46 protein-coding genes (2 of these 46 cut by a window edge) are annotated in these 57,671 nt (G+C 41.0%); 19 read left to right on the plus strand and 27 right to left on the minus strand.

Annotation, left to right across the window (positions count from 1 at the left end):
• From IPM34_00835 to IPM34_00890, 12 genes are all read right to left on the minus strand, one after another.
• A protein-coding gene (locus IPM34_00835; protein ID MBK8954087.1) for a GMC family oxidoreductase crosses the window boundary here: on the minus strand, positions 1-2,828 show its 5' portion. The gene continues 775 nt to the left of window position 1, outside the view; the window shows 2,828 of its 3,603 coding nt (coding positions 1-2,828); the start codon lies at positions 2,826-2,828; its stop codon lies beyond the left edge, outside the window.
• Positions 2,829-2,921: 93 nt separating this feature from the next.
• Entirely contained in the window at positions 2,922-5,207 is a 2,286-nt protein-coding gene (locus tag IPM34_00840) for a hypothetical protein (protein MBK8954088.1), read from the minus strand.
• A 3-nt stretch (positions 5,208-5,210) separates the two neighbouring features.
• The gene (locus tag IPM34_00845; protein MBK8954089.1) at positions 5,211-5,597 is read right to left on the minus strand and encodes a hypothetical protein; all 387 of its coding nucleotides are present in this window, start codon (positions 5,595-5,597) and stop codon (positions 5,211-5,213) included.
• 32 nt (positions 5,598-5,629) lie between these two features.
• The gene (locus IPM34_00850; protein ID MBK8954090.1) at positions 5,630-6,346 is read right to left on the minus strand and encodes a hypothetical protein; all 717 of its coding nucleotides are present in this window, start codon (positions 6,344-6,346) and stop codon (positions 5,630-5,632) included.
• A gap of 10 nt (positions 6,347-6,356) precedes the next feature.
• Positions 6,357-7,730 (minus strand): phosphatidylserine/phosphatidylglycerophosphate/cardiolipin synthase family protein, encoded by a 1,374-nt coding sequence (locus tag IPM34_00855; GenBank protein ID MBK8954091.1) that lies wholly within the window; start codon positions 7,728-7,730, stop codon positions 6,357-6,359.
• A 2-nt stretch (positions 7,731-7,732) separates the two neighbouring features.
• On the minus strand, positions 7,733-8,272 hold the full coding sequence (locus IPM34_00860; protein ID MBK8954092.1) for a hypothetical protein: 540 nt from the start codon (positions 8,270-8,272) through the stop codon (positions 7,733-7,735).
• A gap of 18 nt (positions 8,273-8,290) precedes the next feature.
• Positions 8,291-8,599, minus strand: coding sequence for a hypothetical protein (locus IPM34_00865; protein MBK8954093.1), 309 nt, complete (start codon positions 8,597-8,599; stop codon positions 8,291-8,293).
• Positions 8,600-8,668: 69 nt separating this feature from the next.
• Positions 8,669-9,709, minus strand: a complete 1,041-nt coding sequence (locus IPM34_00870; GenBank protein ID MBK8954094.1) for a hypothetical protein — start codon at positions 9,707-9,709, stop codon at positions 8,669-8,671.
• On the minus strand, positions 9,702-11,165 hold the full coding sequence (locus tag IPM34_00875; GenBank protein MBK8954095.1) for a hypothetical protein: 1,464 nt from the start codon (positions 11,163-11,165) through the stop codon (positions 9,702-9,704). Before IPM34_00875 ends, IPM34_00870 begins: the two co-directional genes overlap by 8 nt.
• A gap of 346 nt (positions 11,166-11,511) precedes the next feature.
• Complete coding sequence (locus IPM34_00880; GenBank protein ID MBK8954096.1) at positions 11,512-12,069, minus strand: methylated-DNA--[protein]-cysteine S-methyltransferase; 558 nt, start codon at positions 12,067-12,069, stop codon at positions 11,512-11,514.
• Between the two features lie 150 nt (positions 12,070-12,219).
• Positions 12,220-14,265, minus strand: a complete 2,046-nt coding sequence (locus IPM34_00885; GenBank protein MBK8954097.1) for a S9 family peptidase — start codon at positions 14,263-14,265, stop codon at positions 12,220-12,222.
• A 72-nt stretch (positions 14,266-14,337) separates the two neighbouring features.
• Entirely contained in the window at positions 14,338-14,736 is a 399-nt protein-coding gene (locus tag IPM34_00890) for a hypothetical protein (GenBank protein ID MBK8954098.1), read from the minus strand.
• 109 nt (positions 14,737-14,845) lie between these two features.
• Here IPM34_00890 and mnmG point away from each other — a divergent pair, with 109 nt between their 5' ends.
• A complete protein-coding gene (gene mnmG / locus IPM34_00895; protein ID MBK8954099.1) occupies positions 14,846-16,711 on the plus strand; it encodes a tRNA uridine-5-carboxymethylaminomethyl(34) synthesis enzyme MnmG in 1,866 nt (621 codons plus the stop codon).
• A gap of 522 nt (positions 16,712-17,233) precedes the next feature.
• On the opposite strand, the gene IPM34_00900 is transcribed toward mnmG, so the two are convergent.
• Together IPM34_00900 and IPM34_00905 are read right to left on the minus strand one after the other, a co-directional pair.
• Positions 17,234-17,854 carry a hypothetical protein gene (locus IPM34_00900; protein ID MBK8954100.1) on the minus strand — a complete coding sequence of 207 codons (621 nt, stop codon included), beginning with the start codon at positions 17,852-17,854 and terminating at the stop codon, positions 17,234-17,236.
• 1 nt (position 17,855) lies between these two features.
• Entirely contained in the window at positions 17,856-18,233 is a 378-nt protein-coding gene (locus IPM34_00905) for a hypothetical protein (protein ID MBK8954101.1), read from the minus strand.
• Positions 18,234-18,530: 297 nt separating this feature from the next.
• Between IPM34_00905 and IPM34_00910 the strand changes: the two genes are divergently transcribed.
• From IPM34_00910 to IPM34_00920, 3 genes are read left to right on the plus strand one after another with little or no spacing between them, the layout of a single operon-like run.
• Positions 18,531-18,842, plus strand: a complete 312-nt coding sequence (locus IPM34_00910; GenBank protein ID MBK8954102.1) for a hypothetical protein — start codon at positions 18,531-18,533, stop codon at positions 18,840-18,842.
• A 33-nt stretch (positions 18,843-18,875) separates the two neighbouring features.
• Positions 18,876-19,955 (plus strand): hypothetical protein, encoded by a 1,080-nt coding sequence (locus IPM34_00915; protein MBK8954103.1) that lies wholly within the window; start codon positions 18,876-18,878, stop codon positions 19,953-19,955.
• A complete protein-coding gene (locus tag IPM34_00920; GenBank protein MBK8954104.1) occupies positions 19,952-20,542 on the plus strand; it encodes a DUF3828 domain-containing protein in 591 nt (196 codons plus the stop codon). The genes IPM34_00915 and IPM34_00920 overlap by 4 nt, the downstream gene beginning before the upstream one ends.
• A gap of 1 nt (position 20,543) precedes the next feature.
• Here the strand turns inward: IPM34_00920 and IPM34_00925 are convergent, their stop codons facing one another.
• Positions 20,544-21,392 carry a hypothetical protein gene (locus IPM34_00925; GenBank protein MBK8954105.1) on the minus strand — a complete coding sequence of 283 codons (849 nt, stop codon included), beginning with the start codon at positions 21,390-21,392 and terminating at the stop codon, positions 20,544-20,546.
• Positions 21,393-21,734: 342 nt separating this feature from the next.
• Entirely contained in the window at positions 21,735-22,628 is an 894-nt protein-coding gene (locus tag IPM34_00930) for a hypothetical protein (protein MBK8954106.1), read from the minus strand.
• Positions 22,629-23,040: 412 nt separating this feature from the next.
• Between IPM34_00930 and gcvP the strand changes: the two genes are divergently transcribed.
• Entirely contained in the window at positions 23,041-25,911 is a 2,871-nt protein-coding gene (gcvP, locus tag IPM34_00935) for an aminomethyl-transferring glycine dehydrogenase (GenBank protein ID MBK8954107.1), read from the plus strand.
• Positions 25,911-26,873, plus strand: coding sequence for an ADP-glyceromanno-heptose 6-epimerase (rfaD, locus tag IPM34_00940; protein ID MBK8954108.1), 963 nt, complete (start codon positions 25,911-25,913; stop codon positions 26,871-26,873). The genes gcvP and rfaD overlap by 1 nt, the downstream gene beginning before the upstream one ends.
• Before the next feature lie 176 nt (positions 26,874-27,049).
• On the opposite strand, the gene IPM34_00945 is transcribed toward rfaD, so the two are convergent.
• Both IPM34_00945 and IPM34_00950 read right to left on the minus strand, forming a co-directional pair.
• Positions 27,050-27,703, minus strand: a complete 654-nt coding sequence (locus IPM34_00945; GenBank protein ID MBK8954109.1) for a YceI family protein — start codon at positions 27,701-27,703, stop codon at positions 27,050-27,052.
• Between the two features lies 1 nt (position 27,704).
• A complete protein-coding gene (locus IPM34_00950; protein ID MBK8954110.1) occupies positions 27,705-28,613 on the minus strand; it encodes a MerR family transcriptional regulator in 909 nt (302 codons plus the stop codon).
• Between the two features lie 77 nt (positions 28,614-28,690).
• On the opposite strand from IPM34_00950, the gene bshA reads away from it, so the two are divergent.
• Entirely contained in the window at positions 28,691-29,809 is a 1,119-nt protein-coding gene (bshA, locus tag IPM34_00955; protein MBK8954111.1) for an N-acetyl-alpha-D-glucosaminyl L-malate synthase BshA, read from the plus strand.
• 495 nt (positions 29,810-30,304) lie between these two features.
• On the opposite strand, the gene IPM34_00960 is transcribed toward bshA, so the two are convergent.
• Positions 30,305-32,905 carry a cation-translocating P-type ATPase gene (locus tag IPM34_00960; protein MBK8954112.1) on the minus strand — a complete coding sequence of 867 codons (2,601 nt, stop codon included), beginning with the start codon at positions 32,903-32,905 and terminating at the stop codon, positions 30,305-30,307.
• Between the two features lie 282 nt (positions 32,906-33,187).
• Between IPM34_00960 and IPM34_00965 the strand changes: the two genes are divergently transcribed.
• The gene (locus IPM34_00965; GenBank protein ID MBK8954113.1) at positions 33,188-34,354 is read left to right on the plus strand and encodes a T9SS type A sorting domain-containing protein; all 1,167 of its coding nucleotides are present in this window, start codon (positions 33,188-33,190) and stop codon (positions 34,352-34,354) included.
• A gap of 50 nt (positions 34,355-34,404) precedes the next feature.
• On the opposite strand, the gene IPM34_00970 is transcribed toward IPM34_00965, so the two are convergent.
• Both IPM34_00970 and IPM34_00975 read right to left on the minus strand, forming a co-directional pair.
• On the minus strand, positions 34,405-34,851 hold the full coding sequence (locus tag IPM34_00970; protein ID MBK8954114.1) for a hypothetical protein: 447 nt from the start codon (positions 34,849-34,851) through the stop codon (positions 34,405-34,407).
• A gap of 179 nt (positions 34,852-35,030) precedes the next feature.
• Positions 35,031-35,576, minus strand: a complete 546-nt coding sequence (locus tag IPM34_00975; protein ID MBK8954115.1) for a hypothetical protein — start codon at positions 35,574-35,576, stop codon at positions 35,031-35,033.
• A 297-nt stretch (positions 35,577-35,873) separates the two neighbouring features.
• Here IPM34_00975 and phbB point away from each other — a divergent pair, with 297 nt between their 5' ends.
• Positions 35,874-36,617 carry an acetoacetyl-CoA reductase gene (phbB, locus tag IPM34_00980; protein MBK8954116.1) on the plus strand — a complete coding sequence of 248 codons (744 nt, stop codon included), beginning with the start codon at positions 35,874-35,876 and terminating at the stop codon, positions 36,615-36,617.
• 48 nt (positions 36,618-36,665) lie between these two features.
• Here phbB and IPM34_00985 read toward each other — a convergent pair whose 3' ends face one another.
• The 4 genes from IPM34_00985 to IPM34_01000 form a co-directional block, all read right to left on the minus strand.
• Positions 36,666-37,157 carry a TFIIB-type zinc ribbon-containing protein gene (locus tag IPM34_00985; protein ID MBK8954117.1) on the minus strand — a complete coding sequence of 164 codons (492 nt, stop codon included), beginning with the start codon at positions 37,155-37,157 and terminating at the stop codon, positions 36,666-36,668.
• A 123-nt stretch (positions 37,158-37,280) separates the two neighbouring features.
• Positions 37,281-37,835 (minus strand): hypothetical protein, encoded by a 555-nt coding sequence (locus tag IPM34_00990; protein ID MBK8954118.1) that lies wholly within the window; start codon positions 37,833-37,835, stop codon positions 37,281-37,283.
• Between the two features lie 225 nt (positions 37,836-38,060).
• Positions 38,061-41,495, minus strand: coding sequence for a fibronectin type III domain-containing protein (locus tag IPM34_00995; protein ID MBK8954119.1), 3,435 nt, complete (start codon positions 41,493-41,495; stop codon positions 38,061-38,063).
• A 243-nt stretch (positions 41,496-41,738) separates the two neighbouring features.
• Positions 41,739-44,021 (minus strand): hypothetical protein, encoded by a 2,283-nt coding sequence (locus IPM34_01000; protein MBK8954120.1) that lies wholly within the window; start codon positions 44,019-44,021, stop codon positions 41,739-41,741.
• 452 nt (positions 44,022-44,473) lie between these two features.
• On the opposite strand from IPM34_01000, the gene IPM34_01005 reads away from it, so the two are divergent.
• The 10 genes from IPM34_01005 to IPM34_01050 all read left to right on the plus strand — a co-directional run bounded on the left by IPM34_01005 (position 44,474) and on the right by IPM34_01050 (position 55,072).
• On the plus strand, positions 44,474-45,844 hold the full coding sequence (locus tag IPM34_01005; GenBank protein MBK8954121.1) for a HAMP domain-containing histidine kinase: 1,371 nt from the start codon (positions 44,474-44,476) through the stop codon (positions 45,842-45,844).
• Positions 45,845-46,001: 157 nt separating this feature from the next.
• Positions 46,002-46,751, plus strand: a complete 750-nt coding sequence (locus IPM34_01010) for a response regulator transcription factor (GenBank protein MBK8954122.1) — start codon at positions 46,002-46,004, stop codon at positions 46,749-46,751.
• Positions 46,752-47,122: 371 nt separating this feature from the next.
• The gene (locus tag IPM34_01015; GenBank protein MBK8954123.1) at positions 47,123-48,019 is read left to right on the plus strand and encodes a class I SAM-dependent methyltransferase; all 897 of its coding nucleotides are present in this window, start codon (positions 47,123-47,125) and stop codon (positions 48,017-48,019) included.
• Positions 47,982-48,986 carry a protein kinase gene (locus IPM34_01020; GenBank protein MBK8954124.1) on the plus strand — a complete coding sequence of 335 codons (1,005 nt, stop codon included), beginning with the start codon at positions 47,982-47,984 and terminating at the stop codon, positions 48,984-48,986. The genes IPM34_01015 and IPM34_01020 overlap by 38 nt, the downstream gene beginning before the upstream one ends.
• On the plus strand, positions 48,983-51,532 hold the full coding sequence (locus tag IPM34_01025) for an AAA family ATPase (GenBank protein MBK8954125.1): 2,550 nt from the start codon (positions 48,983-48,985) through the stop codon (positions 51,530-51,532). Before IPM34_01020 ends, IPM34_01025 begins: the two co-directional genes overlap by 4 nt.
• On the plus strand, positions 51,508-51,903 hold the full coding sequence (locus IPM34_01030; protein MBK8954126.1) for a hypothetical protein: 396 nt from the start codon (positions 51,508-51,510) through the stop codon (positions 51,901-51,903). The genes IPM34_01025 and IPM34_01030 overlap by 25 nt, the downstream gene beginning before the upstream one ends.
• Positions 51,904-51,932: 29 nt before the next feature.
• Positions 51,933-53,129 (plus strand): GAF domain-containing protein, encoded by a 1,197-nt coding sequence (locus IPM34_01035; GenBank protein ID MBK8954127.1) that lies wholly within the window; start codon positions 51,933-51,935, stop codon positions 53,127-53,129.
• A 9-nt stretch (positions 53,130-53,138) separates the two neighbouring features.
• Positions 53,139-53,507, plus strand: coding sequence for a hypothetical protein (locus tag IPM34_01040; GenBank protein ID MBK8954128.1), 369 nt, complete (start codon positions 53,139-53,141; stop codon positions 53,505-53,507).
• Positions 53,459-54,448: a DUF2236 domain-containing protein gene (locus IPM34_01045; protein ID MBK8954129.1), complete on the plus strand. Its 990-nt coding sequence runs from the start codon at positions 53,459-53,461 to the stop codon at positions 54,446-54,448. The genes IPM34_01040 and IPM34_01045 overlap by 49 nt, the downstream gene beginning before the upstream one ends.
• A gap of 39 nt (positions 54,449-54,487) precedes the next feature.
• The gene (locus IPM34_01050; protein ID MBK8954130.1) at positions 54,488-55,072 is read left to right on the plus strand and encodes an HD domain-containing protein; all 585 of its coding nucleotides are present in this window, start codon (positions 54,488-54,490) and stop codon (positions 55,070-55,072) included.
• A gap of 287 nt (positions 55,073-55,359) precedes the next feature.
• On the opposite strand, the gene IPM34_01055 is transcribed toward IPM34_01050, so the two are convergent.
• Positions 55,360-56,589: an MFS transporter gene (locus IPM34_01055; GenBank protein ID MBK8954131.1), complete on the minus strand. Its 1,230-nt coding sequence runs from the start codon at positions 56,587-56,589 to the stop codon at positions 55,360-55,362.
• A gap of 480 nt (positions 56,590-57,069) precedes the next feature.
• Positions 57,070-57,671, minus strand: partial view of a HAMP domain-containing protein gene (locus IPM34_01060; GenBank protein ID MBK8954132.1) — the final stretch only. It continues 1,129 nt past the right edge of the window; only the last 602 of its 1,731 coding nucleotides appear in the window; the start codon falls outside the window, past its right edge; the stop codon is at positions 57,070-57,072.

A 57,671-nucleotide genomic window follows, 5' to 3' on the forward strand; every position in this document is an offset into this window, starting at 1 on the left:
CATCCGCCGCAGATTACTAAACTCTTATGAACACTGATTTCTTCGATCCCGCGACTCGTTTGCACCAGAATTGCCCGGGCTCTCTTATTGAGTTGTCCGGTATCACTTGCTTCGTCCGTTATAAATTTTAATGCATCCGCCTGAGTCATCACGTGTACGCCTTTGGCTTCAGCCCAGGGAATATAAGTCGACTCCATGGATAGTTTTTTACCCCTTTTGTTGCCAAGGTTCCACAATCCGTCTCCATCCTCGCTCCGGGCATTGACTTCCAGTGGATCAATCAGGTCCAGGATGTGGTCGTGTTGTTGATTAAATGCTGAAACTGCATTTCGAAACTTTGTTGCAACTTTTTGATTGATCGCATTATGGTCGATCGGGTGTATGTTGATTTCCTTTCTGATCCGATCGTAATGTTTTTGAATTGCGTTTAAAGGAATTCCGAAATCCTTGTTCCAGGCATCACGCGTTGCCATTGGCATTTCCAGACAAACTGCATTATTGATGACGGTCGTACCGCCCAGCGTTTCACCCTGCAATACCACCATATCAAATTTTTTTGTTTGCTGCAATCCACCTTCTTTATAAAGTCTGGCCAGCATATCCATTTCATCGTCATTCATGTCGGTGTGACGCGAAACACGGCTTCCTCTTTCGACCAGCAATATCTTTGAAGGATCTATATTTTCACAACATGCCAATCTGTAAGCCATCACAGCCCCGGCTGCGCCGGAACCAATAATTACATAATCATACGTGCTAAGATGATCCGCATCGGCCTGAGAAGAACTTAAATGATTCGCCATCAAGGATTCAGGATTTACGCTCATCCCGGGTTTGAAATTGAGTGGATCTGATTCATTCTCCGGCATTGATGGCACATGAGAAAAAGGGGCCGGACTCGAGGGAAGGCAGCCCGCGTAACGGTTTCTTCTTTCGGGTTCGATATAGTTCAGAAAATCACGACCTTGAGGTGTGGATAAATATGATAAGCTTGAAATCGCTTTGAGCGAAATCCCAATTTTATTGGCAATGTTCGAAATCTCTGGAGAAAAGGCTTTGGAGATTTCAGCCGGAAAACGAAGTATATATTTTTTAAGAAAAAAACACCTCTCTTCCAATGACATATTGGAAAATCTTGGCCTCAATGCCATCAAGGGGCATAAAATATTCTCGAGAATATAAAATGGAAAATTGATCAATCCTCTTTTTCTGCCTCGAATGCTTGCAATAAATTTATCTGTTTTTCCCGCTGCAGCCAGTGCATTAACGTTGTCATCTCCATAAATGGCGGTAACGAATGCCTGGGCTGTATCTGCTTCCGAAGGATGGAGCGTTGTGATCTGAAGATCCATGTTGTAATACAAACTCCGGGCTTTGCGGATCAGAAAAATCAGAGATCCGTTTATCAACAGGTAGATGAACAAATATGGTTTGAGATAACCTGGAATAAAACCATTGTTCAGATAAAAATAAATCAACCACAATGCTGCCGTTATAGAACTAAAAATCAGGGGATCGGTGAGGTTATGGGTAAATATCATTCTGACCCCCTTATACCTGAAGCAGTAATAGGCTATCAAAGCTGTTGTGAACGAAAAAGTGATAGAGTTGAGCAGCATCGATTCGGGAGCCTGAATCAATTTATACCAAATTCGGAATAGTTCGCTTCCTTCCGAACCCCATAAAAATCCTGCGACCAGAAACACAAATAAAAGAGTAAACATTAAAAATGCAACGAAATACACCAACATCAGCAATTGTTCGGCAATGGTTGCATCTTTGGTTTTATATTTTTGTTCAAACAGTGTTTTGTCAAACTCATTTCTGCTTCTCAAGTACAATACAAAACTCAATAACGTTACGGCACTGTCTACAATTCCCGACTGAAATAAGAAGTCTTCGCCACTGCTGAAATAATACAGATAAAACGAACAAATTGCAGCGACAAGATTGCCCAACATAAAAATTCTTACAGCAAAAAATCTAATTCCGGTATGAAACGCGGCAATCATGGCTAGCAAAATAAAATTACTGATCTTCCCTATGGTATGCACATGATGAAAGGCATTCGTATAGGTATCAGAAATCAGTTTTGCCAATTGTTCGGGCCATAACAATTTTTGACTATTTAAAGATACAGAACCCACAGAACCCGCGATCAGAATGCTGAGATAGATCAGGAAAAAAATACCCAACAATCTCAATATCCAAAAATCAAAATCTATTCTTTTGAGAATATTGGACCCATTACTTTTTAGGAGGATCCGCTTTGGAAGAACGATTAACCGGTCTTCTGTTCGCTCCTCATTAAATAATTTATGATAAGCCGCATCAAATCTTGCGCTTTGTTTTTTTACCAGAAGGGAAGCAATGAGCCTTGAAAACCATAAACAAACGGGCCCAAGAAGAAGACCATCAAATGAAATAGTTATAAAATATCTCCATGCGATGGGTTCTATCTTATACACAAAACTTTCCGGATAATAATTCCAGATAGCCTTGTCTTCCAGGCTACGCATGCAGTGCGTTTCCAGATAGAGATCGGCAATATAGAGGGGTAAAAAAATTATGAAATAGTGAACCAGAGAACTCGACTTTCTGATCTGCACAATTATGAATGCATAAATGACTCCAAACAAAACAACTTCTGCAATTTGGCTGCAGAAGTTTTTGAAAAATACGATCTTAAAAACAGGATCTATTAAAAAAATAAGAAGGATGGTAAATGCGGTACAAACAAGCATGTGTAAAAGTGTTCGCTTCGCGTTTGAAAGTCCATCCAGTGGATCCACACTTGTATAACCCTTCATAGTAAAAATTGGAATCATATTTACACGGTATTTTATAGGTTTAACATAATCTTTTCTTCATTTGCACAGTATTCTTAGTAATGTATTAAATAACATTATAAAGAAAAATATTTATTTACTCATCACAATACCAAAATTATGGTCGAATTTTTCAAGATAATCTTTAAATCCAGGAGTAATCCGTTTGGTGATCTTACATTTTTTTGAATAGTTGAAACACCTGATCAACTGATCCGTTTCGCCATTTTCAAAAACTACCAGTAATTTTATGGGAACTTCAAACTCTAAAGTTGATTTAGAAGAAAGGATCAAATAATGATCTTTAGTCGCATAGTTAAACTTTTGATTTTTGATTTGAATGCTGCCTTCCGATTGGGATGGCAAAACATTCTGGTCGACGATCCATGAGAAATTACTCACTTTGATTTGACCCGTTACGTGCGCCTGAAATGTTCCGGTACGGAGTGCTGATTCCCCGATATAATTCCCTTTCCAAACCCCTACTGCTTTGTGGTATTTTTGAAGGCTTGCATGCGTTTCAGATTGGATTTTGATATCTGTTGAAGTTTTGTTTTGATTATTTGATTGGGGCCATTTGAGTTCTGCAAGATCAGGTATTCGCACTTTTTGCAGATTCAATGCATCCATCCTGTTCCTCAAATCACCATTGATCGATTGGTGATCGGTATATACTATACGATCTAATTCCAAACGGGTTCTATCCAATTCAAACTTTCTGCAATTAAAATTTCCTGAAATTGATATCTTATGCAAAGAAGTTTTATAGGTCTTATAGCGCAAAACAAATGTGTCCTCGTTTACATCTGTCACCTGAAAAAAGCCCAGGGACGCATCTGAAGTTTTATATGCAAATATGCTCCGGGTTTCATAGTAATCGTCCTGAAAAAACGGCAAAGGAAAATATAACGCAAAGTGATGTAAAGGAAGTTCTCCAAATACGCCATAGTTCAACATCATCAAATTATATCTTCGTATGAAATTGAAGGGTTTTATAGAACCCATGGATGAACATGAAGAACCACAGAGAATTTTTATGCTCCTTGACTGATTTGCTCCATAAAGTTTAAGATCTGCTCCGGTAAAATTCTCTTTTCTTACCAAGCCGGTATCGAGGTCCAGATAATCGCCTGAACGAAGCTGTATGGTTCCTTCAGCTTTTACAGGCCAATATTCTTTTGGATGCATGTTATACCCTACTGTCATGTCATCAATAAAGGCAGTATCCAACACATTCTCCACCCCAACCAGTCTGACATTGATGTCTTCAATACTGTTGATGGCATCGGTGACTTCCTGCGTTACACTTTCCAAAGTGGATTCGAGAACGGACTCGGCGATATAAATCAATAACGGGACAATAATTCCACCAACAATAGCTCCAATAACTCCAAAAATAATTCCTCCCAATAAAGCTCCCAAAACAGCCGCACCCAAATAACAATACCATGGTATACTGATGTCAATATCCGGATCATCTGTTTCAAAACTGACTCTCAGTTCACCTGCAACAATTGCAACTTGTATTCGCGCAGAAAATCTTCCCGATGCATCGTAACAGGTTCCTGATTTTGAAACAGTTCCGCTCAATTGAATAAAATCATCATCGGGACGAATAGACATGCTGGTAAGTTTAACACCATCTCTGATTTCGTGCTCTCCGCTAAAACTGCAACCTGCAAATGAACCTGCGGGCAAACCAATGCCTTCTTCAATTTTCGGACTTATATTTCTGCAGATCCAGGAAAAATTAATAGCGACTGCTGCTCCGGCTCCAGCCCTTGCAAATGCGGATGTAAAGTTGTTGAGATTTCCTATGCTTCCTCCTCCAAAGGTCAGTGCCACACCAAGCGCATCGTTATTGACTGAAGTAGCATCATCTATCACTTTTACATCAGCCCGTGTAATGTCAAGTGTATTTGTACTGGTTCGGGTAACCGGGACCGGCACAATCGGAATAGAATTGTTTTCCAGACTATTTTTGATGGCATTCGCTGCAAGATTCGTCACCGTTGCAGGCAATCCACTTACCGTCAATGTGCAGCTGTACAATTTATTTGGAAAATCAAAAATTACGACGTCCAAATTCGAAGCGTCGCGGTTAACATCCATTCCCACGACGAGATCCAAGGTTCCCGATAATCCTAACGACAGGTTAAGTTCAACACTCAAATGAACCGGATTTACAGCACTTGCTGGCAAAGATGGCGGTCTGTTGAAGTCCAAAGCAACTTCAAAACCCAGCAGATTCCCTAAACTCGAAGGAAGTAACCCTTCCAAAAAACCGTCATTGTCGAATACAGCCGACAAGAGATTTTGTAGTGATTGCGAACTGACTTCAATCACCATATCGTATCCGTGTGTTTGATTTCCAGCCATGACTTAGATGTTTTTAATTTGAATATGAATGCGTGGTTTGATTATCTGTCCATTGGGCAAAACAAAAGAGGCTGCTTTAGAAAACTCATCAAACCTGAATGCCTCCATTTTTCTCTTTGCAGCAGGGCTCAATTCAATTTTAGCGTTTTTAAAAAATTGGACCGGATCATTCAGGAACATCAGGTTGTTCTTTTCAGATTTAAGTAATTTCATGATTTGCTCCTCATGATTGATGACCTGCTCAAGATCGCGGGTGAGATCGGGTCGCATTTTACTCAGCATTTCAACATGGTTCGAACGCTTAAAAATTTCCTTAAGCTTTGACGCTTCATTTCTTGAGACCACTTCCTTTTTATTATCAGCTTTCGGAATTTTCTTTTGCTTTGCCATAATTCATTATTTAAAAAGTTTTAAAAATTTCCTCATTTAGCATTTCTCGTAAATATTTTTTCAAGAACTTTCTGCTGTACTGAAGCGGATTTGAAAACCAGGTCAAATTTTTGTGTCACAAAATCATCGGGAATGAGGACATTTCGCTTTCGAAGCATGATCCTTCTTGGCTTTAAATCCACATCGTACAATGGAAATACATCGGCACAACAATTGAATACCAATTCTGTACAGGATAAATTGCCAATGTTTGCAAAATCAAATTTGAAATCGTATCCTTTTCCAAGATTTTTAATGGCCGTTTCAAAAACTACCTTGCTCGAAGCCAGTAAATCAAGTTGAGGTTCGATGGTATTATTCCGGCGCAAAATGACCAGGTAATCACATTTACAAAAATTAATCAGGTCTTCCATAAAGACTCCTTCAGCCATGGAATGTATAACCGCCTGTTTTCCTTTATAGAATTTGCTGGCAATTACATCCGGAAGCAAAAAATTGTGACTTGTGGTATCTCCTAAGTAGAGTCCGGCATGACTGAAAAAACCAGGGATAAACAAACCGTCCAGATAGTTGGTATAACCTCGTATGAGAATATCGCCATCCTGCACGGTATCCAAAACCTTTCTTACTTCAGCACCTTTAACCTTATAACTTCCCGGATCGTAGAGCAGAAAAAATGGATATTTGAAAACCTTGATGTCTCCAAAAAATTTTAAAAAACTGTTGTAGATAAATGTGAAAATATTCATATCGCAGATTTTAACTCATATCAATAAATTCATAAAGTGGAAAAGCCTTATATCTATTGTTAAGTATGTCGGCTTCTATCGAGGGTGTCCACAAATTTCTCCCGATAAGTTTATTCCGTTCGTGAATAATCCTGTCGTATGCATTTTGTTTTGGAAAATGAAATTCATTTAATTTCACCTTGCTGCAATGCTGAAGATCTTCCTCAAATTGACTAAAAACGATCTCGCAAAACTCCTTATCCATAACCACCACATTGCTTTCAGAATGATGAAAAGCCGACCCGTTAGCGATGTTATATGACCCAATTGAACTGAATTCATCATCGATCACCAGATTCTTTGAATGAAAAGCTCCGGGTCTCTGCCATTCATAAATTTCAACTCCATTCTCCAACAGATATTTAAAATGTTTGGTGCATTCAGCATACATCCAGCCCAGCAGACCATTCAACATGAGTGTTTTTGACGATTTCTCAGAATTAGTGATCAATACCACTTTTACTCCCCGCTTTACGGCTTGTACAAAATATTCAGCAAATATTTTAGGTGGCCGGATGCCATGACATCCCCAATAGATTCTTTTTTGAGCTTTGCTGATTTTTTCGAGGAAAAAATCAGTAAGGTCCAGTTTTGCTAAATCATACGGTTTGTGTGCCCGATATTGGACTGCAACCGGCTTTGCATTGGGATGAATTTGAACTTGATGAAAATATTCTGGAAATAAATCCTGATGATATTGATCATTTACATATACAGATCTGTACGCTTCACAAAATTCTATATAGGACCTGTAATCTGATTTAGTTCTGTTCTTCCAGGCATGTTGCATTTTATAATCCTTGAGAAACTGGAGCTGAATCGGGCTCACGCAATCGCCCTCCAGATATACATCGCTGTCGCGCCAGGCCTTGGGTTCAATTCCACCAAAAGCATATTTATCGCCCCAATTAATCCCTCCAAGAATAGCATGCTTGTTATCAACGATCATGTATTTCTCGTGAAAATGTTGTTTCAGTTTTAATTTAATAGTGAAGGCAATTTGCTTGAAAGGTTTTCCTTTGCTCCAGTCGATAGACCACCCTTCCCACAAAGGATTGTAACCAAAAACTTCAATACCAGAATCCCTTAATTTGTGCAAGGTGCTTGTCATGAACGTTGTACGATTGACAATATCATCGTAAATAATCCTGATTTTCACTCCGGCTTGGGCTTTGCTCCTGAGTAATTCAAATAGTTTTTTTGTGGTACCGTCTTTCATAAAGGAAAACGTTACGATATGGATAGACTCCTTTGCGTTTTCAATTAAAGCCCAACGTTTGGCGTAGGATTGCTTTCCGCTTGGTAACAGCTCAATGGAATTGTTGTATGTGACATTACCAGACACCCCTACAACTCTTTATTTTCCTTATAATTTCCGTTCCGGTAAACTTTTACTTTCTTTTTGTTTTCCAGATACTTGATTTTCCTTTCATAATCCCTGTCCAGAATTTGAATGGAATCGATGATCTTCGTTTTTCCTGTAAATTTCTCCTGTACTGCACTTTGTTCCTGCAGATGCTCTAATTTTCTTTTCTGGCTAACCAGTGTATCCAGTTCTTCGCGGATACTTTGTGCAACAAGCGATGTATCCATTCCCGGAGTTTCAAGAATGGAATCAATAGTTGCATAAGCCGTTTCATATTTCTCCTTGATCATCGAATATTCCTTTGCTTTACGGTTGTCCCTAATTCGATAATAGATGTAACTCGAAAGAATGGAAACAAACAAGATCAATACAACCAGTAGTGGTGTATACTTATGGACTTTGCCCTTCATGGAGGGTTGAGCCGAGTTGAAATTTTTATCCGGCCCGGAAATAAGTATGTTGATAAACACGACCAGGAGCAATAGAACTCCTATAGATATGATTATTTCAAAAGTATTCATACATTCAATATTTAATAGTTAATTACCTGTATTTTTCTTTAAAACAGCCACCATAGTGCCACTCCAGCTCAATCCGGCAAAAAGTGATTCTTTAATATCATCCGGTGCTAAAAGAAAAAAAGCTAGCAATGATCCGATGACAGGAATCAAAATAAAATTTGCCCTGAAATAAAAGGTCTCCGTTTTATTAGGAAACATTTTTTCGAGGAATGGAATGGCTCCTTTAAATTCAGAGGAATAAATTGAAAGGATATGCCCACATAAAGCGCCTATGTAAGTGATAAACACAGGATTTGTAATGAAGTCCATAATTTCTTTGATGGCCATATGAATAATTTTTATATGTTTATAATTTGAGTATTTATTCTTTTTTCAAACAATTCTATATTGATGTAATCAGGAATTCCATTTTAAAGGTTCAGTCAATCTCAATCGATTCAGCTTTTCATGTACCTCCGGCTCAATACCATGTTCTATGGCTTTCCTTTTAATTCGGGAAGTAAGATCCTCCAGTGTATTGCTCTGTTTAATTTGGTCTATTTCGGCCATCATAATATTGTTCAATTGTTCATTAAATTGAAATTGCTTCCTGAGATTTATATTTTCCTGTTCAAGCGATTTTTGGTTTTGAAGGGCTTTCCTTCTTTGGATGTACAACCAGCTTAAAATTCCCGCCAGCAATGATATTCCCGCTATGAGTTGCCAAAAGTATTTCTCCCACCACTTTTCATTTTGTTTGTTCAGCGAATCTATAATCGTTTGCATTTTTGCAAGTGTGGCATCAAGGGGTGCTGTTATTGAATTGGTGATTGCATTTTTCGTGTCTTCATTGAGCAGACTGCTTCTCAATTTAATCCCTAAAGAATCAAATTCAATTTTTTCAACGACACCAGAAACAAAACTGCCCACTAATTCTTTATTGTGTTCTGATAAAATCGTAGAAACGGCATTCTCTATATTCTTTCTTGATTCAGAACTTGAAAAGCTTTTGAACAAACCTTTTATCAAAGTATCCAATTCATGTTCCAATCCAGATCTCAGCTCATTTAAAGCCCATTGAACTGAATCAGAAGCCAATTCTTCACTTGCCCCTCTGATCGCTTGTTTTACAAAAGAATCCAGATTGAGTTTCACGAGTCCATGAGCCAGAGATGCGAACAAAGTGTCGATCAGTCGAGATGACAGTTTTTCCATGTTCTGTACTGATGTTTCTTCAGTCGCCCCGGAAATCAATCCCAAAATAAGATTTCGTCCTGCGCTATCGAGTGGAAATAATTCGTTGGCAATCTGATCTACACTTTTACCCGCCCGATCTGCGCTATTGTAACCAATGTTTTTGACCCACCCACAGGAATACAGCGTAAAAATGAATATCGAACAAAGCAGGATTGCATATCCCCCGTACCTGAATTTTGTATTGCACTTATTCTTAACCATGGTTGGATATAAAATTTGAATAAGTAACTACCTTCTTGTTTATGTTATCCCATTGTTTAATACCGGCTTCAACATTTGAATCTGCATTTCTTTTGACTTGAACCAATGTGTAATTGACTCCTGTTTCGATACGCTCGTATTTTTGAACATATTTACTTGTCCATGTGCCGGTATTTAAATACTGTTTTCCATTTTGAATAATGTGTTGCGGATGGTGGTTGTGGCCGATAATGATGTAATCGTATTCCGATAATTTTCCACCTGCAGACAGGTCCTTAAAAGCTGAAACATGGAGTGGAGGATCCGCAAGACCTAACCATAAAAAAACTTGCCTGATCAATTGCCTGCTTATTATGGGCAATAAAAAATTAAGAATCCAGTCCACTCCTTTTTTTAAAGTGCCATTCCATTCTTTAGTAAGCTCGAAAAAATCGGTGGGTGGTTTTAAATATAGTAAAACAAACAAAACGATAGGCAGAACTACGAAAACCAGCCAACTTAGAACGCGGATCAATGACAACTGAAAGTTCTTTTGAACCACCAGGATGGCGTACCCACCGAAATTTAATAAGGTTTTGTATACTTTAGAAAAGTTTTCATCTATTAAAGCCTGAAGCATGCTACCCTTTACTGTGAGATTATCGACATGTGGAAAATCTAATTCCACTTTATTGATGAGGTAGCGGTTGAAAAAAGAGCCAAATGGTATAAACAACTCTTTTTCGTGCTCTTCCTTAGGCGCTTCCGGTTTTTTGAACATGATTTTCCTTCGCGGAGCAACCTTGTGGTATTCATATTCAGGATCCATTTCCGTTTGCTTTTCATAATTGTGGCCATGATCGATCCACACTTTTTCATATATAGAAAATGCCTTTATAGAAAAAGCAATATGATTCTCAAATTTCTGTCTATCGTTTTCTTTACTACCGGAAATTTCCCACAGGCTGATCCTGAAATAATTTTGCAAAAGGGTCCAATACCATTCGGGGTCGTGGTTTCCAACATTAATGATCAATTGATTTCCCTGACAAATCCATGCCGCTAACGCGCTAAAAAAACCAGGATGGCCCTTTTGCACACAGCTTAATTTCCAAATGCATTTATAATTGTTGGTTTTGAGTCCGTACCTCTTTTCTTTTTCAGAAATACAGGAATTCGGAAGTTTAAATCCTGGATGCGCTTTCTGGATTTCAGTTTGCCATAGATTGAGTTCTTTGTCTCCCGGAACTTTTGTAATTCTTATAAAGTCAACAAAATCACCGTTGATGATAAGACAAAGTGGAGTTTGTCCCGTATTGTTGAATGTAATATGCAAATAACTCAACATCTCAGAAAAAGCACTATCGGAAAAGAAATTTTCAGTTCCCAAAGTGAGCCCTCTGTCGAGATCTCCTTCAGCAAGATGAAGGTCAGATACAATAAAACTATGTTCCCCAATGGGTATAGCTTGAATCATAGCAGATTCTTTTAGTAATGATGCAAATCGTTAGTACAGGTTTCAAAAGTACTCCATCACCAATTGCAAGAGAAGGGGATAATTCCTGTATTTAACGGGTGATTTTCCTGTATTTGGTGAAAAGGTGAAACGCAGCAATGAGAATGGGCTTGTAGGCTTGTAGGCTTGTAGGCTTGTAGGCTTGTAGGCTTGTAGGCTTGTAGGCTTAAATTAATTACAGACTGCTAATATTTGCTAAAGATGTCTTTGTATTTAAATTGAAAAAAATGTTTCAATGATATTAACATATGTTAGTTTAACTCCAACTATCAACTAACATTCAGCAACTGCTTCTCCAAAACAAATTCTATCTTATGTAAAAATCCAATTCCATTTGGACCGGACCTGTTCTTTCGTGCTCGAGTAAAAACTTCTTGCGCCAGAGGCCGCCTGCATAACCTGTCAGGCTGCCGTCCTTTCCGATCACTCTATGGCAAGGTACTATAATGGCAATAGGATTTTGCCCGTTGGCGTGAGCTATGGCACGGATGGCCAATGGATTATTCAATCGTAATGAAATTTCCTCATAACTACAGGTTTCACCATAAGGTATTTGAATTAACTGATTCCAGACCATTGTTTGAAACGGGCTGCCCATTAAAATTACTGGAAGTTCAAATTGTTGTAATTTTTTTAAAAAATAGGCCTCTAATTGGATCCTGGTTTTATTCAACAATTCATGTGCGCCGTTTTCAGGTTTCAGATCCCATTTCTTACAAAAGTCCTCAAATGCAGAAAATTCACGATCCGCATTTGAAAATTCAAGATAACACAATGTGTCCTCGCTCACAGCTGCCAGCATATCACCCAATGGAGTATCGAATACTTTACTTATGACTACTCTTGGTTTAGGTGAAATATCCATTACGTGGGGCTTAAAACTCAAAACAAGAAGCTACAGGCAGATCGGTTACGAAATATTTTAAAGGCTCTTCTAACTATCATCAATTCTCTATCATCTTTACTCCATCATCTTTACTCCATCATCTTTACTCCATCATCTTTACTCCCTGCTCTATTCCAGGTGCTGTTTCAGCCAGGCATGTACTTCTTTATAAAAAAACCTGCTGTTCTCCGCTTTTAAGATCCAGTGGTTTTCCTCGGGAAACACGATCAGTTTAGAAGGTACTTTTTGCCTTTGCAGAATGTTCCAGTTTTCTATACTGTTATTTACAGGAACGCGGTAGTCGAGTTCTCCGATGGTAACCAGCATGGGTGTCTTGAATTTATCAGCATAATACATTGGATTCTGTTCTTTCCAGGTTTTGGATTTTGACCATGGGGTTCCGCCATTCATCAATTCGCGTCCGAAAATGTAATCGCTGCTTCCCCATTGTGAAATGCTGTTGACTAATCCAGCATGACTGATCAGGCACTTGTAGTGGGTGGTTGTTGCTTGCAGCCAATTGGCGAGGTGACCGCCATAACTGGCCCCGCCCGCAGCTTGTTTGCTTCCATCGATGAAGGTATATTTGAGTAAGGCATATGCAGCAGCTTCGTTGATCTCGTCGGCCGGTCCTTTGAAAGGATCCAAAATAATGTCTTGCGAAAATTTTTCACCATACCCCGTTGAACCTGTAAAATCAGTCAACAACAACACATAACCCGGACTGGCTAACAAATGATAGTTCCAACGATAAGACCAGCTCTCCTTCCAGGACCCGGCTGGTCCTCCGTGAATCACCACAAACAAGGGGTATTTTTTTGTGGGATCGAAGTGCGGCGGTTTTATCAGCAAATTCCGAATTTGTTTTCCTCGACTGCTTGTAAAATAAAAAGTTTCATAGGAAGACAGAGCAATCGTATCCAGTTGAGCACGATTTGCGTTCGACAATATTTGATGGGTTCCATCGCGATCAATGCGTACGATCTCGCCCGGAGCATTTACCGATTCCCATTGTGCTAAAATTACCGGAGGACCTGTTCTACTTATACTTAAATTTGAATAACTACCAGTCGTTAGTTTAGGAAAAATCCGGGGGCTTCCTCCTTCCAGGGAGTACACCATTAACCGGTCTCTGCCGTGATCTTCCACCGAAAGATATATTTCGTTTCCTTTGGGGACAAACTGATTGACCGGGCGGTCTGAATTTTTATCGATGTAGAATTTGTTTGACATATCAGGCCAGTCAAAGCGGACCAGTTTTGAAAGGTTATACAACTTGCCATTGTTACATGGACTCTCCATACATAACAAATATTTTCCATCGTCACTAATTTGCGGTTGAGTAAATTCATAACTGCCTGTAGTTAGTTTAGTTTCAGCGCCGCCATCTCGTCCAATCTTATATAAATGATACTCCGGTTCCCTATATGCCTGCGTATTCCTTTCGGTAGTCGCTGAAAAAACAATTACGTTTCCATCTTTAGACCAATTAGCAGATTCTATTGAAAATCCGGATTCTTTGATAAGCATGGCATCTTTAAATAAGTCGCTGCACTGCGCACTGTCCAGAGGTTGTACAAACAAATGAGTCTGCTTCTCGTCGAGCCATTTATCCCAGTTCCTGATGGGAAAACTGGTATAGACCCTGGCCTGATATTTTTGTTTCTTCTTTTCTTCAATCATTTTCTTGTTGCAACTATCTGTCACACAACCTGGAAACACTGAACTGTTAAACAGTATCCATTTTCCATCCGGGCTCCACTTGGGTGCTGAAGCCCCTGTGCTGATTTTTGAAAATCGTTGTGCTTCCCCACCCTGGGCCATATTCATCAAATAAATTTGAGCAACATCATCGCCTTCTCTTTTTGCAGTAAAAGCTAAAAACTTCCCATCCGGACTCCAGGAATAATTTCCTTCACCGGCTTTACCCGTAGTGAGCCTCCGTGGTTTTTCATTCCCTTCTGTTGGCATTATCCAAAGGTCGCTGACTTGCTCCTTGTCTTCATAAGAAGGTTCGGTCATCTGATAAACAACCCATTTCCCATCCGGACTTACGGCCGGAACACCAATGCGTTTAAGCATCCACATGGCTTCATGAGTCATTGCCTTTTTATCCTGCGCCAGGCAAGAAGCAGCAATAAAAACCCAGAAGAATATTCTGAATAAATGATTCATAACTATTTTATTACTAAAAACTAAAATTGAATAACTTATGAAATTAGAAAATTTGAGGTCGCTAAAATTCGATTATTTACCCCAAACTGCAACTCTGGCTCTTCCTCTTCCTCTCCCAGCGGTTTCATACCAGAATTCAATTTTAGAAAGCCTTCTGAGCCCTCCATTTAATTCAATGACCCGGGTTTGGCCTCCCTGCTTTATCAGCGACTTGACTGGAACATCCTGCACGCCACCATTATCAAAATAAACTTTCATGTCGTACATACGCAAAGGCGCATCGGTGATTCTGACAACGAGTTTACTGTATTCATCGCGAAGGTCTCCAAAATGAATGACATCGCGGTCTACACCAAAGGTCACCCATTTATCGCCAATAAATTTCCAGCCATCTGATTCTGTCAGTTTACCCGGGCCACAGGAACCTAAAAGAAAAATCAAGCCCAATAAAACTATTGTCAAATTTTTCATCTTACAAATTTATGCGAATATACAATTTCTCTTTTTTTGAGATCTCTCCAACCAGGGCAGACAATTCCATGCATATCAAGGCCAGAATCCTTATTTTCGCGGCCAGAATATGTTTGGAGAGTACGATGTCATTGTAGTTGGAGCAGGCCACGCCGGTTGCGAGGCTGCCACTGCTGCAGCAAATATGGGTTGCAGGGTCCTGCTCGTCACCATGAACATGCATACCATCGCGCAGATGTCCTGCAATCCTGCTATGGGAGGTGTTGCAAAAGGTCAGATCGTAAGAGAAATCGACGCACTTGGCGGATATTCTGGCATTGTGACAGACGAAACCCGGGTTCAGTTTCGAATGCTCAATCGTTCTAAAGGCCCGGCTATGTGGAGTCCTCGTGCACAAAGCGACCGCAATCTCTTTGCACGAAAATGGCGCAATTTGCTCGAGGCTCATCCGCTCATTGATTTTTGGCAGGATATGGTAAAAGGTCTGATCATCAAAGACAAAAAAGTGAATGGAGTAATCACCGGAATGGGCCAGCGCATTGAGTGCAAAACGGTAGTACTCACAAACGGAACGTTTTTAAATGGCATCATCCATATCGGTGAAAAACAATTCGGGGGTGGACGCGCCGGCGAACATGCTGCGACAGGAATTACAGAACAGCTGGTCAGTCTCGGATTTGAAAGCGGCAGGATGAAAACAGGAACGCCTCCGCGTCTGGATGGGAGAAGTATCAATTACAAAATTCTCGAAGAGCAACCAGGAGATGAACATCCTTCGAGGTTTTCATTTTTAAAAACCAATGTTCCTGAACAACAGTTAAGCTGCCATATCAGCTATACCAATCAGGAAGTCCACGACATATTAAAAACCGGATTCGACAAAAGTCCGATGTTTGCCGGCAGGATTAAAGGCCTCGGTCCGCGTTATTGCCCTTCAATCGAAGATAAAATTGATCGCTTTGCAGAACGCGACCGGCATCAGCTGTTTATCGAACCGGAAGGATGGGATACACACGAAGTCTATTTGAATGGCTTTTCTTCATCACTCCCAGAAGAAGTGCAGTACAAAGCCTTGCAGAAAATTCCCGGCCTGGAACAGGTGAAAATGTTCAGGCCCGGATATGCTATCGAATACGATTATTTTCCGCCCACGCAATTATCCTTAAGTCTTGAAACGCATTTGGTTTCCAATCTTTTTTTTGCAGGACAAATCAACGGCACGACCGGTTATGAAGAAGCTGCATGCCAGGGTCTCATGGCCGGAATCAATGCTGCACTGCGCGTTAAAAACGAACAATCGTTAGTTTTATCCAGATCAGAAGCATATATCGGCGTACTGATCGACGATTTGGTGAATAAAGGTACTGAGGAACCTTACCGCATGTTTACTTCCCGCGCAGAATTCAGGATCCTGCTGAGACAGGATAATGCAGACCTTCGCCTAACACCCATAGCTGCCAATCTGGGAATGAACCATATGGAAAGCCGTTTAGAACGGGTCCGCCAAAAATCAGAAGGCCAAAAAAATATTTCAAAACTCCTGCAATCTGTTTCAGTTTCTCCCGAACAAATAAACGACTACCTCACTTCTTTGGGTTCTTCTCCTACAGAAACCCGATTGAAACTAAGCCAGCTCATAACCCGGCCCAATGTAAGCATCGCCGGACTCATAACATTATTGCCGGAACTCGCATCTTCGCTCTCTGAATTCGATGAGGAAGTTCTTCAATGTTCAGAAATACAACTTAAATACGAAGGGTATATCAAAAAAGAACAGGAACTGGTAGACAAAATGACGCGCCTGGAACATATTAAGCTGAATCCTGAGTTCGATTATTCAGGGATTGCCGCACTCAGCAATGAAGCGAAAACCAAACTCTCGAAAATAAAACCCATCTCCATCGGACAGGCAAGCAGGATCAGCGGCGTGTCCCCATCTGATATTTCAATTTTGCTCGTGTATTTGGGAAGATGAGATGATGGATGATGGATGATGGAGAATGCATAATTGGAAATGGTCCGATGCCGGCGCAAGTCTCCAGACTTGTGCCAATGAATTTTCTAACTTACTCGCTGAACTAACATACGTTATTTATATTTAAATTAGCTTAATAAGCTGCTTTTCTTTTGAACTTCCTATGCCGGCGCAAGTCTCCAGACTTGTGCCAATGAATTTTCTAACTTACTCACTGATCTAACACACGTTATTTATATTCAATTTATGTTAATAAACTGCTTCCCAGGCTGGCGCAAGTCTCCAGACTTGTGCCAATGAATTTTCTAACTTACCCGCTGAACTAACATACGTTATTTATATTTAAATTAGCCTAATAAGCTGCTTTTCTTTTGAACTTCCTATGCTGGCGAAAGTCTCCAGACTTGTGCCAATGAAAATATAACTTACAAGCCGATCTAACACACGTTAGTTATATTTAAATTACCTGAATAGATTGCTTTTCTTTTAAACTTCCCATTATATCTTTAGCTATTGACTTTCTCACCATACTGTTTTCAGTGCAGATATTTGGTGAGTTATGAGATCTTCCTGAACGACCAGGGGATAACACTTGATTACCGTAATCGTACAAACGGAGTTATCTGCTGAAAAAGCTGTGAGCTTATAAAAGCCAGGAAGGTATGGGCTTAAATTAAATTGTACGGGTTCTGATTCAAGATACCCATCCTCTAATAGCCTGCCAGTCTTCCTGTCGAATAGTTTAAAATTCCTTAAAGATTTTGCAACGGGTGCAGATTTAATGCGAATGATTTGTTTTTCGGTGCCTGCAAATTCTGAAAGCTTAATAAAATCAGGAGGAAAAAAATTCTGCGCTTCCGGACCATTGCTGCCCTTGTTTTGAATACTTAGGGAAGTGACCCGGCAGGGTCCGCTTCGGAGATCGCACTGCACAAAAAAATCTTCCGGACAAGGTACTGTATCAGACAGATACAACTTCATAGCGCTTCCTTTTCCATCATCCGGTAAATTGTAATACCTCCGGGCTGTCATTTTCTCAGTCAATATGGGGTGTGCTTCTTCATTTTGAAATCCTTCTTGTAATTCAAACACACTCCCAGCGTAATGTTTGACGATGGCGTGCCTGAGATAAATCAATGGCATCTTAATATTTAAACAAGGCAATGACCGTTAAAACAAAGAGAACGATCAGCAAAAGTATAATCCCTACCATATAAGAAGATCCGACCCCCGGACCCTGCTCGGTATAAGCATTTAATCCCTTTTCAATTACAAAATGGCAGCCAAGAACTCCGGCTATAATCAGTCGGATCAGGAGGAAGCGCTTCGGAACAAATTCAAGATAATACAATCCAAAACTCAATGGAAGAATGATCAGGGGTACAAATACGCTGATCTTTATCCAAAATGCATCCATATATTTCACCGGCGAATGACTTGCCTGTATTAAAACAACTACCAATAAATACATCAGCAACCAATACAATTCCGGACCAACCAGCCATTGTGCCATTCTATTCATACAGATTTCTTTAACTTGAAATTATAACATTGACCATAGAGCCATGATCCTATTTCCTTTTCTAAATAAGGGCACTTCTAAAAATCCCTGCTACTTCGTTGTAAAAATTTTCTAAACGCCTCTCCCGCCTTGCGGGATATGCAGTAAACTCTGAGTTTAAAAAATTCACACGCCTCGTCTGAGAGGTTTTTTATAAGTCCCCATAATTCAAAATCATCAATTTCATCTGCAATTTAGTCAATTCCGTAAACTTCAATATATTGCAGTAAATTTATTTATTATTTCAATTCTTTCTTTGTGATAAATCAGGAAATGTTTTTCAAAATAGGTATACTTGCTGATATCCTGTTGATCATGCTTTCTGTTTCCGGAATGTATTTCAGTAAAGACAGCATGGATGGATATTCTCAGATGGGAAAAATTTTTGTCTGGCTAATTCCGCTGGCTATCTCCATCCTTATTTTGCTTGCTTTATTTCTGAAAAGCAAGGATAAATTGATGCTTGCCAATATTTTACTTTGGATTCCGGCTACCCCTTTTGTCATCGGACTTTTGATCACTGCCTTTTTGGCTCTGGTTTTTAATCTTTTTGGCAAGTCAACCCATTGAATACTTTTTCCAACTATTCTTTAATAAAAACCTATGATATTTTTTGTTTACTTACTGTGCCTGATCATAACCGTTTTACAAATATGGAATACTCTACAATTCAAACCCATGGCAGGAGATCGTGCAGTGGGACAAGCCTGGGTCATGATTTTCCTGGCTTTAATTTTTACATTGTGTACGGCATTGTTATTTTTTTTAATGGCGAGAAAAGATTGTTTTATCTGGTTTCGCGAAAATATCAATTTTGGAAAGTTTTTTATTCCGCTATTTTGCCTTTGTTACATCATTGCCGTGTTCTTTAGCTCCGTGTTTAAAACTGAGTGGCATAGCGACAGCACTTTTCCTTATTTGCTCAGATTTCTCTCCTTAGGACATTTTTATATTTGGATCCCCTTGGGTGTCATGCTTCCCTTTTATTTTCTCATTCGCGATGGAGGAGTTCAGGCCATGGCCTTAACTTATGTAAAATATCCACTTCTGCTCGGGATCCTATTTTCGGGTTTGTATTCCGGACTTACGCTGTACGGTTGGCTTGCCGAGAAGATTAGTCTGTCTCAAACAAAAGCTAAAAATGAAAAAGAAGTCATTGACAAATTTCACCTACAGAATCTAGAAAAAATTGCAAAATTTGATCCCGGTGAAAATATATACGGTCTTCTAAGTTATTCTTTTCCCGGAAGACCCCGGGATATCAGGGAGGCCGCCTTGAATAAAATTAAAGAAAGACCCCAATGGGAAGAGCAAATTCTCGACGTCCTGAAAGACCGTAATAATTATCCTGAAAGTTATTATTATTTGAGCGGAAATGATTTAAATCACCCGGAAATCTTTAAAGATCATATTCGTCAAAGTATCGTTTTCTTATCCGTTGATGTCGGAGAGTTTTTAAAAGAAACAAATAATTACCAGGATTGGATACTCGACCATTATCATATACCGCACATGCTTGATGCGTTGGAGTTTCACTATAAAACAGAACAATCTTATTTCGCTGAAAATGTTTTGAAACTGAAGAATGCAATCGTGCTCAATACACCTGATGAAGCTAAAAAGATTCGGTTTAATGCATTGATATCCATAGAACAGTGGTTAAAAAAACACAAGCCAAAATGAAAACAATTCATGTTCCTTTTGTAATTCAATATTCGCTTTACCTTATTTTGATTTCTACTTCCTTCTCTTGTAAACATGGTAAACCTGTTACGCAAACGGACGTGACCAGGAGCAGGGATAGCTTAGAAATGTCAAATACCATCCATCAGTTTTACAAATGGTATCACGGTATCATTTCAGACACCATCCAGGATTTTAATTTTGTTGATGATTCAGGCGATCGTTATAAATTGAAGAGAGAACTTCTGAAAATTTATTTGGACAAATTGAATTCAAGTGGACATTTAAGCAACTCATTCATTGCAAGAGAAGAAGCTTTCTATTTGGAATGTGAAAAATTATGGCAAGACGAAATTGTAGGTGAAGTCCCATCCTGTATGGATGGAGATCATTTCTTTTGTGCTCAGGAATGGGACATGGATTTTTGGACCAACTCCCCAATTGTACTGGATGTTTTGGACTCCGATTCTGCACAGGTCCGTATGGTTGGAAAATCTTTTGGACTTGAGCTAGAGCGCAAATTTAAACTTGTCCGTGAAGTTGGAATCTGGAAGTTGGATTTTATTGAATGCGATATGGGATTCTGATTCAGGAATCGTAAAACATAATTGAATCATCATTAATTTCGAATCGCCACGATGGAGCTTTCTCTTTCCGCATAGTAGATGCAATGAACAAAAGGATTTCTCTTCTTTTCCGAATAGGAATTTTTGTCAAACTCTCCCATTTAGCAGTTGGCGGAATATCAATAATTAAATGAACCGATGATCCGCCCATCTCATAATAAAAAGGGAGACGAATACCGTCATCTAAATAAATAATCGTTCCGCTTCTTCCTTGTTCATTATATTCTAGCTTTGGTAAATCAGGTTTTCCAAATAAAGCTTGCCTGAAATTTTCCAAAATACTGAAATTTGCCTGATTGCGTATTTCCGCTTCTTCCGGTGATAAATCATTTGAAACCGAAATGGAACTCCTGTCAAAATGTTCAGCGCTGTTTTTTCTTTGGGCGTTTTGTTGTTCGCGAATTAAATACTCTTTTATATTTAATTCATTAATGATTCCTGAATCATATGGAGTAAAATTTTTAGTTTCATCGGAATGTTCCAATTTTGTAAAAATTAATTGGTGAAACCAACCTTCATGGTGATGGAATTCCAGGGTATAATTTCCAGGTTGCCAACCTATGGTATCCCACAGGGTCTGAACATTGCCATTTAAAATATTTTCAACTTTACCCTGATTGACAATCTTGTCTTGAAACAAGAGAACAAAATCGGAATACCCTGTATAACCTGGTTCAGGCAACCAAATGACTAATTGTTGGGATCCCGGATATCTTACAAATTTTACAGAGATAAAGTTCTGAAGAGGAGCGCCATTTCCTTCATTCCTTATTGCACTGAATGTAATGATTCCTTCGTGTATGTCTGCCATTATTGAATCTTATGAATTTATTGGACCAAAAATAAAGTTCCAATAAAATTTCTTTTATCCTGCAGTTCAAAAATAAGTTTTAAAATTTATATCGGGAGGGTAAAAGCAAATGGAGATTCTGAATTGGAATTCTAATTTCTCTAATACTTCTAAAAGGTAGCCGCAGACACTTCATTACAAACATCTTAGGGATTTGTCAAAAATAGCAATTTATTAAATAAACCTATCTTTTCAATTGTCCAATCCCCATTTCAGAAATAAAAAAGCTGAAGTTGATTTACTAACGATTGTTAGATATCTACTTCAGCCTTTTAATGCCGGAGAAATGGCACATTTAATTTATTATCTTTTCTTGACCCGGGTGGTTGTTTTTGTAGTTTTAACTTTGGTGTTGCCTCTCGGCCCCGTAACGGCTTTTGTGGTTTTGGTCCGGGTGACCCGGTATTTGCCGACGTTTGCGGAATGCCTGGTCCTAACGGTAACTGAAGAACTGCGGAATGGAGTGTATACCCTGTGAGCATGAACTACGCGGTGTGTGTGTACTACCGGATAATGCCTGTGATAGCGGTGATGGAATGGATGCCATACATGCCAGCTAAAGGGTCTCCAGGGTCTCCACCAGCCAGGATAATGTCTCCACCTCCAGGGCGAAACCCAGGGTCTATAGCCCGGCGCATACACAAACCTCACACAAGGCCAGGGCCAAACATTTATGACAATCGCCATATTATCATCCATATCGTAAAACGGATTTGGTCCACCGCCTTTCATCTCCTCCCCACCTTCTTTTTCGGGAGAAGCAACTTCATCCTGTGGTTCCAGTATGATTTGTTCACCGTAGATATCTTCATCTCCTACAATCTGCAGAACTGCAGACTCAGCACCATTTTTTTCAAGTTCTATGACAGCAATATCCTGATTCTCATTTTCTGAAACCGGCACCTGTAATATGAAAATGTGAACATCATTTTCAACTTTACTGACGACCTTTACATAATCAATTTCACCATCCGAATTCAGGTCGAGATTATTGACTTTGTTGTCTTCGGAATTGATGCGTTTTTCGAAATCCTCAGGAGAACTCGATTGCTTGAACATTTCCAATGCAGCCTGTAAACTGAAGTGATCCCCGGGAAGTCCGGTCGAATCTGTTGCGGCTGTTTGGGAAAATGCAAAGAATGAGCAGGATAATAAAACGATCATCCAGCATGATTTTAATCCATATATGTTTTTCATCTTTCTGATTTTAATCTGTAGATTCCAAAAATACGATAAAGTTTAATTACAACGCTTTGAATTTTATTTTAAACGGCTTTTTAATAAAATCTCTTCATTTTATTAACAACAGGAGGAATTGTTCACATTTCGAAAATATTCTATATGTCTGAAGAGTTTTTCCGGGAGTCAATTCTGGTATATGTTCATTTTAGTAATTAAGAAGAAGGGCCCATGAAATTTTTTAATCCATTTTAAGAAAAATCTCGACATTTAATTTTTTAATTACCCGGCCCATGGGTAATTATTTCAAAACTGAAAAGCCTGTTAATGCTTCGGATTTAAGTAGGTTTAGTCTTTACAATAAATACAATCCGCATTATTTGGCAATGAATGATTTCATGTCCTATTTTTGCAGCCTAATTTAAAAAAAATGCAGCTTTTTCCTCGTTACGATCAATTTCAAGCCCGGCATATTGGAACTATAGGTCCCGATGTGGCAACCATGTTGAAAACATTAGGTGTACAAAGTCTCGACGAACTCATCCAGCAAACCGTTCCAGACAGCATACGATTAAGAGACGGGCTCCGGGTGCCCGAAGCGCTTTCAGAATACGATTACCTGTCGATGTTGGCTGAAATTGCTGCAAAAAACAAGTTGTTTAAGAATTATCTGGGTCAGGGTTACAGTGGAACGGTTACTCCAAATGTGATCCTTCGCAACGTATTTCAAAATCCAGGTTGGTATACGCAATATACTCCCTACCAGGCTGAGATCGCACAGGGACGATTGGAGGCTTTATTGAATTTTCAAACCATGGTAGCTGATCTTACCGGACTGCCTATTGCTAATGCATCGTTATTGGACGAAGGCACTGCTGCTGCAGAGGCTATGTTGATGTTTTACCACCAGAAAGCCAGGAAAACCAAAGAAGAATCTCCAGATGTATTTTTTGTAGATCGCCATGTTTTTGCACAAACGCTTGCCGTATTGAATTCAAGAGCCTGGCCTGCAGGAATCAGGATCGTAATAGGCGACACCCAAACAGACCCCATTCCAGACCGGTGTTTCGGTATTTTGATCCAATACCCGGACTGCTCCGGAAAGATCGTCAATCCGGAGTCCCTTATTAAAAAGGCACACGAAAAAGATTGCCTCGTTGCTATGGCAACCGATCTGATGGCTCTCTGCCTTTTAAAGAGCCCGGGAGAATTGGACGCCGATGTGGCATTTGGAAACAGTCAGCGCTTTGGTGTTCCCATGGGTTTTGGAGGACCCCATGCAGCATTTTTTGCAACCAAGGAGGATTTTAAACGGAATATTCCGGGAAGAATTATTGGTGTTTCCATCGATGAAAAAGGAAATAAAGCACTTCGCATGGCATTGCAAACCCGGGAGCAACATATCCGCCGTGAAAAAGCGACTTCAAACATATGTACCGCCCAGGCATTGTTGGCGATTATGGCTTCGATGTATGGCGTATACCATGGCCCCATAGGATTGAAAGCAATTGCCAGAAGGATACACGACATGACCAGCGCCGTTGCACAAGCTTTGAAAACCCTGGGTTATGAACTGGAATCCGAAACATTTTTTGATACCATAGCGGTACGCGCTGATCAGGCTCAGATGGAATCGATCCGCCAAAAAGCCTTACATACAGAGATCAATTTGTGGTACACCGATTCGCATATTTTGATCAGCTTTGATGAAAGCCATGGGGAGGCAGACTTACAATCGTTAGTTTCTGTATTTTCTTCAAATGCTTCCGTAGAGATTTCAGGATCTCCAATCCCCTGTTTACCTTCTGATTTGTTGAGGAGTTCCGACTATATGACGCATCCGGTTTTTAACCGCTACCACACGGAAAGTGCGATGATGCGTTACATCAAGAGTCTTGAAAACAAAGATCTTTCTCTGGTTCATTCGATGATCTCTCTGGGTTCCTGTACCATGAAACTCAATGCGGCAACCGAACTCATTCCGGTCAGCTGGCCCGAATTTTCAAACATCCATCCTTTTGTCCCGGGCAACCAGGTTGAAGGCTATCTTCAAATGATTGACGAACTCGAAAATTACTTATGCGCTGTGACCGGCTTCACAGCATGTTCATTGCAACCTAATTCGGGTGCACAGGGAGAATTTGCCGGATTGCTGGCCATCCGCGCATACCATGAATCCCGGAATGACCATCACCGAAACATCGCGTTAATCCCTGCCTCCGCTCACGGAACCAATCCTGCCAGTGCAGTCGTGGCCGGATATGAAGTCGTGGTCACGCCATGTGATGACCAGGGAAATATCATCGTTTCCGAACTGAAGTCAAAAGCCGAACAATACAAGGATCGGCTGGCTTGCCTGATGGTCACCTATCCATCCACGCATGGTGTATTTGAAACTTCTATACGCGAGATTTGTCAGATCATCCACGACAACGGAGGGATGGTTTATATGGATGGAGCAAATATGAACGCGCAAGTCGGACTGACCAGCCCTGCAGCTATTGGTGCGGATGTCTGTCACCTGAATCTCCATAAAACTTTTGCGATCCCTCACGGTGGAGGAGGTCCGGGTATGGGCCCCATTTGTGTAAACGATCGGCTGAAGCCGTTTCTCCCCACCCATCCTTACCAATACAAAAACCCGGGTTCTGAATCTGTTCCCGCTGTCTCTGCTTCAACTTATGGCAGCGCCAGCATCCTCTTGATTTCGTATGCATACATACGCTTGTTAGGTCCGGATGGATTGAAAAAATCGACGGAACATGCCATCCTGAATGCAAATTACATAGCTGCACGATTGAGTAAACATTATAAAGTCCTCTACACCGGAGAAATGGGCCGTGTGGCTCACGAACTGATTCTCGACCTTCGTCCTTTTAAGGATGCGGGCGTGAGCGCCGAAGATGTTGCCAAACGCCTCATGGATTATGGATTTCATGCGCCTACCTTATCTTTTCCGGTAGCAGGAACAATCATGATTGAACCCACAGAATCTGAAAACCTGGAAGAACTCGATCGCTTTTGCGATGCGCTGTTGAACATTTTCAACGAAATTATGGAAGTTGAAAGAGGCGAATATCCAAAAGACAATAACGTCTTGTGTAATGCTCCACATACCGCAGCGATCATCACCTCGGATCATTACGATCTGCCTTATTCCCGCGAAAAAGCCGCTTATCCATTGGCTTATTTGAAACTACAAAATAAATTCTGGCCCAGTGTAAGCCGGGTAAATAACGCCCATGGAGACAGAAACCTGATTTGTACTTGTCCACCGATGGAATCTTATATGAACTCCTGATGATTGTTGTCACGGGAGCGGCTGGTTTTATTGGTTCCTGCCTGGTGTCGTATCTGAACCACAGAGGACATGATAACCTTATTCTTGCAGATGCCCTATCTAAAAAAGAAACGCCCAATTTATATGGGAAAAAATTCAGTGCATATTTTGACCGGCGTATTTTTCTAAACTGGTTGGAATCAAACGCATCTCAAATTGAATTTGTATTTCACATAGGCGCACGAACAGACACCACAGAATTTGACGAACAAATTTTTGAAGAACTCAACGTCAATTACTCTAAGAGAATCTGGAAAATATGCACCGATTACGATATTCCTCTGGTTTACGCATCGAGTGCTGCAACGTACGGCAGTGGAGAGTTTGGGTACAGCGATGACCACAGTAAAATTTCTCTTTTGCAACCCTTAAATCCATATGGTTGGTCGAAACAATATATGGACCAATGGGTACTTACACAGGATGCCCATCCTTCACGTTGGGCAGGATTTAAGTTTTTTAATGTGTTTGGTCCCAATGAATATCACAAAGGCCGCATGGCTTCAGTCATTTTTCATGCCTGTAATCAAATCCTCCTAAGTGGCAAGATGAAATTGTTCCGTTCAAATGATCCTTCAATAAAAGATGGCGAACAAAAACGCGATTTCATTTACGTGATCGATGTGTTGGAAGTACTTTATGATTTTTACATTTCTTCAAGGCCCAATGGAATTTATAATATGGGAAGTGGTGAGGCCCATACGTTTAAAGATCTGGTCCATTTCACTTTTGAATCTCTTGAAATTCCGGAACAAATCGAATACATCGACATGCCCTCAGATCTGATGAAGACCTATCAGAATTATACTTGTGCCGATATGCAAAAATTGTATCAAAGCGGATACAACAGGCCTATGAGTCCTTTCCGGGATTCTGTACACGCTTATGTAAAATATTTTTTGAAGAATCAACGCTATTATTGATTTTATTGCCAACTGGGGCTTTTCGCTTTGAGCTTTTCGCTTTGAGCTTTTCGCTTTGAGCTTTTTGCTTTGAGCTTTTCGCTTTGAGCTTTTTGCTTTGTGCTTTTCGCTTTGTGCTTTTCGCTTTGTGCTTTTCGCTTTGTGCTTTTCGCTTTGTGCCTCTTATAAATTCCCCGTCAATTTACTGAATTCCGGATTCCACTGAGTTTAATACTCAAGCTGATTTCATCATTGATAAATCCATCTTTGATCGAAGGCAGAATTTTTTTGGATTGGTACATTATATTATACTGGGTCCGGTCGATATTAAACTCCGGTATACTCACAAAAACCCTTTGTTCAGTTTTTTGAATACTTCCGGTTACTTCCAATTCCTGCGATACTCCTTTGATCACCAAAGTGCCCTTTACGATCAGATTGTTCAGCGTATCGTTTGTCACCTGAGCAGATAGGATTCGGAAAACAGCAACAGGAAATGTATCCACATTGAAGAAATCGGCATCTTTCAAATGGTCTTCCAGATCTTTGCGGTCTACTTCTTCCTGGATGTCGAGATTTTGGATGCTCCTCATATCCACACGCAGCTCCCCACTTACAAGCATGTCGCCGTTAAAAAACAATTCTCCCCCCGCCAGCTTAACAAATCCGTTGTGCGGTCCCGATGGGGAAGAACCCGACCAATAAACTAACGACTGTTCGGGATCTATCGCAAAACTGTCTGAAACTGCTGCATTCATTGCAGATCCGCTGGTCTGAAGCTTATCTTTAGGAGCCTGCTTACAGCTGTAGAGAATGATAAAGCCCAGTAAAAGATAAAATTGAATTTTCATTTCAAACGCGTTTAACTGTAGTATTGAATTCTTTTACGGTGCCAATAAACTGTTCAAGCTCATCAAAACCTTTAGTGATTTTAATAAAACGGGTTTGTTCTTTGAAATGGTCAGACCAATAACCAGTGATCAGAAGTATGGGGGGATCATTCATTTCATTCAAAGCTTTCACTAGATCATCAATAAAACCTACAGACGATTCTTCATGGATAATGCTGAATAAAAATTTTGGCCTGATGATTTGAATGGCATCCATGAGGTCATTAACCATGAGCTCAGAACCCAGGTCTATTACTTTGATTTGGTGCTTGCGGATAAAAAGTTCTACAAAAAGTTGATTGAGTTCCTGCTTTTCTTCGTGTGGCTGAAATAAAATGAAACTTGCATCTCCATGCACTTCCTGAGTTTCGTATTTACAGAGTTCCTGAATGATTTTCTTTTTAATGATGCGCCCGACGAATTCCTCGTGAACTTTTTTGATACTTCCGCTCAGCCACATATCGTTGAGTTTGTCGAGAAGTGGCATGAGGATGTGGTTGAATGTATGGTCGAATCCCAATTGGTTGATGTTGGTATTGACCAAATGTGTAAAATTTTTTTCGTTCAGCTGCAATATGGAAAGCGTCAAAGCATCCAGCGCTTCCCTGTTAAACACTTCTACATCGTTAAAATTAGCAACTATCGATTCAATCTCCTGAACGGGCATTTCAGATAACTGGGAAATTTTATACCCCTGTTGATTGAGCAGGGCGATGTTTGCCAATTTGCGCAAGTCGTCATCGTTGTAAAACCGGATATTGGTCTGCGTTCTTTTAGGAGTAATGACTGCATAGCGTTTTTCCCAAATCCGTATGGTGTGGGCTTTAATGCCGGTGAGCATTTCGAGATCCGCTATCGAATAGATTGCCAAAAATATATGGTTTTTCTGTGCAGGTCATTGTAACATTCAGAATGCCTGATTGTTTACTCAAATGTATGAGAAAACTGATGAATATTGGGATAGTTTGTTATCCTACCTATGGCGGTAGTGGGGTTGTGGCCACTGAGCTGGGAATGGCCCTGGCTGAACAAGGTCACAAGGTACATTTTATCAATTATCGACGTCCGGCCCGGCTCAGTCCTTACCTTGCCGATATCTATTATCACGAGGTTGCTCCAATGGAATATCCTTTGTTTGAGTTCAAACCCATGGATACAGCACTGGCAAGTAAAATCGTAGATGTGGCATTATTCGAAAATCTGGATATCCTCCACGTTCACTATGCCCTGCCACATGCCACCATCGGCTTTCTGGCTCGTGAAATCCTCAAAACCAAAGGAAAAAAATTGCCTTTTGTAACTACCCTGCACGGTACAGATATTACTTTGATCGGCGCAGATCGGTCTTATTTTCCGGTAGTCGAATTTAGCATCAATCAGTCAGATGCTGTTACGGCCGTTTCACAATCTTTGAGGCAACAAACCCTGGATTCTTTCAAAATGGATAAAGACATTCATGTGATTCCGAATTTCATCGACTTTAAAAGATTTGGAAAAACCGAAAATCAAAATCTGAGGCGGCAATTTGCAGATGATCACGAAAAAATATTAATCCACGTTTCCAATTTCAGGAAAGTAAAAAGAATTGACGACGCTCTTTCTGTTTTCAGAAAAATTCTAGAAAAAATTCCAGCAAAATTTCTTTTGGTAGGTGATGGACCGGAAAGACCAAGATTGGAATCGCTGTGCAGGGACTGGAACATTTGTCATGAAGTTAGATTTCTTGGAAAACAGGATATGGTCGAAGAGTTGTTGTCGATTTCTGATCTATTTATTCTACCGTCTGAACACGAAAGTTTTGGCCTGGCAGCTCTTGAAGCTATGGCTTGCGAAGTTCCGGTGATCGCATCCAATGCCGGCGGACTGAATGAAGTGGTTGTGGATGGAAAAACCGGATTTACCTGTCCCGTAGGAGATGTTGATTATATGTATAACAAGGCTTTTGAAATACTCTCTGATCCTCAGGTACATCAGCAATTCAGAAAAGACTCCATCGCACGTGCACATGATTTCGATATTACAAAAGTCCTTCCTTTATATGAGAACTTGTATGCGGGTCTGATTTAGGCGTGTAGGCGTGTAGGCGTGTAGGCGTGTAGGCGTGTAGGCGTGTAGGCGTGTAGGCGTGTAGGCGTGTAGGCGTGTAGGCGTGTAGGAAACTAACGTTTGTTAGTAATATTTAGTTTTCTGCATTTTATTTATTTTTTTTTACTCGCGCAATAATGTTAGCTCCACTTTACCCTATAATATTTCACCCCTACGGGGCTGAATTTGGTATAAATTAAATTTCTTAATTGCATTTGCTATTCTCTTTGCTCAATCAATATAAAGGCATAAGGCTTAAGGCTTAAGGCTTAAGGCTTAAGGCGTAAGGCTTAATCATTATGCATGATTCCAATCTCTGCATTAGAATTGAAAATATACCATATATTGTTGATTATCAATATATAATTTCCAATATATTGCAATAGAAAGGTGATGGACAAAAACCCTAAACAAAGCTTACTGCTTATTGCTTTAAGCTAAGAAACTGGATTCCATTGCATGAATTGGGATTATCCATCATCTTAATCCATTCTCTTTTGGCTTTTCGCTTTTCATCTTCTTTTTGTACCTCACCCATTTCTCGAATTCTACTGCGTGAAATACAACGACAGATAATAATAAACAAATTGCCAGTTCCTTAAAACTCAGTGGTTGTGTTTTAAACAGGGCATTCATAGCGGGCGTATAGATAATCAACATTTGTAAAACAAAAGTTGAAGTTATTGCCCAGACCATATTCATATTTGAAAACAAACCCTGCTCGTATAAAAAAGTTTTATCGCTTTTGACAGCAAGCACATGCCCCAGTTGCGAAAATGCAAGTACTGAAAAAACCATGGTTTGCCAGCTTTCCAAACCTTTACTATAAGCCCATGCCTGTGTTGCCAGCGTAATGCCTGCCATCAAAAGTCCTACCCAGATGATATGGTAAGCCATCCCTTCGGCAAAAATACTTTCACTGGGTTTGCGCGGGGGCCTGTGCATAATATCCGTTTCTCCTCTTTCCCTGGCCAATGCAAGCGCAGGAAATCCATCCGTAACGAGATTGATCCATAACAAATGCACCGGTAATAGCGGTATGGGAAGTCCAATAAGCGGTGCCAGCAATATTGTCCAAATCTCTGCACTGTTGCAGGTCATGATATATTTTATAAACTTCCTTATATTATCATACACCCTCCTGCCTTCCTGAACCGCCTTGACAATAGTCGTAAAATTGTCGTCCAATAATATCATATCAGAAGCTTCCTTGCTCACATCGGTTCCATTGATGCCCATGGCTACGCCGATATTGGATGCTTTTAACGATGCTGCATCATTTACCCCATCGCCAGTCATCGCCACGATATGCCCTTTTGATTGAAGGTTTCTGACAATTTGCAATTTTTGTTCCGGAGTTACCCGGGCATAAACTTTAATTTCATCAACCTGCTCTAAGATTTCTTCTTTATCCATTGCTCTGAAATCTGAACCTGAAATAAGTCGATCACTTCCATCGAGGATTCCTATTTTCCTGGCTATATACATCGCTGTAGCGGGATGATCTCCCGTAATCATTACCGGAATAATGCCCGCCTTCTTACAAATTGCAATGGACTCCGGAACTTCATCACGGGCAGGATCAAGCAGTCCAACCAAACCAACGAACAACTGTTCGTGCTCTATCAACTTATACTCAAATGGACTCGGAAGCTTATCGAGTGTTCGAAAACTATAAGCCATGACCCGAATTCCCTGCTGAGCCCATTTCTCGGAAATCTCCATGAGCTCTTCTTGTTCACTTTTATGCCTCAATATTTCGGAAATTGAGTCGAAAGCACCTTTAGTAATAACAAGAAAACGCCCATGATCGTCGTGAACGGTTGTCATGCATTTACGGTCTGAATCAAAAGGCAATTCGGCAATCCGCGGGAATTCTGCCACCAGATCTCTATAATGTTCTACGCCAAGATCTTCGATGACTTTTACCAGGAGTGCTTTCTCTGTAGGCTCTCCAATCAGTTGGTCTGACGGGTCAAGGGTGACATCGTGATTCAATGCCATGGCCGTAACAAGCATAGACCTGCCGGATTTTTTCTCACATAAAGGAAATTCATGCAAAAACTCCACCTTCATTTTGTTTTGAGTCAGCGTACCCGTTTTATCGCTGCAAATGATGGATACTGAGCCTAGTGTTTCAACGGCCGGCAATTTGCGAATGAGTGCATTTTTCCTGGCTAGCCTCGATGCTCCACTTGCCAATGCGATCATGATCAATACCGGCAATGCTTCCGGAATTGCGGCAACGGCAAGACTGATCGATATCAACAACAATCCGAATGGCTCCTCACCCCTCAGCCAGCCCGCTACAAATAGGATGAAACAAATGAAAAGAATCAAATAAGACAAACTTTTACCAAACCGGGTCATTCGATCCTGTAACGGAGTTTTTAATTTTTCTTCCTGAAGTAAACCCGCAATGCGACCCAATTCAGTTTGCATTCCTGTAGTACAAACCACAGCCAGTGCTCTGCCGTGAGTGACCAGCGTTCCTTTGAAGATCATGTTCATCTGTTCAGCAAGGATCACATCATTCTCAGTGATCTGATGATCCGTTTTATCAATGGGCATGGACTCTCCGGTAAGTGAAGATTCATCGACGCGGAGCGAAAAATTTTGAATTACCCGCATATCAGCAGGGACCACATTGCCCGATTCCAGCAAAACCAAATCACCAGGAACCAGTTCTGTGGAATTTACAATCTGCGAATGTCCATTCCGGATTACCTGAATATAACTCATCGCCAGTTGTTTCAGAGCTTCCAGGGCTTTCTCGGCGTGGTACTCCTGATAAAAGCCTACAAAAGCGTTGATCAAAATGATTCCCAGGATGATAAAAGTATCGGTCAAGTCACCCAAAACGCCCGAAAGTATAGAAGCCATGGCGAGGATCAAGATCATAAAATCCCTGAACTGATTCAGGAACATGATCCAGGCGGGTGTTTTGGCTTTGGTCTTTAATTCATTGGGTCCGTATATGGATATCCTCTTGCGGATTTCATCACTGGATAATCCCTGCTTGTTAGATTGCAAATTTTCCAGCAATTCTTCCGTATTCAATCGATAATATGGGACCATTTCGGGAATATATTAGAAACACAAATGAACTTCTCGAAGATACTACATCCGGATCAAATTTTTAAAACGAATTCAACAAGCCAAGTTTGAATTCTACCGGCATCCTTTACATGTCAGAAAGTTTAATTGGGATAATTCCGCTGGGAATTCATGACCGGGTTGAATCCTACATTGACCAGATATAGAACATCTTCGAAGAACAGAAATATGCAATTGAAGCCCCTAAAAATTGCTTAATTTTAATCCCGGGATTGATTCCAATACTTTCAAAAAAAAAATAAAATGCGCATTCTATTTCCATTTGTCATAGTATTCATAAATGTCATGATTGGGTCTTCCCAGTCGCTGATCATAGACCATCATTCAGTAAAAGATTTTGAATTCATTCCGGAGGTTTATAAACTACAGGCTCAAAACCAGCGAATGCTATTTATGGACCGGTCGGTCGGGGCCAATATTTCTGCCAATCTCGACTGCCTGGCCAAAGAATGGGCAAGTGCCCCAAATTATTGCAAGCGATATCAGCATCGTGATTCTGCTTATGCTGTTGATCCTTCGGAGGTTTATTGGAACGGAGTTTGGGACCGCAGCAACTGGCGCTACGAATTCTGGCCCAACAATTGTTCGGAAGACGTTCAATGTTTTATCGATTTCATGCAAGTCCGTATGGATTCCTTCGACATTGTTGGATGTCAGTTTTCTTATTTGGCCGTAATTCAGGGTTCAAAAATTGCGGATCCTGTTAGCGGATTTTTTGGCTCTAATCCAGGGAGAAATCATGCCTCTGTCTATCACAATTTTGCCAGTTTGCATCCGGATAAAAAGCTTGTTTGGTGGACGACCTCTCTGGCCCGGGGTATAGGTTCTCCGGAATCACAGGCGTTCAATAATCAAATGCGTGAATATGCAAAAGACAACCAGATTATCTTGTTTGATGTGGCCGACATTCTTTCACACGACCCAACAGGCAAGCCTTGTTACGATAACCGCGATGGAGTGGATTATTTAGACGAGATGAACCCGGATGATGGTCTCGATATTCCAGCCATATGTCCACAATACACCACAGAAACAGAAGGGGGCCATCTGGGCAGTATCGCGGCAGGCGGCATCCGCGTTGCCAAAGCCTTTTGGGTACTTATGGCCAGACTCTCCGGCTGGAACGGGCTGCCCACGTCAACGAACGAACGTTTGTTAGTAAGCCCAAAAATATATCCCAATCCTGCCAAGAAATTAGTGATGGTGGAATTTCAAAATCCCTGGAAGGGCCCTGTTCAATTCGAGATTATAAACAGTCAGGGACATCTTTTAAAAGCTCAAAATCATCAAGCTGATCGAGATTTATCGCATTTTAGCATTTCCTTGGAAGGCCTTCCATCAGGTCTGTATATCTTAAAATCAAAATTTGAGAATGGGATCGTACTGAATAAATTTTTACTTACTGAATGAGCCTGAATACCGGGATGTCTGCAAACCGGATAGCCCATAAAAATGATATTTTATAAATTGGAAATTCGTCTTCTATTTTGCACTCTTTGTAAGACAACATTTCCCACGACCAATACCACGGTACTTGAACACCATAACCAATAACCTAATTCATAGCTGATCACCTGGTTCTGTTGGCCGGATTCATTATCCGTGACTGTGCTAAAAAATAAAAATGAAAAACATATTGCACAGGCCAGCATACTTGTATAGAGTGCATATTTGGATTCGTTCTTCGTAAAATACCAGGAACATAGGATGAGAGGATTTGCAATCCATGTAATGCCCGCTCCACCCATAAACATTCCAAACCAACCCAGCAAAAAAAGAATAATAGAATCGCTGCAATTATTCCTCGTACAATAACCCTTTTGTGTCAGTGCAATGAGAAACAAGGAGATGCTGAGCAGGAGAATAATACGGATGGTTTTATTGGATGTGCTGAATAAATTCATCATAAGTGAAAGGTGCTGGACACTGTTTGGTTGTAAAATTCAAAAAATGATCATTTTATTTTGAAAGATGAAATTTTCTTCTGCTCAAAATTTTGGCAGAGTAATTGGCATTAAATATTCATGTCCTGAAGTAACTATATCCTGTTAAAAACTTCCTTAAATTCAACTTAAAATCAAAAACTTTACAGCTTCCGGACCCTGGGCTGTATAAACCAAACGCCTATAAAAGGAACCAACATCCACAACATTGTCGAAAAATAATCTTTAAAAACAGCCTCCTTTTTGTGTTCTGCAGATACAAGTGCTTTTGCAGCTATCAATGTTGTGATTATAAAGGTGATTGCAAATAACAGAGGGAGTATGATCGGACTATCGTATCGAATAATAATAGAACCATACGATGTTTTTACTTCTTCCGTTACCCATTTTATCAATAAGTAAATAACTGCTACAATGAAAAACCGCAATACGTAGTTGCGAAGCACTCTCAATTCAATTCCCTGAGCGAATAGTTTCTGCTTTGCATGACAGCCTATGGACACGATCCATGCCAACCAGCAAAATCCACTAAGCGCTTTCACCAGGCTGATCCAATTGACACTTTCATCCTGCTGAGAAAAATAAATATTTATGGAACCCGGAATTGCAATGAAAAGAAACAATACCACTGCATCCAGTCTCACAAAAATGGATAATGCTTTTTCGAATGATTGAAGTAGTTTTTCCATAGGCGTGATGATATTGAATGAAAAGCTTGTTGCAATTATAGTATAAAATTATAAAAAAAATTGGTGTTTTTAAAAAATGGTTTATGTAAAAAAATGAGTCAACTCAGCCCCATTGTCTTGCCTTGCCGGCAGAGAGTCTTCCTATTGAAATGAAGTGGAAGGTTCAGTTATTTCGTCTTTCATATTCATTAGGGATCTAGCGCGATAAAAAAGAAATGGACTTGTATAAAAATTTAGGCCCTCCTTAATGATTTTCCAGTATGCTTTCCTATCTTGCCCTGACTAAATACACATATCATGAAAGATGGAAAATACATTGCCTTGGTTACAGGTGCAACAGGTGGACTGGGTACTGACATGTGCCGGACACTTGCAGAAGATGGCTATTTTGTAATCGCTAATTATCGCTCAGATATCAAAGCGGAAGAATGGCATAAAAAAATGAGCGCAGAAGGATACGATTTTAGAATGGCCAAAGCAGATGTTGCAGAGTATAACGAGGTGGAGGCAATGATCCATCAGATCGAAAAAGATCATGGAGTTATCGATGTATTGGTCAACAATGCGGGTATTACGCGCGATGGTTCCTTTCGCAAGATGAGCTTCGAAAATTGGGATATCGTCATCAAAAGCAATTTATATTCAGCATTTAACTGTACACGCTGTGTGATCAATCCCATGATCGAGCAAAAATACGGACGGATCATAAACATTTCTTCTGTGAATGGACAACGGGCTCAATTCGGACAAGCCAATTATTCTGCTGCAAAAGCCGGTATGCATGGCTTGACGAAAACCGTTGCCATTGAAGTTGCCAAATTGGGTATTACTGTAAACACCATCAGTCCCGGATACATCGGTACGGATATGGTCATGGCTGTACCTCAGGAATATCGCGATAAAATTGTTGCGAATATCCCGATGGGTCGAATGGGCGGTACCTATGAAGTTGCTCATCTCGTAAGTTTTTTAGCCAGTAAACAAGCCGCTTTCATTACCGGAGCGAATTACGAGATCAACGGTGGACAGCACGTTTATTAAGAATCAGGCTTGTTCTGCCTGATTACATACTTACAAACGTGAGTATGCTTATATTTTTGTCTTTAATTTCCTTATGAGTTTCAGAATTTCGTCTCTGTTTTTTGCAGTGGTCATCCACCGGGGTAACCGTGCGCCTATACTTTTCACATTGAAAAGTTGCTGATTGCGCTCCCTCAGTTTTGCCGCCACGTGTGTTTCCAGCAATTTGAGGTGGTCCATTTGATAAGCCCAAAATATGTTCCCTTCAAACTCCGCCTGAAGCCACAAAGGCAAATGAAAAAAGGGATCTATAGGGGCTCCAAAAACCAGTACCTTCCCTTTCTTCTGACGAGGATCCTTACGGGCTATAACCTGATCTAAATATTTATTATAACCACAATTTCCGCAGGTCAACCTGATGGTGTAGCTTGACTTTTCTAAGGCATGAAATCCATCTGTATCGACAATCGCTTTTCCTCCACAATTCGGACATTCGACCCATATGTCTCTAGCCATTTCATAAATCTCAATGTGGTAACTTTCTTTTGACCGGAGAGGCATCCTTCTTCTTTTTTCTATAAAATTGCTAAAATAGAATCTACGAAAAATATCGGTCCAAAACCTCCATGAATTTGTATCAAAATGCTATTCTCCTTTTAAGATTTCTTCCACTTTGCACTTTTTTTAACCGCCAAATTCACCACAATCGTGTACTTTAAATTTTTTCAGACTTTCGACTTCCGCAAAATATTTCAAAATTCTTTTGTTCTCCAATGAAAATTCTTTACCGGCAATTTCCAATTTGTAAACAGGTGTTTTGTCAATTTTGGTAAATGTAAATTCATAGTCCTTTGATATAACTTTGAACCCCATACTGTGCTCAACCCGGTCCACTCTATCCAAGGTGAAGAAATCCCCGGCATCACATACATTTATAAATTGTATCTGTTTATCCTCCACTCTTATTTTTGCCAAATCGCAGGCGTAACAATATCCGGAAAACTCTATTCCGTATTTTTCAAATACATTTTTTGAATCCCGATTGATAATATCCAAAGGCATCAAATCTGGTATTTCTCCTGTACTTTTTTCGCGATTCAGGCAAAATTCAACTGTTTGCTTTTTGCAAATTTGCTCACCATCTGATTCTTGAAAAATTTGTGTACTTCCTGTATTTCGATTGTATACAGCACACAAAATCATCACTAAGAAAAGTCGCGTGAAGTGAACTTTACCCATTCTTCGATTTTATTTCAAAAATATAAGGTCTATTATTCTGATTGTAAAAATAATTTAAGGATCCTGTTTTGACCAAAACTCCATTGAGAGCGTTCATCAGAAAATGAATCCGGACAATACAGCAAGCATATATTTTCAGGATCCATATTAAACTGGGTTTGAGTTCTTTAAAATCAGGGTACTAACAATTGTTAGTACCCTTTCTGTATTAGGTTGTATTCATCATTATGGCGTTATGATAAATGTTCCGGATGTCTGCTTCCCGGAATAAACCATCTGCAGGATATACACACCCGGAGCCAAAGAACGAATGTCGATAGAATGCTGGTTTTCTCCTGCGTTTCCATATAAACGACTACCGCCCACAGCCTTGCCTTGAAAATCTACGATTCTGAATGCAACTTGTTCATCATTTTTTTCGAGATGGTATTTTATGGTAATTTGTTCCTTAGCCGGATTTGGAAATACTGTAAATGCGAATTCAACTGCTTGTGTAGTTTCTTCAATTTTCTGAATCGGTGCTGCCATCAGGATGATTGAATAATCTTCTGTCTCACCACTTGCATAGTTACTGCATGAGGTTTGTTGTCCTGTAGTAGACATGATCACGCGCATTCTTGTTTTTCCAGGACTTGCAGTGCCCGGCACAATAAAACTGACTGATTTATTTCCAAAATTATTATAGGTCGTCTGAACAGCTTTTTCCCCGGTATCTGTGAAATCACCGTCCCGGTTGTAATCGATATACACTCTGAAATAAACTTTTTTCTTGACTCCAGGATAACCCGGTGACAAAGAAATAGTATAAGATCCGCTTGCCTGCAAATTAGTCGACATGGAGGTTGCATCGTAATAACCTCCATCATTGCCCGACGTTCTGGAAATGCTCCCAAGGCCTACAAAATCAATATATCCATTATCTGCATTGCTGCCACCAGCAGCACAATGAATAAGAAAGTCAGATTGTACAAAATTGCCACTTCCACCGGAACAATTCGCTTTAACACGCCAATCGTATTTACCGGGAGTCAGGCCTGAAATTGAAATCGAATTTGTACCTGTTCCGGATGTTGAAATCCAGGTTCCGGAACTTGCTAATTTGTAATCAACAGAATAAGTATTGGCTCCACTTACAGGGCTCCACGATAAATTAGCTGTGTTTGAGCTGGTGGCCCAACTCAGGTTGGTTGGATCTCCACAAGGTGCTGTGGTGGTAAATGAAGATTGGCTGTATGTGCTGTTGCTACTGCTGCAATTGGTTCGCACTCTCCAGTCATAGTCCGTTGCCGGACTTAGTCCCCCCAAATAATAACTGGTCCCTGTCCAGTTTTGATGCAATGTCAGCCAGGTGCCGCTGCTGCTTGCTTTGTATTCAACTCTGTAACTTACAGCACCGCTTACTGCGCTCCAGTTGAGTATAGCGCTGTTGTTCGTGATGCTGGTGGTGTTCAAACCTGTAGGGGCATCGCAAGGTTCAACCGGATTTTGCAAATCACTTTCCCATACACCTCTTCCATAAGTTGCAACCCTCAATTTATTCCCACTTTTTTGAAATTCTACTTCATTGATCGCAACCAAAGGCAAGCCTGTTCCATGTTCGGTCCAGGTATTGGTGATGCTGTCGCGATAATAAACGCCTATATTCATCCCGACATATATGGTGCCTTCAGCATCTTCATCTACTACAACAGAACGCGCTGTTAGAGATGGTAATCCCGTTGACAGATTACTGAAAGTTGTGCCCATATTTGTCGAAACATAAACGCGATTGGTACTGCTGTTGCAGGTAATCCAAATTTTCGACGGATCATTTTTACTTGCAAAAATGGATGTAATCGTCGATGGAGCTGCAACTGAAGACCAGGAGGAACCTCCGTTGCTTGTGCGATACAAGGTACTGCCCTGAGATGCATAAATATATTGGGTATTGGCAGGGGATACAGCGAGTGCGTCCAATTTTACTGTAATGGAAGTAGAAATATTAGTCCAGCTCGACCCGCCATTTGAAGATCTCCAGACTCCGGTCCATCCGCCATAAACGGTATCCTGACTTGTGGGATGCATGACCAAAGGAGTCACCCAATTTCCATTTGAGGGTTTATTCAGATCCGTTCGGCTTGCGCCTGCATTTGTCGTTTTATAGATGTCGCCGTATTGACTGGTGCCTATGGCAAAGTCGGCATTTGTAGGACTGATGATGTTGTCCATACCATCCGCACCCAACCAGTCAACCCAGGTCCCGTTACTTCTTCTGAATGAAGATCCGTTGTCCTGGGCACCAGTGGTGATGACATTGGCATTGGTTTTAGCACAGGCAATGCGGTAAAATTGGCGAATGCCCAATCCGGCAGACAGATCTATCCAGTCACCAGCCTGATTTATACTCTTGTATACACCACCATCTGATCCGGAATATATGGTAGATCCAACCCATTCCAATGCATGTACATCGGCATGATTGTATCCTGTTGAATTTGGATAGTACCAGACGGTCTGTGCCACAAAGCTGGTTCCTCCATTGGTAGATTTCCAGCAAATGATCCCGGCTATATGAACTTCTGAAGCATTTAATGGATTTACACAAATGGCCATGTCGTATGTAGCCTGGCCTGTTGTGCCTGTACCGTTGGATTCATACCCAAAATAATTGGTGCCCGCTGAGGGATTGCCGACAACCGTTGTAATGTAATTCTGTCCGCCATCTGTAGATTTATACATTCTTCCAAAAAGGCTACCACTGGCCTGAACTGCATAGACGACATTGGGATCTGCTGGAGAAACTCCCAATAATGTCCTCCCGGTATGCGTGATTCCATTGCCACTTGTACGCGCTGTCCATGTAATACCATTATCTGCCGACCGCCAAACTGAGCTGCTACCGGAACCGGAAGCATACATGATATCCGGATCGTCTGGTTTGAACTCAATATCTTCCATAGTCATGGTGTTGACCTGGGTCCAATTGGTCCCTCCGTTTGTTGATCTCCAGATTCCATTGTTGGCGGTGCAAAAAACAATACTGGAATTGGTAGGATGTACCCTTACTTTCCTGCTTGTCGAAGGCCCACTTCCGGTTGTTGTCCAACTGGTTCCAGAATTGGTAGATTTTAATACGCCTCCGGAACTTAGGGCTGCATAAATCGTAGATGTATTGTTTGGGTCAATGCAAAGATTGTAAACGCTCATCCAGGATGAGTTTACAAAATCGATCAGCGGTGTCCAGCTGTTGCCTCCATTGGTAGATTTCCACAAACCTCCACCCGGTGAACTGACATAAATTTTTGTAGTATCGGTAGGATCGACTGCGACAGAAGTAATTCTACCATTACCCGGGTTCCAGCCGCTGGTGTAAGTCCAGGTACTGGGGCCAAGCTCTGACCATGTCATGGTCGATCTTTTTTTGACTCCCATCGTTCTCAAAGCTTCATAGTAGGCTCTGTCTTCTCTTTCCGGGGAAATAAAATAACCGTTATCGTCCAGGTGAAATTTGCGTTCGTACAACCAGCGCTGGTATTGTTTGAACCCCGATCCTTGTCCTGTACCAACGCGACTAAAATAATCATTAGCCCAGCTCTCCACTTCGCTGATGCTAAGATCATCCCGCTCCATCAACTCAAATATGTTGTTTTGAGCATACGATGACTGAGAGAAAAGAAACATGAAAAAAATAAAATTAATAATAAATTGTCTGGGATGAAAAGTGGGGCACTGCATATAAAATTCGTTTAGTGTAAGACAAATTTACAAAAATTACTTAAAAGTTTGCCGTTTGGTTATTGTTTTGGGGTAAAGGAGATTGGGATGCAGATCTTCCTATGAAATTATTTTAATTCAATTCTAAAACTGATTTCAGTCCTTTTAAGCCCTTTTCTCAATTGACGCGAAGTGGCATTTAATTTTTTACTACCTCCCCACCACGATCTTCGTCACCAGTCCATTAGAGGTTTCAAAATCCTGAGTGGTATTGGCGAAGACAAGATATACTCCAGTGGCAACCTTGCGTCCCAGATAATCGCGGCCATTCCAGATGGCCTGCCCTCCGTTGGCAAAGTCTTCGTAAACCAATCGGCCGCTGAGATCCGTGATCTTGAATCGCGCATCCCGGGCCAAACCACGAATCGCAATGGGGCCTTCGTAATCGTGAGGCACCGGATTTGGAAACACCAAAGGGGTGCCTGTAAATTGATCTTTGGCCTGTGTAGCATCTGAACGGTAAACCTGTAAACCACCGTTACTGGCAATCCAGGCTTCCCCGGTTTTAGGATCTATGGCAATATCCTGAATGGCATTATCGAGCAGCGGACTGTTATCTGTATCGAAGTGATGAATTTCAAATTCCCCTGTACTGTTTTGTACGTAGATTCCATTGTTGCTGGTACCAAACCATTTTCTGTTTGCTCCATCTACAGCAATACTGGTGATGACTTCTGATGCCAGTAAAAAATAGATGATGCCAACCTGATCCACTTTCCTGCGGCTACCTTTACAGCTGCCGGAAAATATCGAAGAACCGCATTCAAATACAACTGGCCCTTCAGCTGTAGCCACCCAAACGTCTCCGTCGAGATCAACTTCAACAGTACGCACATCGTTGGAGGTCATCTCCGTATTGGAGTTGGTGAGCTGAATGCGCCGGTCATCGCCCGAATTGGCCGGATCGCCTTCGTCAAAAACCATCACGCCTCCATTTAGCCGACTGATGATCCATTTGTAACCATTCTGATCAACTTTTACTTCTGTAAACAAATTGCTGTTGTTTGGAAATACATATTCCTTCCAGTTGCCATCTTTATCAAGCGACAACAGCCCGACCGGTGCAAGATAATTGGTGATCCACAAATTACCTTTTTTGTCGAAAGCAAGTCCACTCAATCTTATATTTCCAGTGTCTCCCACGGTTCCTTTTAAAGGCGAATTGCTTTTATTATAGACTTTATAAGAATCTGTTGTCCTGTTATACTCTATTAAACCTTTGCCGGAACTCGCATAGTAAATCTTGGTTTTATCCGGCGATTCAATCACCCTTAATATGTCGCTCACCGAAAAATTCTGCAGATCGGGTTCTGTTCCGGAATTGATCATACTCCAGTTGCCATCGGCATACCGGGCAATGCCTTGTCCGTTGTAATTTGGAGTAAACGTAGCATCCACTCCCCCTACGGCGACATAAACTGCATCATCCAAAGCTGCAATCTCCCATGCCCGGTTGGATAAAGGACCATTGACCCAGATCTCATTACAACTTTCGCTGGCAGCATTGGAAAAACGAAAACTCCAGCGTGCATCTGCAATCCAGATTTTGCCATCAGCAGATTCCAGAGCATCCAGATTCTGATCGGCGCATCCGTCTTTAGCAAACGTGTAGGCACCCGTCGCATCAAAAAAGGCAAGCTGATCGGCACAGGAATTTTTGCATTCCAGTCCGGCTAACAAGTGTTTGTTTCCTGCGCGAATGTATTTGATGTCGAAAGCCGGGTCAGCATAAAACAATTCGAAAACTCCGCCAGGTGATGCCTGGTAAATGGATTTCGAAGTACATGCATAAATCTCAGCTTCCAAAGCAGCTACCCTTAAAATTAATGAATTCTCGGGCAACCCGGCCATAGCGCCAATTGGGGTCCAGGAACTAAAAGCCTGGATGATTCCCGATCCATTGTTCTCAAAACTGTACAATCCTTTTTCTGTAGCCATGTAATTGTAGTTCCCCAATACCGCACAATCATAAACCTTGATGTTGGGAGTAAACAAGGTGAATTTAAAAGTCAGGTTGACTACATTTAATTGTGACAAGCCGTAATGTCCGCTGATAAAAACGTGTTGGTCATCTAGAGCACTGATCCGGTTGATGGTTTTATCGATGGGTACATTGTTGTAATTAAGTATATCGACTATTGTTTGAACCCCCGTTTCCCCAAGCAAATCAATGACCCCATCGATGTAAGCGATTACGAGTTGTTTGCTGGGTTGGTGAAAAAAAATGGCATTGATGTTTGTTCCACTCAGTCCTTCTGTTCTGCTGAGTTTCTCAAAACTAAAATCGGTTTTATGCACTTTTAATATTCCGTGTTCGGTTGCATAATATACAAACTGCTCACTTTCTGTTACGTGGTTTCCGGAGTTGTATGGTAAATGAGTTTGCCATTGTCCGATGGCCAGATTTGACTGTGACCATACCTGTATGTTCATACAAGTACAGAACAGTAGAAACATCCATTTCTGCATCATCTCAACTAAACGTTTGTGAACTTCTTTTATTCTGGTTCAGGCATAAAAAAAGATCGACCCTGGGAGGGCCGATCCTTTAAATAACACTATGAGAACACCCTAAAAATTCTTATTCAAATGATTTGGTCAATCAGCTTTTAAAATAATGCTCCCACTCTGCTGATCGACCCTTCAATAGCTTATGCAAATTAAACATATTTCCTTTATTACAACCAAATATTTTGTGAAAAAATTTCAAATATTTTGAAATAAGGAAAAAATTTAATTATTAAACGATTGTATTACAAGCTATTATTTTGCCTCCCGGCATAAGTTCCCGCATTATCTTCGCCTCCAATTGCTGTCTGCGGTTAAATAGCCGTTAAAAAACATACGGCATTCAATCTTTTTATTGACTTTTGGGTTGCTTACAGATGAGTCGCAGGGCAATATGGATCGTCATCGGATTAATGGCTATCGCTTTAGTGGGTACCGCCATCGTTCAGTTGTATTGGATCAACTGGTCTGTAAACCTTAAAGAAGAACAATTCAACGAAAGCATTATCGCTTCCTTGCATCGTGTTGCCGCCAAACTGGAGAAACACGATCCCAGTATTAATTTCACTTCCACATTTTTACTGGAAGAATGGAATGAAAAACAAAAGCAGATCGAACTCATCGATCGGGAGATCCGTCTTCAAAAATTTCCTCTTGAAAAAAGAATTGACCCACTTTTTTTGCGCAAGATCCTGATGCAGGAATTCGATGACATGAATCTCGACCTGGATTATTCTTTCGGAGTGTTTGATAATTTCCGCAATCGCATGATCATCCTCAACGGTTTTTACCAGGCTGATGTTGGCGAACATACCCGCGCATCCGATCCGGGAATTTCCATAGAAACTTTGTTGCAGAATTCAGAATACGAAGTTGCATTATTCACCAGTATTTCAGGGAGTCCGGGAAGTTTAAAGATTTTTTTTCCCAGTAAAACAACCTGGTTATGGCGATCCGTTTGGCCGCTTGCAGTGCTGGGTTTATTATTGATCATACTAATCGTAGCCTGTTTTTCTTATGTAGTCCTTGTGATTTTCCGGCAGAAAAAATTGTCAGAAATCAAAAATGATTTTGTAAACAACATGACCCATGAATTCAAAACCCCGATTGCAACCATTTCTCTTGCTTCTGATTCTATAAATAGTCCGGCAATCATCAATGCGCCCGACAAGATCAGACGCTTTGTGGATATCATCAAACAGGAAAACCGCCGTATGCTGAGCCAGGTCGAAAAAGTTTTGCAAATGGCTTTACTCGACAAACACGATTTTAAACTCAACCTGAAGGAGTTGAACCTTCACGACATCATCAATCAGGCCGTTTCCAATATCGACCTTCAGGTACAGCAACGGGATGGGCAACTCGAAACCAAACTGGAAGCGCTCAACTTCAAGGTGATGGGTGATTCTGTTCACATGACCAACATCATTTACAATCTTCTCGACAACGCCAATAAATACAGTCCCGATAAACCCGAAATTATCATCGCGACCCGGAATAAAGGGCATTTTATTGAAGTGAGCGTTTCTGACAAAGGAATCGGAATGAACCGGGAATCTCAAAAATTGGTATTCGAAAAATTTTACCGTGTACCGACAGGAAACCTTCACGATGTGAAAGGTTTCGGACTTGGATTGAGTTATGTAAAGGCCATGGTCATTGCCCACAATGGAAAAGTAGATCTGCAAAGTGAACTGGGGAAGGGAAGTACGTTTACCTTGACGTTTCCGTTAGCACCTCACCCCTAACCCCTCTCCACGGGCGTGGAAGAAGGACCAGGGGTGAGGCCAACAATATTGATAATCAATCAACTACACCTCCAATCCCGAAATTGTTAAAATTTTAAGCTTTCCTTAATTACATTTTAACACTCCAAACGTTCTAAAGTATGAAAAACCTATGCGTATGGCAAGTCAAACAGATACTCAAGTAGCTACAAAAATTTTACTGGTCGAGGATGACCGCAATTTTGGGGATGTCCTTCGCTCTTACCTCGAAATGCATGGTTACGAAGTGGACCTGGCTATCGATGGAATTGAGGGTTATGAAAAATATCGCCGGGGGCAGTACGACCTTTGCATTCTGGATGTCATGATGCCGCGAAAAGACGGCTTTGCGTTGGCCAAGGATATCCGTTCTAAGAATTCTGAGGTGCCTATCATATTTCTCACTGCCAAAACTTTGAAAGAAGATATTCTGGAAGGGTTTCGGATTGGTGCCGACGATTATGTAACCAAACCGTTCAATTCTGAAGAGTTGCTGTTTCGCGTACAGGCTATTCTCAAAAGAACCATTAAAAAAGACGATCCTGAAGATGATACTGCTGAATACACCATCGGAAAATACAGTTTCAATTTTCCATTACGCGTGCTTTACCTGAAAGAAAATGAGGAGATCACAGAAAAAATAAAATTATCTCCCAAAGAAGCACTTTTGTTGCGCATGTTTACCCAATACCGCAACAACATCCTGCCGCGGTCTGAAGCGCTCAGCAAGATCTGGGGCGAAGACAATTACTTCACTGCAAGAAGTATGGATGTGTTTGTGACAAAACTGCGCAAGTACCTTTCCAAAGATGAAAACATCGAAATTGTCAACATTCATGGCAATGGGTTCAGGATGATCATTAAAGGAGAGGAGGGATCGGAACTTTGAGTGGCTAAAAAGTTTAAAGTTCGAAGCGTAAAGCGTAAATTTTTATCTTTTCGTTTATTTATTAAAATCAATTGTTGCATTTAAAGAAATCCTTTTATTTCGGGTACCTTTGAATGCTGATTTAGATTTAGATATGAAGGGCACTTCTAAAAATCCCCTTCATTTGAAACAATGGGTATTCATTGGTTTCAAGCCTCCTGCTCTTCGCTCCAATCCATTACAAACTAACATTCGTTAGTAGCAATTTATAAATAAATGATTGTTCTCATATGATCATTTAATGAAGGGGTGCATCTAAAATCCCACTCGATTCATTTCACTCAACTCTGAAAAATTCTGTATTTTGCAATCCTTCTGGTACAATTTACAGGATGCAAGGACAAATTACTGAACAGGACATTATTAAATATTACGACAGTTGTGAAAGCGACTACAGACTGCTGTGGCACCTTTCGGATCAGCAGGCCATGCATTATGGTTATTGGCACGAAGATACCGGTCTGCTCCGCGATGCGCTGAAAAATATGAATGCATTTGTCTTTTCAAAACTGGAGGTCCGGGATGGCGATCGCATCCTCGATGCGGGTTGTGGTGTAGGAGGAAGTGTCTTGTATGCGGCCCAGCATTGGAATTGCGAAGCCTGGGGCATCACCCTGAGTGATAACCAGCGCTCAAAAGCGGTACAACATAGTAAAGACCGGAAGTTGTTGGGCAAGGCTCTGTTTTCTGTACAAAATTATTGTCAAACCAAATTCGAGGACGAAAGTTTTGATGGTGTTTACGGAATTGAGAGCATTTGCCATGCCAACGATAAATCGTTGTTTTTTAAAGAAGCATACAGGTTGCTGAAGCCGGGTGCCGGTTTGGTCGTCGCTGATTTCTTCAGAACCGAATTCAGCCGCAATCATCCGAAAAACAAGCTCATTACCAAATGGGCTGAGAGCTGGGCTATTCCCGATTTTTCATATAGAAATCAATTTGTTGCCGATGCAGAAAATGCAGGACTTGAACCGGTTTCCGATGACCACATTACCAGGCATATTTATAAATCGGCACGCCGGTTGTACTATTATTTTTTTCCAGGGCTGGTCTGCCATTTCCTGCTTTGGTGTATTGGAATGCGCAGCCGTGTTCAGGGAAAAAACATGTGGTCTACGTATTACCAATACAAAAGTTTAAAAGCAGGACTGTGGGAGTACCGCGTCCTAAAATTTATTAAAAGGTCTGATCATGCTTCAACTCGAGTTGCCAAAAAGCCCCAAATTTGAAACATTCAGTTGCAAGTATTTTGAAATGCAACCACAGGGCTACAATTCTAAAATCCTTGCCCAAGTGCTTAAGGAGACCGAGCCTAGTCTGGATGATATGGTCTATCTCAAAAACGATTTTGAGGTCAATCAATCCATAAATACCGAATACAGCATGAAAGCCCTGGACATGGTTCTTACGCAATCGGGCTTTGTGGTGTTTAAAGAATATTTTGACGGCATCCCACTGGTCAATTACATCAGCAATAAAGAATTTACGGTCCCTTTGTTTTTGCAACTTGCAATCCGCCTGACCCAATTGCTGAAGGAATTGCATCAACGAAGAATTCTGGTAAAGGAATTTATCATCGAAGATATTTTGATCTCTCCCGAAACCCTGGAAATGAAAATGTGTACGCTTGGATCTGCCAGCAGGGTTCTCAGGGAACGTCCCGAATTTAATTCTGAATTCAATTACTACGGCCCGTTGTGGCATATCGCGCCGGAACAAACAGGAAGGGTGGGGCGCACTGTAGACTACCGTTCAGATTATTATGCGTTGGGAGTGATCTTGTACCAGGTGCTTTGTTGGAGAAAGCCATTTAATTATACGGATTATCTCGAACTCATCCATGCCCACATCGCCAAACGACCCATCGAGCCTCGACAGGTGAGGCCCAACATTCCGCAGATCATCAGCGACATCGTGATGAAACTGATGGCGAAAAACTCGGAAGATCGATATCAGGGAGAAGAAGGAATTCTTGCAGATCTGGAATTGTGCATGCGTAAGTGGCAACAGCATGGCAATATAGAAGCATTCACATTGGGAGAAAAAGATTGTTCGAGTTTGTTTTCATTCTCTGAAAAACTTTATGGACGAAATAAAGAGCTCGATCAACTTCTCAAAGCCTGGGGAAATATCAATTCAACCCATCTTGAGTTGTTTTTGGTTTCCGATATTCGGGTATTGGCAAAACCCGATTGATCAGTGAAATACGGAAACCGGTAATCGAAGCGAATGGATATTTTATCAGTGGAAAATTCAATCAATTTACCAAAGAATATCCTTATAGCGCCTTCGCCAGTGCATTCAACCAATTGCTCCAACAAATGCTGAGCGAAAGTGATGAGCAATTGACTGTCTGGAAAAATCTGATCTCCAAAGCTGTGGACTCGCATGGGGCTCTGATGACCGGTCTTATGTCAGACCTCGAAAAACTCATCGGTCCACAACCAAGCAGTCCGGATCTTGGAGCGCTCGAAGGCAAGCGAAGATTTCTCAACACGTTTTTAAATTTTCTGTCTGTCATTCCGCAAAACGGAAAAACACTGGTCATTTTCCTGGATGATCTGCAATGGGCCGATTCAGGATCTTTGGAATTGCTGTCAGCAATGGTATCCAGTCATTTGAATAATATTTTTCTGATTGGAGCGTACCGGGATAACGAAGTTGATGCTGCTCACCCTCTTTCGATGACTTTGCATCATCTCGAAAAAGAATATAAACACAACATTCATAAGCTCAAACTTTCGGAACTCGATCTCAAAAACGTCAATGAACTGATTGCAGATTCGCTTCGCATGAGCACTCAGGCAACTGTACCACTCGCCAGGGAAGTGATGCGGAGAACCCGGGGAAATCCGTTTTTTGTAAAACAATTCATCGAAAAACTCATCGAAGAAAAAATCATCACTTTCGATCGCGAATTGTTATGCTGGGTCTATGACCTGGGAGCCATCGGTAACATGGAGCTGTCTGAATATGTCGTGGACCTCATTCTGGGGAAACTCAAAAAAATGTCGGGACCGGCACAGGAAATTATCCAACTCGCTTCATGTATAGGAAATACGTTTGATCTGGATACCTTAATGCTTGTCACAAAACAAACCAAAGAGAATTGTGCCGAACATTTGCAGGAGATCATTTCCAATGAGTTTATCAGTCCGATTGGCAGCTGGCAAAAATTTCACAGCGATGCGTTGTGGAATAATTTCAGCTTTTACAATCAGAAACCCAATTATCTTTTCCGTTTTCAGCACGATAGAATTCAGCAGGCGGCATACAATATGCTTTCTGAAGAGGCCCGTAAAGCGATGCATCTCCATATTGGAAAACTGATGCTGGAAAAAACAGATCCATCCGAGCTCGAAGAACAATTGTTTGATGTCCTCAACCACTTCAACATTGCTCATGATATTCTCAGCAATCCGGACGAAAAAATCCGACTGGCAGAACTGAATCTCAAAGCGGGAAGAAGGGCTTTAAAAAATAATGCAATCAGACCTGCAGAAAACTATTTTAAAACAGGGATGCATCTGGTAACAGGTCAAAAAAATACGGAGTTGTTTAAATCGTTGTTGATCAGCAGATCTGAATGCGAATATCTTTTAGGCAATTACGATGCATCAGAAAAACTTTTCGACGAAGCCCTGAACGAAGCTGAAACCCATTTGGTCAAAGCCGATATTCTTTCGCGAAAAATGGCCTTGTATGAAAATACACAGCGCCACGAGAAAGCCCTGGAAGCTGCCAAGCAAGGATTAAAATTGCTGGGCATGAATTTGCCTCTGAATGCTGGTCCTTTGCATGTCATGAAGGAATTGCTGACGGTAAAGTTTAATCTCCGCAATAAATCAACTCAGCAACTGCTGGAAAACAGGAATATGGAGGATGCAGAAAAAATCCTGACCATGAAAATCCTGATGAATCTCTGGGGGCCTTGTTATTTATTGCAAAAACAAAATCTTCTGGCGTTTAAGATTCTGCGAATGGTCAATCTTTCCGTCAAACATGGAAATTCCATTGAATCGGCTTTGGCTTATGCCTTTTATGGATATGTAATCAGCGCACAGCTGGGCGATTACAAAAACGGATATTCATTTGCGCGTTTGGGTATGGCTCTGAACGAAAAATTCAAAGACAAAAGCCTGCGATCAAAAGTTATGGTTATCGCTGAAGGTTGTGTCGCTCATTGGAGGGCTCCCTTCAAAAACTACCTTCAAAATTTAAGAGAAGCCCATCAGGTTGGACTCGAGTTCAACGATATTATATATGCCGGCTACGCACTTAGTTTCGTCAATCGCAGTCAGATCCTGATGGGCGAAGAATTAAACAGTGTTTACGAAAAATTAAGGGGTTATATAAGATTTGCATTAAACATCCAGTCGAGCATTTCATATCACCAGATGCTGGCCTGGGCCCGGGTGCTCACCGATCTGCGGGACATTCTACCAGATGACCAGGTATTTGGCGAATTGCTGCAAGATGAAGATCATTTGCGTTGCCTGGAGAAAATGTCAGCTGAGCAGAATCTGCCGTTGCCCATTGCCAATTACCATACCGCAAAAGCATTTTACCATTGTCTGCTGGGAGAATTTCAGAAAGCTTCTGAGCATGCTGAGCAAGCTGTTCCGCTTATGGCTGCCGTTTTAGGATTGCCGGAATGGCCCGAGCAAAAAATTTTCATGCTATTTGCTGCTAATGGTATGTTGCTGGAAGGAAAAAATTGCAACGCAAACAAGAAAAGATAAGGAAACAGCAACTGGCCCAATTGGAGAAATGGGCTGAGAATTCTCCATCCAATTACGGAGCGAAATTCGAATTGGCTCAGGCAGAAGATGATTTGATCTGTGGAAATGATTCAGAGGCGATGAAACATTTTGAATTGGCGGTGAGTCTGGCCAAGGAAAACCAAATGAGTTACATGAGTGCCTATATCGCTGAGCGCATGGCCGCTATGTATTTCAACAGGAATGAACAGGACAAGGCTATGAATCAACTTCGATTTGCTTTGCTCGAATATCAAAAATGGGGAGCGGCGCGTAAAGTCAAATCACTGAATGCCAGATTTACTTTTCTGAGTTCCGATACAAAAGAGGGAAATCCAAACAAGGAGCCATAAGCTCCTCTTCTTTAGATCTTAAAAGTGTAATGCAAGCTGCTGCCACGTTATCTGAGGAAGTAGTCTTTGAAAAATTACTCGAAAAATTGCTGATGGTTGTGATTGAAAATGCGGGTGCTCAAAATGCTTATTTTATCCGTTCTCGCAACAACACCTTATTCGTCGATGCAAGCAGTAAATTGCAAAATGCATTTACTTGCGAAATCAAATCGATACCTATTAAAACTGTTGATGAAATTTCACATGCCATTATCAGAAAAGTTTTTCATACCGGAGAAGCGATTATCATTGAGGATGTTTCTCAGGACGTTATGTTCAACCTGGATCCTCAACTAAAAATATCAAAAGCCAAGTCCGTATTGTGTATGCCCATTCTCAGTAAAGGGCAGTTAAGTGGCATCTTATATCTCGACAACGATGCAAGTTCACATGTGTTTACTTTCGCACGGCTGGAGTTGTTGAAATTGCTGAGCGGACAAATGGCAGTTTCACTGGAAAACGCACAACTCTACCAAAACCTCGAACAAAAAGTAGATGAACGTACTGCAACCATTGCCCAGCAGAACGCAGCTCTGGAAAAGGAAAAGCATAAGACAGATTCTCTTTTATTAAATATTCTCCCGGAAGAAATTGCAAATGAGTTAAAAGAAATTGGGTACAGCAAGCCTAAGAAGCACGATGAGGTCACCATCATGTTTACGGATTTTGAGGGTTTCACTTCAATGAGCGAAAAACTCAGCCCCGAAGAAGTCGTAGAAATTGTGGATCATCACTATAAAGCTTTTGATAAAATTGTTGCCAAATACAATATTGAAAAAATCAAAACCATAGGAGATGCCTATATGTGTGTGAGTGGTTTGCCCAGATATAAACCTGAACACGCATCGAACTGCATTCTAGCCGCATTTGAAATTCTTGAATTTGTAAATAAATACAATTTGCAACGCCAAGAACATGGACTACCCTTCTGTGAGGTAAGAATAGGAATCCACACCGGCCCTGTAGTAGCAGGCGTCGTAGGACTCCACAAGTTTGCTTACGACATCTGGGGTGATTCTGTCAATACCGCTTCGCGAATGGAAAGTAGCGGGGCTCCCGGAAAAATAAATGTATCTGTAGCCACTTATGAAAAAACCAGGGACCTCTTTCACTTTGAATACAGGGGAAAAATTACAATGAAACACAAAGGCGAACTGGATATGTATTTTGTTACTCCAAACCAATAAACGATAACCATGTCAGGAAGTAAATGGAACCAGGAATTTTTAGACCGCATGCGTCATACCGGAGATCCATTAGCGGATTGTGCTGCTAAGGCTCTGTGGGAAAATAAAAACAGTAAAGAGATCATTGATGAACTAAAAATCATCAGCCGCAACCACAAACTCGAACTTAAAGATTTTCCGAAGGAAGTAAGCGATTATTTCGGATCACTGAACACGTTGAAATATGCAATGAAGATCAGGAAAAGTTTGATCTGTCCGCAAAAATTTTCAACAACTATGGATTTTGTTATTGCGGACTCTTATTTTTCAAAGCCTTGCCGAAAGGGTATATGTGTCCGAAACCAGGACACGTGTTGGAGAGTACGAAGTTGCTTGTGAATTTTGCTGCCAGAAGAGTGATGGAGACGGCACAATACGTATTTGCAGTCAACAATCAGAACTGGTACAAACCCGGAAATCCCGGTCTCGAATCCATACAACGCGTACGACTGATGCATGCAGGAATGCGGATGGCTTTGCTCAATGATCCCAGACCCGAACGCAAATGGGATCTTGAATACCTCGGTGTCCCCATCAATCAGGAAGACCTGGCCTTGACCAATCATTTATTCAGCCTGGCCATGATACAGGGACTGGACGATATGGGGATCCATCTCTATCAGGATGAACGAGAGGCCATATTGCACACCTGGCAACATATCGGACAAAGCATGGGCATCTGCAAAGAAATGTATGTAACGGATTACAAGGATGCGTGGGACCAATATAAAACTATTTTTAACAGACAATCGAACGTCATCAACAAAGATGGTCCGGTACTGACCAGAGCACTCCTCGAATCTCTGGGGCAAATGGTCAATAAAAATTTATCGATTGAAATGCTGGAGGACATCACGAATTATTTTTTAAATGACAATCGTGCCTGGAAATCTTTGGGATTGCACAAACCATCCATAACAGACCGAATATTTGATGGAATCGCTCATATTATTACGTCCTTAAAAATCTGGCAGAATTTATTTCATCATGAAAACAATACCATTCGCAATGGCTGGTTGAACCACATCATCAATTACCTGGTCTGCAAGCGGTTTGGCCTGGAATACCATTACGATAAGTATCCTAAAACAAATTTGCTGGAAACGGTTTCAAAAATAATTCTCAACGAACTTAGCAAACGCGATCTTCAGAATTTTGAAGGTGGTTATACTTTAAATCCGCAAAAGCCCTTTTTCTTCGAGAACAGTCTTCTCTACGAAGAATGGGATCTGGGTAGTTTTAACCTGGATGTGAATGATGATGATATAAACCGGCAATAATTTTAAATAAAACTATATTTAACTCGCGAATAAGACCAGATGAATATTCGAAAACTAAAAACTTTCATCACATCAAAGCTCCGTAAAGAGTTGCCTTCGAAATTGAGCTATCATGGGCTACATCACACAATGGATGTGTTGAATGTTTGTAACCATTATATTAAAAGATACAACATAGCACCCGAGGATGCATATTTACTGAGGACTGCATCTTTACTACACGATGTTGGAATCATTTCGACTTACGATGGGCATGAAAAAGCCAGTGTAGTTTATGCTAAGGAACTGCTCCCTTCTTTTGGATATTCTGTAGCGGATATCAAACGCATTGGAGATATGATCATGTCCACTAATATTCCTCAGAATCCTAAGAACATTCTCGAGCAGATCATTTGCGATGCCGACCTCGATTACCTGGGTCGCAGTGATGTTTATCCCATCAGTCAAACGCTTTATAAAGAGTTTTTAGCTTACAATGTCATTACTGATGAAGAAAGCTGGGATCGCCTTCAGGTAAAATTTCTCTCGAAACATTATTACCATACAGAATTTGCTAAAAAATTCCGGGCTCCATTTAAACAGCTCTATCTGGATGGAATTAAGAGGAAGTGGGGGTGGGAGTAGGCCTGGATGCCTGAGGGCGTGGAGGCGTGGAGGTATGGAGGCATGTAGGCGTGGAGGCGTGGAGGCATGTAGGCTTGGAGGCTTGGAGGCGTGGAGGCTTGGAGGCGTGGAGGCATGGAGGCATGGAGGCATGGAGGCATGGAGGCTTGGAGGCGTGGAGGCGTGGAGGCGTGTAGGTTAGTGGGTTTGGCTTTTTGTCGCAAAACGAACAATTGTTAGTCGCCACTCTAACAACTAACAACCAGCAACTGATTACTGATTACTGATTACTGCCAACTTCCTCCAGGTCAACTTGTCTCATAATAATCGAGATCCTTCGCAAAGGTTTCAGAGAGCGACCAGGTGGAAATCCCGCTCAGCAACAAACAGGTTCCGCCGACGATCCAGGTAGCGGCCTCGATTCCGTATACTTCGAGCAGATAATTAAAAGAGAGCGTAATGGGAATAACCGCTCCCCGCACAAAATTGGGAACTGTCGTGGTTGCGGTTGCGCGAATGTTGGTGCCAAATTGTTCAGAGGCGATGCTGACGAACAAAGCCCAGAAACCCGTAGCCAGCCCAAGTGCAAAGGTGAGAAAATAAAAACTGGATGTACTGATGTCTTTAAAATACAGATAAATAACCATGAGTACTAAGGTGAAAAATAAATAGGCAAACACCACTTTTCTACGACTTCTCCAGACCTGACTCAACCAACCACTTAAGAAATCGCCAACCGATAACCCGATGTAGGCATACATGATGGAATCGCCTACCGAGACCGGTTCCTGAATATTTAAGAAGGCTGCATATTTTCCGGAAAATTTTACGAGAATGCCAATGACAAACCAAACGGGTAATCCGATCAGGATGCATGCGAGGTATTTCCAGAAAATCGCCCTGTTTTTAAAGAGCATAAAAAAGTTGCCCTTTTGAACCCTATCTTTTTTCAACTTATCAAACATGCCGCTTTCAAATGTGCCTACTCTGAATGCAAGCAGCACCAATCCCAAAACGCCACCAATGATGTAAGACATTTGCCATTCGGTTTGTTTGGCAATGAGGTTTCCGGCAACCGCTCCTAAGGCTCCCGCAGAAACAATGATCATCGTACCCCAGCCTCTTCGTTCTTTATCGAGAATTTCTGACACCAAGGTAATGGCTGCTCCCAACTCACCGCTGAGTCCGAATCCTGCTATCAAACGCACGGCCTGGTATTGTGTGATGTCGGTGACAAATGCATTGGCAATATTGGCCAGCGAATAAATTAAAATGGAAGAAAACAGAACAGATTTTCGGCCCAGCTTGTCGCCCAATATTCCGAAAACTATACCTCCCAGGAGCATTCCTCCCATTTGCCATAAAAACAGAATATAGTCGTATCGCGCGATTTGATCTGCCGGCAATTTTAAACCTTGTTCCAGAGACTCTCTTCCAATTATATTAAACAACTGCAGGTCGTATATATCTACAAAGTAACCTAATGCAGCTACGAGAACCGGGATACTGAAGATTTTGGAGGGAGGCGTGGTGTTCATTGATTGGGATTGAAGAGAATGGGCTATATTTTATGAGATTTTCTAGAATGCTTTGCGATTGAATAGGGCTGTTTAATAAAAGTCAGATTGCTAACTCTTGCGCCAAACAAAAATAATGCTTATGCTGATATTTAGACGAGTCACTCTCTTGAAAAAATTAAAAGCCTTAATAGGAAAAGAACGAACAGCACAAATTACAAGGATTCGCAGGAATTCTCCAATCCAGATTCAATCTAATTTCATTGGGAATCGAGCCACAGATTTTGATAGCATGATATATTAACATTTCAACTACCCACACTAAATCAAGCTTTGGAGCTCCTAAAATCAAATTATCGGAACGGATCATGCACCAGGTGCATGTGGTTCTCCTCTATTCTGTTTCTACATCGCCCCAGATGCTTATAGCTCATGAATAGTATCTTTCCTGAATGTTGGTGGAAAAAATGAAATGCGAGATGCCTTTATAAAATAGTCAACTCATGCCCGATTGAGAAAGACTGAAAATGTGCTTCCCTTCCCAATTTCACTTTGCAAAGATATGTGACCCCCCTGAGCTTCTATAAACTCTTTGCTGATGGCGAGTCCAAGTCCAGAACCGACGCTGTTACTTCCTGGTATCTGAAAATACCTGTCAAATATTTTTTCTTGATATTTTGTGTCAATGCCCTGGCCAAAATCCTGAATAGAAAAGCATATTTTAGGATGCAAATCTTCAACAGAGAGAACCACTTTGGAATTTTCAAAAGAATAGCGAATGGCATTTGATAAGAGATTCGTCAATACCCATGCCGTTTTCTCAGGATCTGCTTGAATAGAATGAATGGAATCCGGACAATGAATCTCTAAAGATATGTTTTTTTGATCAGCCTGGACTTTCACAGCATCGACCGCATACTTTATAATGACTTGAGGGGAGGTGTTTTGCAAATGCAACTGAATTTTACCCGTTTCAACCTGCGTTAGATCAAGTAACTCACCGATAATTTGTAATAACCGCTGGCTATCTTCTTTTACACTTTGAATGAGTTGCCTCTGTTCTGTATTGACTTCTCCAATCTTGTCGTTTTCCAAAAGTTCTA

The sequence above is a fragment of the Saprospiraceae bacterium genome (assembly GCA_016716185.1).
Lineage (GTDB): Bacteria > Bacteroidota > Bacteroidia > Chitinophagales > Saprospiraceae > Vicinibacter.

Bases quoted from the DNA above. Each gene is read 5' to 3' on its own strand.
- IPM34_00840 (MBK8954088.1), bottom strand. From the start codon at position 5,207: ATGGCTGGAAATCAAACACACGGATACGATATGGTGATTGAAGTCAGT.
- IPM34_00845 (MBK8954089.1), bottom strand. From the start codon at position 5,597: ATGGCAAAGCAAAAGAAAATTCCGAAAGCTGATAATAAAAAGGAAGTG.
- IPM34_00850 (MBK8954090.1), bottom strand. From the start codon at position 6,346: ATGAATATTTTCACATTTATCTACAACAGTTTTTTAAAATTTTTTGGA.
- IPM34_00860 (MBK8954092.1), bottom strand. From the start codon at position 8,272: ATGAATACTTTTGAAATAATCATATCTATAGGAGTTCTATTGCTCCTG.
- IPM34_00865 (MBK8954093.1), bottom strand. From the start codon at position 8,599: ATGGCCATCAAAGAAATTATGGACTTCATTACAAATCCTGTGTTTATC.
- IPM34_00870 (MBK8954094.1), bottom strand. From the start codon at position 9,709: ATGGTTAAGAATAAGTGCAATACAAAATTCAGGTACGGGGGATATGCA.
- IPM34_00875 (MBK8954095.1), bottom strand. From the start codon at position 11,165: ATGATTCAAGCTATACCCATTGGGGAACATAGTTTTATTGTATCTGAC.
- IPM34_00880 (MBK8954096.1), bottom strand. From the start codon at position 12,069: ATGGATATTTCACCTAAACCAAGAGTAGTCATAAGTAAAGTATTCGAT.
- IPM34_00885 (MBK8954097.1), bottom strand. From the start codon at position 14,265: ATGAATCATTTATTCAGAATATTCTTCTGGGTTTTTATTGCTGCTTCT.
- IPM34_00890 (MBK8954098.1), bottom strand. From the start codon at position 14,736: ATGAAAAATTTGACAATAGTTTTATTGGGCTTGATTTTTCTTTTAGGT.
- mnmG (MBK8954099.1), top strand. From the start codon at position 14,846: ATGTTTGGAGAGTACGATGTCATTGTAGTTGGAGCAGGCCACGCCGGT.
- IPM34_00900 (MBK8954100.1), bottom strand. From the start codon at position 17,854: ATGCCATTGATTTATCTCAGGCACGCCATCGTCAAACATTACGCTGGG.
- IPM34_00905 (MBK8954101.1), bottom strand. From the start codon at position 18,233: ATGAATAGAATGGCACAATGGCTGGTTGGTCCGGAATTGTATTGGTTG.
- IPM34_00915 (MBK8954103.1), top strand. From the start codon at position 18,876: ATGATATTTTTTGTTTACTTACTGTGCCTGATCATAACCGTTTTACAA.
- IPM34_00920 (MBK8954104.1), top strand. From the start codon at position 19,952: ATGAAAACAATTCATGTTCCTTTTGTAATTCAATATTCGCTTTACCTT.
- IPM34_00925 (MBK8954105.1), bottom strand. From the start codon at position 21,392: ATGGCAGACATACACGAAGGAATCATTACATTCAGTGCAATAAGGAAT.
- IPM34_00930 (MBK8954106.1), bottom strand. From the start codon at position 22,628: ATGAAAAACATATATGGATTAAAATCATGCTGGATGATCGTTTTATTA.
- gcvP (MBK8954107.1), top strand. From the start codon at position 23,041: ATGCAGCTTTTTCCTCGTTACGATCAATTTCAAGCCCGGCATATTGGA.
- rfaD (MBK8954108.1), top strand. From the start codon at position 25,911: ATGATTGTTGTCACGGGAGCGGCTGGTTTTATTGGTTCCTGCCTGGTG.
- IPM34_00945 (MBK8954109.1), bottom strand. From the start codon at position 27,703: ATGAAAATTCAATTTTATCTTTTACTGGGCTTTATCATTCTCTACAGC.
- bshA (MBK8954111.1), top strand. From the start codon at position 28,691: ATGAATATTGGGATAGTTTGTTATCCTACCTATGGCGGTAGTGGGGTT.
- IPM34_00960 (MBK8954112.1), bottom strand. From the start codon at position 32,905: ATGGTCCCATATTATCGATTGAATACGGAAGAATTGCTGGAAAATTTG.
- IPM34_00965 (MBK8954113.1), top strand. From the start codon at position 33,188: ATGCGCATTCTATTTCCATTTGTCATAGTATTCATAAATGTCATGATT.
- IPM34_00970 (MBK8954114.1), bottom strand. From the start codon at position 34,851: ATGATGAATTTATTCAGCACATCCAATAAAACCATCCGTATTATTCTC.
- IPM34_00975 (MBK8954115.1), bottom strand. From the start codon at position 35,576: ATGGAAAAACTACTTCAATCATTCGAAAAAGCATTATCCATTTTTGTG.
- phbB (MBK8954116.1), top strand. From the start codon at position 35,874: ATGAAAGATGGAAAATACATTGCCTTGGTTACAGGTGCAACAGGTGGA.
- IPM34_00985 (MBK8954117.1), bottom strand. From the start codon at position 37,157: ATGCCTCTCCGGTCAAAAGAAAGTTACCACATTGAGATTTATGAAATG.
- IPM34_00990 (MBK8954118.1), bottom strand. From the start codon at position 37,835: ATGGGTAAAGTTCACTTCACGCGACTTTTCTTAGTGATGATTTTGTGT.
- IPM34_00995 (MBK8954119.1), bottom strand. From the start codon at position 41,495: ATGTTTCTTTTCTCTCAGTCATCGTATGCTCAAAACAACATATTTGAG.
- IPM34_01000 (MBK8954120.1), bottom strand. From the start codon at position 44,021: ATGAACATACAGGTATGGTCACAGTCAAATCTGGCCATCGGACAATGG.
- IPM34_01005 (MBK8954121.1), top strand. From the start codon at position 44,474: ATGAGTCGCAGGGCAATATGGATCGTCATCGGATTAATGGCTATCGCT.
- IPM34_01010 (MBK8954122.1), top strand. From the start codon at position 46,002: ATGGCAAGTCAAACAGATACTCAAGTAGCTACAAAAATTTTACTGGTC.
- IPM34_01015 (MBK8954123.1), top strand. From the start codon at position 47,123: ATGCAAGGACAAATTACTGAACAGGACATTATTAAATATTACGACAGT.
- IPM34_01020 (MBK8954124.1), top strand. From the start codon at position 47,982: ATGCTTCAACTCGAGTTGCCAAAAAGCCCCAAATTTGAAACATTCAGT.
- IPM34_01035 (MBK8954127.1), top strand. From the start codon at position 51,933: ATGCAAGCTGCTGCCACGTTATCTGAGGAAGTAGTCTTTGAAAAATTA.
- IPM34_01040 (MBK8954128.1), top strand. From the start codon at position 53,139: ATGTCAGGAAGTAAATGGAACCAGGAATTTTTAGACCGCATGCGTCAT.
- IPM34_01045 (MBK8954129.1), top strand. From the start codon at position 53,459: ATGTGTCCGAAACCAGGACACGTGTTGGAGAGTACGAAGTTGCTTGTG.
- IPM34_01050 (MBK8954130.1), top strand. From the start codon at position 54,488: ATGAATATTCGAAAACTAAAAACTTTCATCACATCAAAGCTCCGTAAA.
- IPM34_01055 (MBK8954131.1), bottom strand. From the start codon at position 56,589: ATGAACACCACGCCTCCCTCCAAAATCTTCAGTATCCCGGTTCTCGTA.